Here is a 57,541-nt window from a genome sequence, read left to right on the forward strand (position 1 = left end):
TGAACGCTTCTCATCCTGTGGTTCGTGGGTGATGGCGGCTGGTGGTCGGGGGGCCGTAACGCGGCAGGGCTCCTGGTCGTTGCGGCTGGTGATCTCACTCGCCAACGTCTCGACACAGGAGCCCTGTTGGTCCCGTATCGTGCCATGCTCGACGTCCCCCACGAAGTCGTGGAGCACGTTTCCTGGCTCATCTACGCCCGAAGGCGTGAGCTGAACTCCCGCTGGCGGAAGCTGGGCTGCTTCCGCCAGGCCCTGCTGGTCCTGGTGCACCTGCGCAAGAACGAGACCCTGGCCCAGGCCGCAGCGGGGTTCGGCATCTCCACCGCCACCGCCGGCCGGTACGTGAGCGAAACGGTCGACCTCCTCGCCGAGCGCGCCCCGAGCCTGCACGAGGCCCTGCGCGAGCTGCCGCCGGAGGGGTTCGTCATCCTCGACGGCACTTTGATCACTACCAACCGCATCGCGGCGGACGAGCCGTACTACTCGCAGAAGCACCGCCGCCACGGGATGAACGTGCAGGTCATCGCCCGCCCGGACGGCACCCCGCTCTGGTTCTCCCGCGCGACACCGGGCCGCACGCACGACCTGACCGCAGCCCGCGCCCACGGTGTGATCCAAGCCTGCCTGTCCCGTCAGCTCCTCGTCCTGGCCGACCGCGCCTACCAGGGCGCCGGCGCGACCGTCCGCACCCCCTACTACGGTCATCGCGACCTGCCCGAGCACTACCAGCAGTACAACCGCGACCACGCCCGGCTGCGCGCCCCGGGCGAACGCGCCTTCGCCCGCCTCAAGCAATGGCGGATCCTCCGCAAGGCCCGGTGCAGCACCAACCGCATCGGTCGCACGGTCGCCGCCGTTCACGCCATCGAGATCGCCTGGCGCTCAGGATGAGAAGCGTTCACTGAGCCCGAACCACCAAATTTCCCACTATCTGAGCCGATCAGTACCGCACAAGATCTCTCACCAGACTGCCGTAGTCCCTGAGACGATTCTGTCCAGTCATCTCCTCCCACAACTCCAACTGGGAAGGCTCGTTCCTTCTGTGCCTTTTACCGCCGTACTCGCGAACCGCCTTCTGAGTCTCTTCGAAGGAGAGGTGGTAGATTGCATCAATCTCACCGGTTCCCCGAGTAAGCGATGAAAGGCGACTCGGCAAAGGCTCCGCTGTAATAGCCACCAGATGCGGGGCTCGACCTCGCCTAGAACGCACCAAGAGATTAAACTCGTGACGGACGTTCTGCGCGCGGTCCGAACGCAGAGTCCACTTACAAGACACCACCGCATGAAGCGGATTACCTGGAATATCGACAGAAACTGTCACATCGGGAGCTATCTGATAGTCAGTCCCCAGAGTGACACGCAGACTGGCATTACCCGAAAGTAGTTCACGCAATCCAGCCAAGTGCTTGTATTGCTCAAACTTCCGCACATCTTCGCCACGCTTCACTACCCAAGGAACCTCCGCCCTCGCCTCCGGGAGCTTTACAGCAAGTTCCTTTGTAATCGAATTTTCGAGTGCAGCACCTCGGCTCTCTTCTTTCGCTTGACTCGACCTGGCAGAAACCCTCCGCTCCACGCCCAGTTCACGGAAGACAGACTTAGCTATCTGAACACTCGTCTTGTTATCTACGTCAGAAATGTTTGGCGCCCACCCTTCCCCGCATACTTCTAGAACGTTTTTATTGGAAGATTCCTTCCATGCAAGCAGGTCAGTGAACCACTCAGGTGCCGACACGTCTCCACGCCTTAGGGTCGTCGTCCAGATGCCGTAAATCAAGACATGATTGTAGAGTAAGCAACCCATCGAGCCGGACCCTTGATGCGTGCAGAACTGACACAAGCTCCGTCACCTTGCTCGCCCTCTGGGGCCACCTGGCCCCACGGCCGCACCTGCCGCAACCGCGCACTCCGGGGCAGGACACCGTGACGCCTCCTTCCACCTGCACAGACAGGGAGAATGGAGGAGTCGGCCATAACAGCCCGGCCCAAAACCCCATAAGAGAAGGAAGAAGATACTGAATGAGGCATGTGGGGAGAAAGTGACTCCAAAAGGAAACCCGAGTGTCGGCGAGGATCCCTCGAAGCTGCCAGAAGGATCGTGGGCATCGTCGACCGCACGACGGCGGAACATGCAGGCCATCCGGAGCCGGGACACGAAGCCCGAGCAAACGGTGCGGCGACTCGTGCACGCTCTGGGGCTTCGCTACCGAGTATCAGCTAGGCCGATCAAGAACCTTCGCCGGACGGCGGACATGGTGTTCCGTCCGGCGAAGGTCGCTGTGTTCATAGACGGCTGCTACTGGCACGGCTGCCCTGAACACTACGTGCCGCCCAGAACCAACCCCGGTTACTGGTCAGGCAAAGTAGCAGGGAACATAGCCCGGGACCGGGACACCGACCAGCGCCTCACCGAAGCAGGGTGGACCGTGCTGCGGTTCTGGGAACATGAGTCACCCGACGACTGCGCGCTCGAGATCGCCGCTACGGTCAGCCGACTCCGTGCCGAGCGGGACAGGCGGGGCGGGAAGCTCGAATAGCGTCGTCTCCCGGACCTCATCCCACTCTGCGGGGACAGCAGAGGGCTCCTTGGTCCCCGCTTCGAGTGCCGTGATGATCTGTGCGCCGATGGCCTGCGCGACAGGCGGAGGGAAGGCGTTTCCCACCTGACGGTAGGCAGCAGTCTTACGCCCGGAGAACTTCCACTCTTCGGGGAAGCCCTGGATGATCGCGGCCTGGCTCACCGTGAGCTTGGGACCGATCGGCACGCCTTCTTTGTCCACGCCGTACAGGTCCCGTTTGGGGTCCTTCATCTCCTCTGGTTCGTTCGCCACTCCCATGGCATCGACACCAAGCTTGCGCCATGCCTTCTTGGCGCGCGTGGGACCAAGATCCGCTCCACCGTGCTTCTTCGAACCACCCACCAGGGTCGGCGCTACGCCGGTGCAAGCCTTCTCGTACCAGCGTTCGTATGCGGCCCTGCCTGTCGGCGAGTCACCGAAGCGCTTGTCCATCGATTCAGCCAGGGCCTCGCCCACCGTCACCAGTTTGGTCTCGCCCGGGTCCGGCCACTCAAAGTGCCCGGCATACTCCTCCCGCAAGGCGACCAGGATCGCTCGGGGACGAAGCTGCGGAACCCCGTAGTCACACGCCTCAATGACCCTCCAACCGCAGATCACGTATCCCGCTTCGCACAGACGACGCTTGATCACGCTCTCTCGGTAGTTCCGGAACTTGTGCTCCGGTTCGAGCAGTCCTCGCACGTTTTCGATCATGACGGCCTTGGGCTTGAGGTACTCCACCATCGCGAGCGCGTAGGGAAACAAGTCGCGTTCGTCTTCCTCGCCCAACTGCTTGCCGGCCGCAGAGAACGGAGGGCATGGAACCCCTCCAGCAAAGAGGTCAAGCTCTCCTTCACCCAAGCCTAGTTCCTCAGCAAGCTCCTCGGGGCTCAGCTTGGTGAGATCCTTTGGAAGGATCCGGCAGTCTCCCCAGTCCGGATTCCCCTCCACGTTGTCTCTGAGAGTGTTGCAAGCGTTCTCGTCGATCTCGACGAGAGCTAGGTGACGGAAGCCGGCATTGTGTAGCCCCAGGGCCTGTCCCCCGGCTCCGGCGCAGATCTCCACTGAGGTGAACATGGACTCAGTGCGGCTCATGCGCCCTCCTTCCAGGCGTGCCTGACGGATACCTTGTGCCATCCGTCGTCACAGAGGGTTACACGGCCCACTGACAACGCTACGGCTTCCACAAGTGTCCAGCATGACCCCGTGCCCCATGAGTCACCCTGCACAGCTCTGCGACCACTCATACGATATTTCCCCTACGGTTGCCGCCATGGAGGAGGGTCGCTGTAATCGGCCCTCCTCCATGGCCACTGCAACGCATCATGTCGCATTCCTGCTCACTCTCCACAGCGTCGGCTTGTCCGCGCAGCGAGGTCATGCGGCGCCCGACTCCGCCTCGTAGTGCATCTGTGCCCGGTCGAGGAAGTCATCCGGGTCCTGCCCCTGCTTCGCCACCCAGCAGAGAAGGTCGGCGATGAGCCCTGTAGCCGACCCTTCGAGAACGGCGAGGTTGCGCGTGCTGGTTGGTGCCAGCCGTCCAGAGATGCGGCCGTAGACCTCCAGAGTGCTCGCGGCTCGCCGAAGGCGCTGGTACTCCTCCTTCACGCTCAGGGAGAACTCACACCAGACCGCCTTGCCGGAGGCCGTGAGCATCGTTCCCCAGTCGGCGGCCAGCTCGGCGAGCAGACGCAGTCCGCGGCCGTTCTCTTCGTAGTCACCGGGCTGCCTGATCTCGGGGACCGTATGGGAACCGTCGTGAGCTTCGAGCCGCAGCCGGCCATCACCCACCGCCAGGACGAGGGTTGCGGCGGTGTCCTGCCCCACATGCCTGACGACATTGGCCGCGAGTTCTCCCGCGACCACTTCCACATCGTCCACCAGTTCGGTCAGCCCCCAGAGATTCAGCTGCTCCCTGACGGTCATTCGCAGCCCGCTCAGTTCGTCCGCAGCCGCTCTGAAAGGCAGCACTGAGCGCAGTCGGGGTTCCGTGATGCCGTAGCCGTCCATGGGTCGCACTCCCTTCGCGCCACACCGACGCTGCGCCTGCCGCTCCGTGCGGCTTCGCCGGGTGACCGCCTGACTGCGATTGTGGCATGAGATATCCCCCCGTGTAACTTCTCACAAGAATCGATCGGGTGAATCGCCGGAAGGTCAACTTGGCTCACTCCTAGCCTGGTTGGCCACATGCGGGCAGGAGCCCGCAGAGCAGGAGGGTTACCGTCATGCCGCCAAGGGTCACCACACGACGTCGTCAGCTCGGCGCGATGATGCGGAAGCTCCGTGCCCGTTCGGGGATGACTCTTGAGGAGGCAGGCCGTCTCGTCGGGGTGTCGAAAGCGACCGTCAGCCGCTACGAGACACAGGAAGGGCCCGTGCGCTGGCTTGTCGTGGATGCTCTCTGCCGCCACTACAGGGCGAGTGACGCTGAGCGTGAGGCCACCGTCAGACTCGCCAAGGACGCCCACCAGCAAGGGTGGTGGGCGCCCATCGCGGACAAGCTTCCGGAAACCATGAACCTGTTGCTCACCCTTGAGGACGAGGCGGTGCGCGAGGACCACTTCGCCTGCCTGTACGTTCCCGGCCTCCTCCAGACCCGCCGCTACACCGAAGCGGTGCAGTACGCATCCGAGATGCGCTTCGCTCCCGAGGAGATCGAGCGGCTCGTGGATCTCCGCATGAAGCGGCAGGAGGTCCTCACCCGGGAGAAGCCACCTCACATCTGGGCCGTGCTTGACGAGTCCGTCATCCGCCGTGTCGTGGGGTCGCCGGACGTGATGCGCGAGCAGCTCGGACACCTTCTGGAGGCCGGCGGCTCGCCCAGCATCACGCTCCAGGTTCTGCCCTTCTCCAAGGGGGCGCACTCCGCCGCTCTGGGCAGCTTCGTCATCATCGGCGGTGCCGAGCCATCGCTGGACGTGGTGTACGTGGACATCCACGTGGGGTCGATCTTTCTGGAGAAAGAGGACGAGCTGGACCGGTACAGGCTCGCGTTCGACTACCTTCGCGCTCAGGCCCTGGACATGACAGCGTCAGCCGACCTGATCGACAGCGTCCGTAAGGAGATGTGATGCGTCCAGCGATACCAGGTGTCCCGGACAACGCCTGGTTCAAGTCCTCGTACAGCGGCGCGGGAGCGACCGAGTGCGTAGAGGTGGCACTCACCCCGGAAGGCACAGCCGTGCGGGACAGCAAGGAGCGTGACGGGGCTGTGCTGCTGCTCTCCCTCCCCGCCTGGGACACGTTCGTAAGGCGGGTGAAAGACCACTCCGCTAGGAGCACTTGTGATCAGAGTCAACTTGGCTTCAGCTAGGGGGATGCGCTCACGACTGGCGCCCGCGTACACTCTCAGGGCCAGTAGAACCCACGGGCCATTGTTCCCCCCACCCAGGCCCAACCTGTGTGTCAAGGAACCGCTTGCGTATGCCGCCCTCCGTCTCCCTCCCCGCCAGCTGGCAGTACGACGTCCCGACCAGCGGAAGCACTCACCTGCCTCCGGACGCCGGATATGCCAGAGCCCTGACCAACCAGGGATACGGCTTCGAAGCCGCCGTTGCCGACCTCATCGACAACTCGATTGACGCTGGGGCCGATTCCGTCGTGGTGCACTTCCTCCGCGACTCCGACCGCATCCTGTCGCTGCTCGTCCTCGACAACGGCCACGGCATGAACGACGCGGAACTCGACCAGGCCATGACCGTCGGCCGCCGCCGCGACTACGAAGGACAGGCGCTCGGCATGTACGGGACTGGCCTCAAGGCAGCCTCTCTGTCGCAGGCCCGGTCACTCACCGTCATCAGCCGTACCAAGCGCAGCCGGGCCGCCGGCCGCAAGCTGACAGCGGAGAGCATCGAAGACGGCTTCCGGTGCGACACGGTCGAGCCAGGATTCGCACAACAGCAGATCGACACCTACGACGGCCTCATCGAATGGCACGGGACGATCGTGCGCTGGGACCATGTACGGGCCTTCGAGACCGTCGCCCCCGGACAGAGCGAGCAGTTCCTGTCGAAGGCCATCACGCAACTCGGCATACATCTCGGTCTCTACCTGCACCGCTTCCTCAGCAATGGGCTCAAGCTGGACATCGCTGTCTGGGACGTGTCCACGGGAGAGGAGGTGGACCACAACAGCGTGGACCCTCTGGACCCGTTCGGTTACAAGGTTCCCGGTAAGGCGGGGTACCCGAAGAAGTTCACCGCTCCGGTGGAGGGCGTGGGTGAGGTCACGCTGGAGGCTCATATCTGGCCTGCCAAGTCGAACCTCGCCGGCTTCCGGCAGATCGGCTCCATCCAGGACCGCCAGGGGTTCTACTTCTACCGCAATGACCGGCTCGTGCAGGCTGGCGGCTGGAGCAATCTGCGCAGTCCCGAAGGGCACCTGGTGCTCGCCCGCATAGCCGTGGACCTGCCCAGCACCCCGAATGAGGTGTTCAGCCTCACCGTCAAGAAGGACGGGGTCGAGGTCACGCCCGCCTTCACTCTCGGCGTGGAGAAGGCGACCGACGATTCCGGCACCACGTTCCGCGCGTACCTTGCTGACGCGGAGACCGCGTACCGGGAAGGGGCCTCGCGCTCGGTCATCGAAAGGGCCGCCGTCAACGAGCCGGGCAAGGGCTTCGACCCCAAAGTCAAACGGGCCGTCCGCGAGGAGCTGCCGCTCAAGGATGACGACCCTGTCCGCATCGACTGGGTGTCGCTCCCTGATGACCGCTTCTTCGACCTTGACCGCGACAATTACGTCATCCTTCTGAACAGGGACTTCAGGGAGGACTTCAACGACGGACGGCGTGGCGGCGCCAATGACGCCCCGGTGACCAAGACCCTCCTGTATCTGCTTCTCCAGGACTGCTTCGGGCTCGGCCGCTGGGAGAGGAAGAGGGCCGACCGTATCGAGTACTGGAACAGCATCCTTCTCGCCGCGGTGCACGCTCAGCGCGAACGCCGTAACCGCCTCGCCTCCTGACCTCGCCACCCGCTTCAGAAGGAGACTGCCATGCCAGATGTGCTCCTGGAGATCCACACAGATGTCCTGAACGGCATGGGTGCCAACCCCCGCCAGTTTCAGAGGCTCGCTGAGAGCATCGCCGACGAGGACTTCCCCGGCGCCGATCTCAGCGAGGAGACTCTCCGCGTACGCCTCACCGATGAGGCACCCCGAGGCGGGCCGCTTGTCGCGCTCTGGGCCCGGGCCCTGACGGCCTGGGACTTCGCAAGCGAGCCACGATGGGCGCCAGGTACCGGGCCCCGTACAGACGAACGCCGTGCCGCGGTCTATGACCGTCTCCGTTTCGGTGACGATCTGCGCAAGGTTCTCGACACTGTGGTCCCTGTCGCCCACGCCGCAGGAGCCACCGTAATCGCGCGCGAACACGTCCCCTGGTACACCCCCGAGCGCGCCGCAGCCCGTTCTTTCTACTGGCGTGCATACGAGAACAAGCTCCGTGAGAAGGGGTGGTCCGAGGCAGCGGTCGCGAGCCTGGACGAGGCAAGCAAGGCGGTGGTCGAGCGGCTCGGCGACCCTGAGCAGAAGGCCGTGCGGCAGGCGAAGGGCTTGGTCGTCGGGTATGTGCAGTCCGGCAAGACCGCTAACTTCACCGGTGTCATAGCGAAGGCAGTCGATGCGGGCTACCGCCTGGTCATCGTCCTCGGCGGCACGCTCAACCTGCTGCGTGCCCAGACACAGCGCCGACTCGACATGGAACTGATCGGCCAGGAGAACATCCTGCGCGGAGCTGACCCCAGTGACATCGACTCGCTCGTCGGTATCGACTACGTGGGCGACGATGACGACTGGCCGAAGTTCGTACAGCACGGCGGACGCCCCTCAGCACAGCGTGCCTTTGACATCGAGCGCCTGACGACGCGCGACAAGGACTACAGGAGCCTTGCCCAGGGGATCCGGGCTCTGGAGTTCGAGAAGCGGGAGCCGGCACTGCCGCTGTACGACCCGGCCAACCTGCACCACGCGGCGGCCCGGGTGATGGTCGTCAAGAAGAACAAGAGCGTCCTGACGAAGCTGGTCAAGGATCTCAAGCAGGTTCACGGCATCCTCGGTGAGCTTCCTGCGCTGATCATCGACGACGAGTCCGACCAGGCTTCGGTCAACACCTCTGACCCCAAGAAGTGGTCCCAGGGCTCCACCGAGCGCACAGCTATCAACAGCCTGATCTCACAGCTTCTGGGACTGCTGCCGCGCGCCCAGTACATCGGCTACACGGCCACGCCGTTCGCGAACGTCTTCGTTGACCCAGGCGATGCCCAGGACATCTTCCCCAGCGACTTCCTCATCTCCCTGCCCCGTCCTGAGGGTTACATGGGCGTCCAGGACTTCCACGACCTCGACTCCTCGCTGCCCCCCTCTGAACGGACGGTCGCGAACTCCCAGGAGAAGGCACATGTGCGGGGCGTCTACGGTGGCGTCGATAACCGCCTTCAGGAGGCCATGGACAGCTTTGTCCTCACTGGTGCGCTGAAACTCTTCCGTGCCGACCACGGTGTGGCCGCCGGGCCGTTCCGTCACCACACCATGCTCGTTCACGAGTCCGTGCGTGTGGACGACCATGCCGATCTCGCTCTGCGCATCAACACGATGTGGCACCAGGCCGGCTACATGTCCACGGAAGGCCACGCCCGTCTCGCCAAACTGTGGAAGGACGACTTCGCCCCAGTCTCCGCTGCTCAGGCGGCCGACCTTCCTTGTCCGGAGTCGTACGACGAACTCCGGCCGTACGTCAGCGAGGCGAGGAAGCGCATCGGTTCGGGCGGCAATGCGGTCGTGATCGTCAACGGCAACTCGGACCGCTACTTCGAACAGCTCAACCTCGACTTCGACCGCACCCCGAACGTCTGGAAGATCCTCGTAGGCGGCACCAAGCTGTCCCGTGGCTTCACCATCGAGGGCCTGACCATCACCTACTACCGCCGCACGACCCGCCAGGCGGACACGCTCATGCAGATGGGCCGCTGGTTCGGGTTCCGTCCCGGCTACCGCGATCTCGTACGCCTCTACATAGGCCGTGAGGAAGCTCTGACCAAGACCTCGACTGCCGATCTCTATGAGGCCTTCGAAGCGATCTGCCGGGACGAGGAGCTGTTCCGCCAGCAGCTCACCCGGTACGCCGAACTCGTTGACGGCAAACCACAGGTCACCCCGGCACAGGTCCCGCCACTGGTCGCTCAGCACCTGTCATGGATCAAGCCATCGGCCCGCAACAAGATGTTCAACGCCGAGCTCGTCGAGGTCCGTTCGCCCGGCAGGCCGATCGAACCCGCGGCCTATCCGCAGGACTCGGCCGCTCTCCGGCGCAACACCGAGCGGTGGGGCCCTCTGCTCAGCAGCTTCCCCTATGAGCCGGTCACCTTCACGAACCCACCGAACGGGGACACCGGTCTGAGCCGTACCTTCTCCGCCCTCACCACACGTGTCAGCCACTCGGAGCTGCTCGCTGTACTCAGTGCGCTTGAGTGGGAGCGCGAGGGTATCTTCCAGCCGCACCTGCGGTATCTGGTTCAGCTTGATGGCCGTCTGGCCACGGTCGATGACTGGCTGCTGATCTCTCCGCAGCTCGCCCAGGGAAGCCGGGTCGAGGCGTCCGTGATGGACTCTGTTCCTCTCTCGCTTGTACGCCGCAGCAGGCAGACCGGAAAGCCGTCCTTCGGCCGTATCGCGAGCGTGGAACACCAGCTTGCGGCTCAGCGGCTCATTGACGCGGCTGCCGCCTCCCCGTCCGCTCCTGCCGGGGGCCCGTCGGTAGGCCCCAACACCGGTGTCGCACTGCTCTACCCGGTCGCTGAGGGCAAGAGCGATACTGACGTCAAGGCCGTTGTTTCACGTGGCAAGGCTGACCCCGCGAAGGTGGTGATGGCGTTCACCCTGATCCCGCCGAAGACGGCGATCGACTCCTCCCGCCGCCTCGTCCGCTTCCAGGCCAAGGATTCCCGGCACGATGACGCGATCGTTCCGGTGACCGGTCTTTGACCGGGCAGGCCCTGAGCCATCTCGACCGTCCCCGTCGGCAAGCTACTCAAGGAACTGCGATGCCCTCTTCTCACTCAAGTCGCTTTGAGGACCCCGTACGCACCCACTGGTTCAAGTCCAGCCACAGCGGCGGGCAGGGACTGGAGTGCGTCGAGATCGCGTTCCTCACCGACCACACCGCCGTGCGGGACAGCAAGGGGGCGGGCGGGCCCGTGCTGAGGTTTCCGGCGGGGGCGTGGGAAACGTTCCTGGTGGGTGTGAAGGCTCACGACGGGCGCGGGCGCGGACTCTGCTAGACAGGGCGTATGAGCCTCTACGACATCCCCCTTCGCACCCTGACCGGCGAGCCCACCACCCTCGGCGAGCACCGGGGCAAGGTGCTGCTGGTCGTCAACGTCGCGTCCAAGTGCGGGCTGACCCCGCAGTACGAGGGTCTGGAGCGGCTGCAGAAGAAGTACGCCGACCGCGGGTTCACCGTGGTCGGCGTGCCGTGCAACCAGTTCATGGGCCAGGAGCCCGGCACCGCCGAGGAGATCGGCACGTTCTGCTCGGCCACCTACGGCGTCACCTTCCCGATGCTGGAGAAGACCGACGTCAACGGGGGCGGCAGGCACCCGCTCTACGCCGAGCTGACGGAGCTGGCCGACGCCGATGGGCAGGCCGGGGACGTGCAGTGGAACTTCGAGAAGTTCCTCGTCGCGGCGGACGGCGCCCCCGTCGCCCGGTTCCGTCCCACCGTCGAGCCGGAGGCGGCGGAGGTCGTCGCCGCGATCGAGGAGCGGCTGCCCGCCTGATCCGGTGACTGGTCACGTCCGGCCGTGAACGGGCGGCCGTTCACGGCCGGTGGCCGGTCCGCGCGGGCCGGAACCGGCGGCCACCGGGCCGGCCGCCGGTTCCGGGGCGCGCGGGGTTCACCGGGTTCGCCCGGCTCCCCGGGTTCAGGCGCGGCATGCGCGCGCTCCCCCAGGTGCCCAGCGCCACATGCGCCAGTGCCGTCCCCACCAGGAAACCGCCGTACGAGGGGGTGTCCTCGTCCGTGGCGGGATCGGCCGCGCCCTCGGGGTCGTGGAGTACGCGCAGGACGTCGCCCTTCTCCACGTAACCGTCGCAGCCGTCGCCCTGCGTCAGGTCCGGTGAGATCTCCCGGCCGGCCGGGTCGCGCAGGACGCACCGGTCGGTCTTCCCCTCCTTCTTCTCCACGACCACGGCCTGAGTCCACCGCCCCCGCTCCCGCAGGCCGTCGGCGTGCCCGGCCTGTCCGGCGGTGACGCCCAGCACGACCCCGGTGAGGACGGGGAAGGCGAGCTGCCACGCCAGTCTGCGCCGGTCCCACGGGACGGGGCGCAGTTCGAGTACGGGTATCAGCAGGGCCGCCAGCGGGATCAGGAGGCAGGCGGTCAGGGTGGCCGGGCCCCGCAGCCACCAGCTCAGCGGCGCGGCCGGGGCGAGGTAGGCCAGGGCCACCGCGGCGGTGGCGCACGCCGTGTGGAACGTGAACCACCACAGCGTCCTGATGAACCGCGAGGAGGGGCCCGTCTCCGTGGCCCCGTCCGCCCTGTCGGTCCCGCCCGTGCCGTCCGTCCTCGTCCCCATCGCCGGTCCCGCCTCCCCGCCGCGTCTGTCGGGGGCGAGGCTAGCCGGATGCCCGGACGGTCAGCGCAGCGGACGGAAGGCTGCCGCACCACTCCCGGTGAACGGACGGGAAGACGTACGAGGGGTACGCGGGTGGGGAAAGGACCGGCGGCCCTGGTGTCGGGGGGTGTCACCAGGGCCGCCGGGGTGTGCGGGACCGGGGCTCGAAAGGCCCGGTCGGGGCGGGACGGACCGCTACCGGACGGACCGCTACCGGGCGGACCGCTGCCGGAAGGGCCGGACGGACCGGACGGACCGGAAGGGCCGGCCGTCGTCAGATGGACTGGCCCTTGCTCCGCAGCCAGGCCAGCGGGTCGATCGGGTCGCCACCGCCGGGACGGACCTCCATGTGGAGGTGCGCGCCGGTGGAGTTGCCGGTGGAGCCGACGCGGCCGATGACGTCGCCGGTGGTCACCTTGCCGGTGGTGACGGTCATGGAGGACAGGTGGGCGTACCAGATCTCGGTGCCGTCGTCGAGGCGGAGAATGATGCGGTAGCCGTAGGAGCCCGCCCAGCCGGCCTCGACGATCTCGCCGCTGTGCACCGCCTTGACCGGGGTGCCGGTGGGGGCGGCGAAGTCCAGGCCGGTGTGGTTGTTGGCCCACATCGAACCGGACTGGCCGTAGGTGGAGGTGATCTGGTACGAGGTGAGGGGGAGGGTGTAGCTGGCCGCGAGCTTGGCCAGGCGCTCGGCCTCGGCCTTGCGCGCCGCCTCCTCGGCGGCCTTGCGCTTGCGCTCGGCCTCCTCCTCGGCCGCCTGGTCGGCGGCTTCCTCGGCCGCCTTGTCCGCGGCCTGGTCGGCGGCCTCCTCCAGGGCCGCCTGGGCGGCGCCGGTCTGCTGCTGGTCGGCCTGCTGGAGGATGCGCGCCCGCAGTGCCTCGCCCGCGTCCGCCGTCACGACGGTCGTGGTGGCGTCGGAGGTGTCCAGGCCGGCCTGGGTGGCGGTGCCGCCGAAGGGGCTGGTGGTCTCCGCCTGAGGGGCGGAGTCGCCGCCGTCGCCGCCGTCGGAGACGAGGCCGCCGACGACGGGGATGCCCTCGGCCACGGCGCCGAGGTCCACGTCCGGCATGGAGATGGCGACCGGCGACTTGTCCTTGGCGGTGGCTATGCCGCCCGCGCCGACCGCGGCGATCATGCCGACGCCGAGGACCGCTCCGCTGCGGGCCATGCCGTTGCGCTGCTTGGCGACGCGGTGCCGGCCGCGGACCGGGCGGACGGAGTCCTCGGTCGGGTTCCACACCGGCTGGTCGCCGTCGCCCTCCGGGCCGAACGGGGCGAAAGCGGCGGTGTGCGGGTCGTGCGAGACCTCGGGGGCCGGGGTGCTGGACGCCACGGGGGCGCTCTCCTTTCCTTCCTTCTCGCCTACCGGGTTAGCTGACGGGTTCGGAGCAGGAAGGTCTCCTACGGATCCATACGGGCATGCCGTATGACTCCGATTCACCCCAATTGGTGGTTCCCCGGTTCCCTGGACGCGTCCTCGCTGTTGACGGGGCCGCGCTTGCGGGATTCGGCGACGGCGCACGGTGCCGCCCTCTTCGGCGACAGTGACGACCGCGCTGCGTTATCGAACGTTAATAGAGGTGCGCTCCGGTTTCCAAGTCCCCTCTTTGAACATGGGGCTTTCTTGACGGAGAACTATCGGGGCATCAGCGGGCCAATTCGGGCGATTCGACCGCCGAATCGGCGCATGAGACGCAGGCCACACCATCTGACGTTGCCTCAGTTGTTATGCGGAGGGGTGCGCGGCGGCTACGGACGGTCACCGGCGGCCGGGGGCTCCGGAAGCTCCGGAGACTCCGGGTCGCGCATGACCGCCAGCAGCGCCATGTCGTCGCCCTGGTGCCCGCCGGTGTGCGCGCCGACGTCCGCGAGGAGGTGGTCGAGCAGGGCCGCAGGCCCGGTGAAACGCCGGCCGCGCAGCCCCTCCGCCAGGTCGTAGAAGACGTCCGCCGCGTTCCGCGCCTCCGTCAGGCCGTCGGTGTGGAGCAGCAGCAGGGAGCCGGGCGGGAAGGGCACCGGTTCCGTCCGCCCGCTCCCGGGCCCGCCCGCCAGGTCCCCCAGTCCCAGCGGCAGCGCGTACGCCTCCGAGCCCGGCCCGGAACCCGGCTCGGTGTCCGGCCCGGAACCCGGCTCGGTGTCCGGCTCGGTGTCCGGCTCGGTGTCCGGCTCCAGCAGCCGTACGTCCCCCTGTTCGGTCAGCAGTACCGGCGGCGGATGGCCCCGGTTGACGATCCGCAGACTCCCCGGGGCATCGGCCGGGACCTCGGCGAACACGGCCGTGGCGAACTCCTCCGACCGGCCCGGCCTCGTCTCGCGCTGCCCGGCCTCCCGGAGCAGGGCGTGCTCGACGCGGTCCGCGACCGCCCCCAGGTCCTCCTCGGCCTCGGCCGCCTCCCGGAAGGCGCCGAGGATGACGGCGACCGTGCCGACGGCCTCCGTCCCCTTGCCGCGCACGTCGGCCACCAGCAGCCGCAGCCCGTACAGGGTGCGCTGCACGCCGTACAGGTCGCCGCCGATCCGGGCGTGCGTCTGCGCGGCCTCGTAGCGGACCGCGATTCTCAGGTCGCCGACCCGGCCGGGCGGCACGGGCAGCACGGCGAGCTGGACGGCCTCGGCGACCTGATGGGCCGAGGCCGCGCTGACCTCGCTGTGGTGCAGGACCCGGCTGAGGACGAGCGCCAGCACTCCGACGGTGGCGTTGGTGACCAGCCGCACCGTGCTCTCCGTCGGGTGCAGCCCGGCCCGCACCAGCAGGGCGACGACAGCGACCGTCGAGGCGGTCACCGTGACCGCCGTGCCGCCGAAGCTCCACAGGGCCGCGGCGATCAGGCACGCCGCGATGAACGGCGCGCTCAGGAACACGTCGGCGGGGGTCAGCAGATTGACCGCCAGCCCCAGCAGGACCAGCAGCAGGGGCAGCATCCACGGCGGGCGGCCGATGACGGGGATGGCGCGGACACGGGTCCTGCCGCCGTCCGTCTCCTGCCGCCCGTCTCCGTGCACCCTTCCAACTCTTCCCGACCCCCGGCGCCCCGGCGAGTCGATCAAGCGCCGGTCGGACCACACGGGCCCCGGACGAGGGAACGCGGGAACGCGGAGGACGGGAGGACGAGCGGGCGCGGGGGGACGAGCGGGCGCGGGGGCGCCTACGCCCCGCGTGCGGCGAGCGCGCGGCGCACCCCGTACGAGGCGGCGCCGGCCGCCAGCACCGCCGCCCCCGAGACCACCGAGGCGAGCGGCAGGGCGAAGGCCAGCACCACGCACCCGGCCAGGCCCACCGCCGGCACGATCCGCGGCGGGCGCCCCTCGCCGGGACCCAGAGTCCAGGCGGAGGCGTTGGCGACCGCGTAGTAGGCCAGGACACCGAAGGAGGAGAAGCCGATCGCGCCGCGCAGGTCCCCCGTGGCGGCCACCACCGCCACCACCGCGCCGACCGCCAGCTCGGCGCGGTGCGGCACGCCGAAGCGCGGGTGCACGGCGGCCAGCGCGGACGGCAGGTGCCGGTCGCGGGCCATCGCCAGGGTGGTGCGGGAGACGCCGAGGATCAGCGCCAGCAGCGAGCCCAGCGCCGCCACCGCCGCCCCCACCCGCACCACCGGGACCAGTTCCGGTACGCCCGCCGCGCGCACCGCGTCGGCCAGCGGCGCGGTCGCCCGGCCCAGCGCGTCGCCGCCCAGCACGCCGAGCAGCGCGACCGCGACGGCGGCGTAGACGACCAGGGTGATGCCCAGCGCCACCGGGATCGCCCGGGGGATGGTGCGGGCCGGGTCGCGGACCTCCTCGCCGAGGGTGGCGATGCGCGCGTAGCCGGCGAAGGCGAAGAACAGCAGGCCCGCCGCCTGGAGCACACCGCCGGGCGAGACCTCCCCGGACGAGACCTCCCCCGCCGGGGCCGACCAGAAGGCCAGCCGGGCGGCGTCCGTCTCGCCCGAGGTCAGGCAGACGACCACGACGGCGGCCAGCACCGCCAGGACGACCGCCACGATCGCGCGGGTCAGCCAGGCGGTCTTCCGCACGCCCGCGTAGTTCACCGCCACCAGAGCCACCACCGCCGCGACCGCGACCGCGTGCGCCTGCCCGGGCCACACGTACAGACCCACCGTCAGGGCCATCGCCGCGCACGAGGCGGTCTTGCCGACCACGAAGCCCCAGCCGGCCAGATGGCCCCAGAACTCCCCCAGCCGCTCGCGGCCGTAGACGTAGGTGCCCCCGGACTCCGGGTAGCGGGCGGCCAGCCGGGCCGAGGAGGTCGCGTTGCAGTACGCGACCACCGCCGCCAGCGCCAGGCCGAGCAGCAGACCGGCCCCGGCCGCGCGGGCCGCCGGGGCGAAGGCCGCGAAGACGCCCGCGCCGATCATCGACCCCAGGCCGATCACCACGGCGTCACCGGTGCCCAGCCGCCGCCGCAGCCCGGGAGCCTCCCGTGCGCCCTCCGCCGTCCCGCTCATCCCCGTCCCCTCCTGTGGGTGTGCCCGTGCCGTCCGCGCCGGCGACCACCGGCCGCACCGGACGCTACCGCCACAGGGCCCGCCCCCGCTCCCGGGGCCGCCCGGCGGGCGGCCCCGGGAGGCGGCGGGGCGGCGGCGGGGCGGGGCGGGGCGGGGCGGGCGCACGACGGCGGCGCGGAACCCGTCCGCGCCGTGGAGCCGGGCCCCGCCCCCGCTCAGGCCAGGATCTTCTCCTTGGCCCGCTGGTACTCGTTCTCGGTGAGGTCCCCCTTCGCCTTGAGCTCGGAGAGCCTGGCCAACTGGTCGACGCCGGCGGCGCCCGCGGTGGCGCCGCCGGTGCCGGCGCCCGTACCCGCGGTCTCGCGGATGTAGGTGTCGAAGGCCTCCCTCTCCGTCCTGGCCCGCCTCGTCTCGCGCTCGCTCATGCCCTTGCCCCGGGCGACCAGGTAGACGAGGACGCCGAGGTAGGGGAGGGCGATCACGAAGACGAGCCAGCCGGCCTTGCCCCAGCCGTTCAGCTCGTGGTCGCGGAAGACGTCGGTGATGACCTTGAACAGCAGGATCAGCCACACGACCCACAGGAAGAACCACAGGAAGGTGAGGAACGCCCCCAGCACCGGATAGTCGTAGGCCATGTACAGGTACCCGTCCATTGCTCCACCTCGCGGTCGGACGGTCGCTCCGCCCGGGCGCCCCGGTCCTCGGGCGCCGGGGCGGCACGGCTGTCGTGTTCGTCTGTTCGCCGCCGGGGCGCGCCCCTCCTCACGTCGCCGCCCGGCTGTTCCCACGGGGTCGGACGAGCGTTTTCACGCACTTTCGGCCCTTTTTCAGTATTGCGCTCCCCATCGGGCCCGCAACACGGCACCCGCCCGGCCGGTGGCCTCAGCGGCCGGCGCGGCGGCGGGACCGCTGCAGGGAGATGACGAGGACCGCGAGCACCAGGACCCCGATCCCGATGAACAGCAGGTAGAGCAGCCCCTCCACCACCGCGCCGAGCACCCCCAGCACAGCCGCGACGAGAAGCAGGAACAGGAAGAACCACATGAGTGAACGCCTCCTTCGCACTGTTCGGACGCGCCGGTCAGCCGCGCGCCAGCCGCCGCTCACCTCCGGCGCCCGCGCGGTAGGGGAGGCCGTAGTGGCGGAAGACCGGTTCCTCCTCCTCGGCGGGGAGCACGTCATCGGTGCCGATGGACGGAGCGTCCTTCACCAGCGGTTTGTCGTACCGGACCATGAGGTAGCCCGGCCCCACGACCGCCCCGTCCAGGGGCACGAACACCAGTCGCTGACGGGTGGGCAGCCCGATCCGCACGGTGGCCATGGCGGGCTCGTCGGTCGCCGTGTCGGTGTAGACCGCCTCGAGCGGGCCGACCTTGTGTCCTCCGGCATCGACGACATCGTGGCCGCGCCACTCGCGGATGTCTGCTGGACGGATCATTCGCTCAGCTCCCTGGACGGCCCGGACGGACGGTCCGGACGGCGAGCCGCACGCGTGCTCGCACGCGCGCGGGGAGGCCGGCCCTCCGAGGCGCACGGCGCCATGGGCACGCCGACTCCGCACCCATGCTACGCCCAAGCCGCTTTTCGGGCACAGGGCGCAAATCCCCATCCCGCCGTACGACGCCGCTCTTCCTCGCACCGAAGCGCCCACACGCACAACGCCCCCGACACGCCCGCAGATTCGGCCGACACGGCCGCGCCGGAAACGACAGAACCCCCGCCGACGCAGGTCAGCGGGGGTCCTGGCCCCGAGGGGCCCGGTAGGCCGTGTGGGACTCGAACCCACAACCAATGGATTAAAAGTCCACTGCTCTGCCAATTGAGCTAACGGCCCGCCCACGAAGCATAGCCCGCCCACCGGCCGCGCTTCGAAGGCATTGCGCACGGTGTCACGGCCGGTGGGCCGGCGCGGTCTACAGGTCGGGCATCTCCATGGGCATGCTCAGCATCATGAGCTGGGACTCGGTGAGCGTGCCCGAGTAGGCGCGGACCTCGTCCACGTCACCGTGCAGGTACTCGCCCCAGCCGCCGGCCGTCAGCGCGCGGCCCACCTGGAGGCCGCCGGTGGCCGCCCAGGTGCGGGAGGCCGGGAGGTCGGCCTCGGCCGAGGCGTGCAGGCTGCCGTCCACGTAGAGCCGGACGGTGCCGCCGCTCGCGTCGTACACCACCGCCAGGTGCTGGCCCGAGGGATCGCCCGCGTAGGGCTCGGCCGTGACGGTGGTGGTCCCGGCGTCCGCGCGGTCCGCGTGGGAGACGGACAGCTCCCAGCGGTGGACGTCGGCGCGGTAGCGGACGACGAGGGCGTTGGTGTGCTCGCCGGGCAGGGACAGCACGGCCATGTCGCGGGACGGCTCCGGCTCGGCGACGCGCACCCGGGCGGCCAGGGTGAAACCGTCGTCCGTGGCGACGGGCGGCGCCGCGGTGGCCGCGTGGTCGCCGTCGCCGTCGAGCCGCAGGTGTCCGGTGCCGACCAGGGGCTGCTCGGCATCGCAGAAGATGTCGGTGTCGGTACTGCACTCCGGCACGAAGACCTCGGCGTCGCCCTCCAGGGTCAGCCCCTGGCCGCCGTCGTACTCGGGACTGGTGCCCTCCGGCGCCTCGTCGAGCTGCCAGTAGCCGGTGCGCTCGGCCCCGCGCTTCGCCAGTTCCGTCAGCTCGCCGGCGGCGGCGATCCGGTCCCATGCCCGGACGTCGGCGAGTTCACCGTGCCAGTTGCCGCCCGCCTCACCGTCCCGGTGGGCGCGGCCGATCTGCAGCGCCCCCGTGGCCTCGGCCTCGGCGGCCGGCTCGGCGGCGGCCACGGCGCGGCCGTTCACATACAGCCGGGCCGTGCCCGCCACCGGGTCGTACACGCCGGCGAGGTGGGCCCACTGCCCGGCCGCCGGGTGGCCGCCCCGGACCGTCAGGGGGCCTGATCCGGTCGGCAGTTCGAGGATCCACGCCGGGCCCGTGCCGTCCGCGCCGCCGTCCGCGTCGAGGCCGAGGGTGAAGGGGCCGCCCGAGGTGCCGTCCTGACCGACCGCCGTCATGTCGCGGTCCACGCTCTGGGGGCGCACCCAGAGCCCTGTGGAGAACACCCGGGTGGTGTCCACGGCGTTGGCGCCGGGCGCGAGGTGGGCGTCCCCGGTGCCGTCGAGGGCGGCCGCCGAGGCGATGGACGTGCCGGAGGGGCCTGCCGCGCCGAACTCCACTCCGCCGCCGGCCGCGGCCGGGTGCCGTCCGGACTCGTCCGCGGCCTCGCCGGAGCCGGCCGGGTCCGCCAGCTTCCAGTGGGACACGGGGGCGCGGCCGTCGCCGACGCGGAAGCCGTGCCGGGCGGGGGCGCTCATGTTGCCCGCCCGGTCCACGGCCTGAGCCTCGATCCAGTGGAACCCGCTCCCGGGGGGCACCCACCGGACCGTCACCGGCTCGCCGGAGTCCGGTACCGGAACGGTCCGGGGCGAGCCGCCGTCGAAGGAGTACCGGTAGGCCACCGTGTCGTCGTCGGCCGCCTCGAGGACGAAGGACCCGTAGTCGCCCACACCGTCGTGCCAGACGTCGTCGTCGGGGTAGTCGGTGGAGGAGACCGCCGGGGCGGCGGGGGCCTCGTTGTCGTGGACGAACTCGCAGCGGTGCTGCCCGCCGGAGGAGCTCCAGGGCCCCCACTCCGTGCCGTCGTGCGCCCGTACCCGCCAGGAGATCACCGTGTGGGCGGGGATGTCCGAAGGAGCGGACAGGGTGAACGGGGAACCGCTCCTCTTGTACGTGGTGGGGCCCAGCGTGCGCCGCTGCCGCTCGCCGTCGGAGTCCTTCCAGACGATCTCGAACTCCCCCGCGACCGGCGCGGCGTCGGGGTCGTGGAGTACGGCCCGGAGCTGGGGCCGCGTCCTGGTGTACGGGCGGTCCTCTCCGGCGGCGCACTCTGCGTTGCCGGTGGACAGTTCGGAGACGAGCGGCCGGGACGGCGGACTGTTCTCCGCCGCGGCGGCCACCGTCGGCAGGCCGGTCACGGCCAGGGAAGCGGTCGCCACCACGGCCGCGAACCGGGCCGGCCGGAACCGGTGGCCGGCTCTTCGGTGCTCTCGCACGTTCTGATCATCCTTCGAAGTCGTCGGGGACATCGGCCCTCCGCGCATCCCGCACACGACGGAGGCGGGCGGAGGCGGGCGGGAACAGGCGGGCACAGGCGGAAGCGGGGCAGGGGGAGAAGGACTCCGTGCGGCCGCGGTGTGAGCCACAGGGGCGAGCCGCCGTGCAAGCCGCGCCGTGCAAGCCTCCGGGAGGCTATCAACGGGCGGTGACAGCGGCACCGCGATATTCACCGCCCGTACGGCCCGGGAACGCCGAAGGGCCCGGCCCGGAGCATCGCTCCGGGCCGGGCCCTCAACTGGTCTGTCCGGCTCAGCCGTTGCGCTTCCAGCGCGGCTTGTCCGAGCGGCGGTCGAACGAGCGGCCGCCGCCGCGGTGGTCGCCGCCCTGGTGTCCGCCACCCTGGTAGCCGCCGCCGCGGTGGTCGTCACGGCGGCCGTACGGGCGGCGGTCGTCACGGTCGCGGTCGCGGTTGAAGGGACGGCGGTCGTCGCGGTCCCGGTTGAACGGGCGGTCGCCGCCACCGCGGTGGCCGAACTCACGCCGGTCGTTGTCGCGGCGGAAGCCGCCCCGGTCGTCACGGCGGTCGCGGTTGAACGGACGGCGTTCCCCGCGCTCACCACGGTCGCCGCGGTCGTCGCGCCGGTCGCGGTTGAACGGCCGCCGGTCGCCGCGGTCGTCGCGGTCGCCACGCCGGTCGTCACGGTCACGGTCGCGGCCGTACGGGCGGCGGTCGTCACGGTCGCGGCGGAAGTTGCCCCGGTCGTCGCGGCGGTCGTACGACCGCTCCTCGCGTGCCCGGCGCGCGTCGGCCTCGGCCTTCGCCTCCGCCGCGTCGGCCTCGGCGGTGAACTCGGCCACCGCCGCCTCGGTCGCCTCGGCGACCGCGGCCACGGCCGCCTCCGGGTCGTCGCCCCGCTCGCGGGCGGCGCGCGCCGACAGCTTGTCGGCCTCCTCGCGCAGCTCGGCGGCGCGGCGCTGGGCGCGCTCCAACTGCCGGGTGATCTCGGCCACCTCGCGCTCGGCCTGCTTGGCGGCGTTCAGCGCCGACTCGGCCTGCACCTCGGTCAGCGACCGGGCGCCGGTGATCTCCACCACGTCGTCGTCGAAGGCGTCGCCGCGGCCGATGACGTGGCGCGAGGCGTCCACGCCCGCGTCCTCCATCAGCCGGAAGATCTGCCGCCGCTGGTGCGGCAGCGCCAGCGAGACGACCGTGCCGGAGCGGCCCGCGCGGGCGGTGCGGCCGGAGCGGTGCAGATAGTCCTTGTGGTCGCCGGCCGGGTCCACGTTGAGCACCAGGTCGATGTCGTCGACGTGGATGCCGCGCGCGGCGACGTCGGTGGCGACCAGCACGTTGACGCGGCCGTCCTTGAAGTCGGCCAGCGTCCGGGTGCGCAGGCCCTGCGTCATGCCGCCGTGCAGCGCGTCCGCCCGCACGCCCGCCTCGCGGAGCTGCTCGGCCACGCGGTCGGCGCCGAGCTGGGTGCGGACGAAGACGATGGTGCGGCCCTTGCGCGCGGCGATGGCGGCGGTGACCGGCGCCTTGTCACGCGGCTTCACGATCAGCACGTGGTGGCTCATCGTCGTGACCGCGCCCTGGGCGGCGTCCACCTCGTGGTGGACGGGGTCGACGAGGTAGCGGCGCACCAGGGTGTCGATCTCGTTCTCCAGCGTGGCGGAGAACAGCATCCGCTGGCCGCCGGCCGGCACCAGGTCGAGCAGCTCGGTGACCTCGGGCAGGAAGCCCAGGTCGGCCATCTGGTCGGCCTCGTCCAGGATCGCGGTCTCCACGTCGTCCAGCGAGCAGGAGCCGCGGTTGATCAGGTCGCGCAGCCGGCCCGGGGTGGCGACGAGGATGTCGACGCCGCGCTCCAGGGCGGAGATCTGGTTGCCCATCGAGGTGCCGCCGCAGACGACCTTCAGCTTCAGGCCGAGGACGTCGCCGTACGGCTGGAGCGCGTCGCTGACCTGCATGGCCAGCTCACGGGTGGGGGTGAGGATGACGCCGCGGGGGCGCTTGCGCTCGGTGCGGCCGCCGGCCAGGCGGGCCAGCAGCGGCAGGCCGAAGCTGAGCGTCTTTCCGGAGCCGGTGCGGCCGCGGCCGAGGACGTCCTTGCCCTCCAGCGCGTCCGGGATGGTCGCGGCCTGGATCGGGAACGGGACGGTGACGCCGTTGTGGGCGAGCTTGCGGACGATCTCGCCGGGCAGACCGAGGTCGGCGAACGTGGTCGTCGGCTCGTCCTCGGGCAGGACGACGTCAGGGGTGGTCACAGACATGCGAAAACAAACCTCTCGGAAGTCACATGGCACGCGCCCGCAACTCCGTGTTTTCGCATAAGACCGCCTCGATGCGGTCAGCCACGGCTCAGGTGAGGAACGCGCCACACGGCGCGCTACTGATTCACGGCGCCGGGCAAATGGGAGCAAACGATCTGCCACCATACGACCTCCCCTCCCCGAGCGCAAATCTCTCGTCCGCGCTGCCGATGGGGCGGGAGGAACGGCGGTGGCGACCGCCTGCGGGAAGTCTACCCGTCCGCGGAGCCGGAACGTTCGCCCGAGTGGTGCGGGCCGCCGGTTCCGTGGACGTCGTACGGGGAGTGAACGACGGACGGCCCCCCGTTCATTCCGTACCGCGCCGCCAGTCCGGAGAGCCCCTCGGCGCCGGCCTGCGCCCCCTCGCCGGGGCCGTCCTGCGCACCGCCGCCCCCGCTGTCGTCGTCGCCGTCACCGTCGCTGCCCCCTCCGCCCCCGCCGCTCCCCTGCGACGGGGTGGGCTCGGCGGGCGGGGTCGTGGGGTCCGCGGGCGGTGGCGCGGTGGTGCGCGAGGGGGTGGGCGGGGCGGTCGTACGTCCTCCGTCCGTGCCCGGACTCCCCGACGGGGAAGGCTTCTTCGGCCGCGGAGCGCCCGCCGGAGGGGTGGCGGAGGACCGCGGGGGCGAGGAGGACGGCGAACCGGACGGCCGCTTCGAGGACCCGTCCTCGCCGCCCCGGTCCTTCCGCCCGCCCTGCCCTCCGTGATCCGCGCCCCGCTCCCCGCCTCCGCCGCGCGGGGCGACCCCGCTGCCCGTCCGCGGATCGCCGGCGTCCCTGGAGACCCGGTGCCCGGCCGGCTGCCGGCCGTCGCCCTCCCCCTCGCCTCCGGAGGAGCCGACCGTCATGCAGCCGCTGAGGGTGGCCAGCAGCAGGGCGCCGGCGGCCGTACGGACGCTCGCGCGGGCATCCGTACGGAGGGGCCGGCGGACGGGCTCGCGGACGGGTTCGCGGTGGGCGGGACTGGACGGGCGCACGGGCGGCACCTCCGGGAGGCGGGAGACTGTGAGGCGGGCTCCCCCTGCCCAACTCCCGTCAGCCCGCCAGGTAACGCGTCAGCTCCAGACCCGCCCACACCGCCCCCAGGGCGACCGGCGGCGTGACGGCCGAGTTCGCCAGCGCCGCCCGCCCGTGGCCGCGCTCGGCCAGCCGCAGCGTCTCGTAGGAGAAGGTGGAGTACGTCGTCAGCGCGCCGCACAGCCCCGTGCCGAGCAGCGCGGCGGCCCCCGGCCCCGCCGCGCCCGCCTCGACGGCACCGGTCACCAGGCCCAGCAGCAGGCTGCCGGCGGCGTTGACGGCGAGGGTGCCCCAGGGGAAGAACGACTCGTGCCGCGACTGCACCGCGCGGTCCACCGTGTACCGCAGGCACGCGCCCGCGGCGCCGCCGAGCGCCACCAGAAGCCAGCTCACCGCGCCGCTCACCGCGCCACCGCCGCCCGGGTCGCGGCCGCCCGGGTCGCGGCGGTGGCCGCCCACACGGCCCCGAGGGCGGCGGCCGGGGTGGCGCCCAGGTACAGCAGCGCGGTGCCCGCGGCATCCCCCTCCAGCAGCCGTACGACGTCCAGCGCGTACACGGAGAAGGTGGTGAAGCCGCCCAGCACGCCCGTGCCCAGGAAGGGCCGCGCCAGCGGGTGGCGCGTCCACGCCCCGCCGGGCCCCTTCCCGCCGGCCCCCTTCCCGCCGCGCTCCTCCAGCAGCGCCATCAGCACGCCGATCAGCGCGCACCCGGCGGCGTTGACCGCGAGGACGGCCCAGGGGAAGCCGCCGGACGCGGCCGGCCACGGCAGCGTGAGGGCGTACCGGGCGCAGGCGCCCAGCGCACCGCCCGCCGCGACGGCGGCGAGGACGGCCGCCGCGTGCGCCCCGGCGGTCTCGGCGCGGTGGGCGGGTACGTGCAGATCGACATCGGGGTCGATCACCCCGTCCTCCGGGCCCCCGTCCTCCCCGGAACCCTCCGCGGCCCCCTCCCTGCGCTCCCCGCGCTCCCCGTGTCCCCCGTGTCCCCCGTTCACCTCCCGGAAGCCTCCGCTCACGCGTATCCCAGGTCGTGCAGCCGCTCGTCGTCGATGCCGAAGTGGTGGGCGATCTCGTGCACCACGGTGATCTCCACCTCCTCGACGACCGTCCGCCGGTCGCCGCCCTCGCGCTCGCACATCCGCAGGGTGGGCCCGCGGTAGACGGTGATGCGGTCCGGCAGGACGCCCGCGTACCACTCGCCGCGCTCGGTCAGCGGCGTGCCCTCGTAGAGCCCGAGCAGTTCGGGATCCTCGGCGGGCGGCTCGTCCTCCACGAACACCGCCACGTTGTCCATGAGCCGCGTCAGCTCCGGCGGGATCCGGTCGAGCGCCTCGGCCACCAGTTCCTCGAACTCCTCGCGCGTCATCTCCAGCACGCGCCCATTGTCCGTCACGGCACGCGGACGGCGCACGGACCGGCGGCGGACCGGCGGCGGACCGGCGGCGGACCGGCGTACCGGACGGCCGCCGCACAGACGCCGCTCGCCCGCCGCATAGTCGCCACCCGGACGGGCATATGGCACGGCATGAGCCGAGAACCCCTCCGGCCTCGCCGGGCCCCCGCCCGCCGGGCCGCAGCCGTTCCCCGTGCTCTGCGTCGCCGTTTCCGGGCGCACCGGCCCGCGCCGGTGTACTCCCTGAGCCACACCCCCCACCCGTACGCCCGGGCGTTCGCGCTGGCCGCCGTCACGCTGCTCGGCGCCTGGCTGGGACTGCTCGTCGTGGGCAGCGTGAAGGCGGACGTGGGACCGGTGGACACCCGGATGTCGCTGCGGCCCTCGCTGACCGGGGGCACCGAGATCAGCGTGCCGCCGCTCGGCGCGCTCGAACTGGACAGCCACCTCGCCCCGCTCGCCCTGGACGTCGACATCGACCAGCTCGACCCCGAGCGCGCCCAGGCCCTGATAGACCGCCCGGAGCGGATCAGCGGTCTGGAGGCGCAGATCACCCGCGATGTGCGGTCCGGTTCACAGGACCTGGCGGTGAAGGCCTCCGTCGCGGTGGTCGCCGGTGCCACGGCGCTCGGCTTGGCCGTCTACCGGCGCCCGCGGCGCGCGCTCGCGGCGGGCGGCCTCGCGCTCGCGCTCCTGGCGGCCTCCGGCGCGAGCGCCTACGCGACGTGGAACCCGAAGTCGCTGCTGGAGCCGAAGTTCTCCGGACTGCTGGCCAGCGCGCCGAGCGTGGTGGGCAACGCGCGCAGCATCGTCACCGACTTCGACGTCTACCAGCAGGAGCTGGCGCGCCTGGTCACCAACGTCACCAAGCTCTACGACGCCACCTCCACGCTCCCCGCCTACCAGCCGGATCCCAGCACCATCCGCGTGCTGCACGTCTCCGACATCCACCTCAACCCGGCCGCGTGGCACATCGTCAGGTCTCTGGTCGAGCAGTACGACGTCGCCGTGATCATCGACTCGGGCGACACCATGGACCACGGCACCGCGACCGAGAACGGCTTCCTGGACCCGGTCGAGGACCTCGGCGCGCCGTACGTGTGGGTGCGCGGCAACCACGACTCGCTCACCACCCAGAAGTACATCGAGGAGCTGGACAACACCCACGTCCTGGACGACGGGAAGCCGGTGACCGTGGGCGGCCTGCGCATCGCCGGCATCGGCGACCCGCAGTTCACCCCGGACCGCTCGGTGGTCGCCAAGGGCGACGCGGCCGAGCGTGTCGCGGGCCGGAAACTGGCCGCCTCGCTGCGCAGGAGCGAGGCGGCGGACAAGCCGGTGCACATCGCCGCCGCGCACAACCCGATCGCGGCCCAGCAGACGGACGGCGACGTGCCCCTGGTACTGGCCGGCCACGTCCACCGCCGGGAGTCGCGGGTGATGGAGGAGGGCACCCGGCTGATGATCGAGGGCTCCACGGGCGGCGGCGGGCTGCGGGCCGTGGAGGGCGACGAGCCGCAGAAGGTGATGGCCTCGGTGCTCTACCTGGACCGGGACACCAAGCGGCTCCAGGCGTGGGACGAGATCACCCTGGGCGGCCTGGGTCTGACGACGGCCGAGGTCAGCCGTCATCTGCCGGAGGACGTGGAGCCGGGCAGCTCCCCGTCCCCGTCCCCCTCCGGCTCTCCGTCCGAATCGCCGTCCGGCTCCCCGTCCGAATCGCCGTCCGGCTCCCCGCCCCGATCCCCGTCCCCGTCGCCGTCCGGGCGGCCCGCCGACTAGCCCGCCCGGGCGCCGCCGGAAATCCGTTTTGGCGATCCGTCCCGCCATCCCATATGCTTCTCACGTCCCCGACGCGCTGAGAAGCGCCCAGGTGGGCCATCAGCCCTCATCGTCTAGTGGCCCAGGACGCCGCCCTTTCAAGGCGGTAGCACGGGTTCGAATCCCGTTGGGGGCACGCACAACCTGTGCGAGACTGGTGCTCGTACATAGCTTGGTCCTGTGGAGCAGTTTGGAGTGCTCGCCACCCTGTCAAGGTGGAGGCCGCGGGTTCAAATCCCGTCAGGACCGCTGCGGCTGGGTAGCTCAGTTGGTACGAGCGTCCGCCTGAAAAGCGGAAGGTCGCCGGTTCGACCCCGGCCCCAGCCACCGCAGGTGAGAGCCCCGCTCCGGGTCCCCGGAGCGGGGCTCTCACCGTTCCCGGGCCGATCCGTACGCCGACGGGGCCGGGTACCGGACCTGTCCGGGCCGCCGGAAAACCGGAGGCGGTGCGGGGCCGACCGGTGGCAGGGTGAGGGGCATGACGTCCGGAGATCTCGCGGGACTGTTCGCCGAGCCGCAGCGGCTGCGCGCCTTCGCCGCGCTGGTGCTGGGCGCCGGAAGCGTGCCGGAGGTGGCCGCGTCCGCCGGGTTGTCCGTGCGCGAGGCCGCGGTCGCCGTGCGGCGGCTGCGGGACGGCGGACTCGTCACCGGGGGAGACCTGGGAAACGGGGACGGCGGGCTGCGCGTCGAGGCCGGGCGGTTCCGGGAGCTCGCCCGCGCCCGGAGCGCGGAGAGCCGGGAGAGCGCAGAGGCGGGGGCCGCCGCGGATCCGCTCCACCGGTCCGTACGGGACGGGCGCATCGTCCATCTGCCGGCCAGGAAGGGCCGGCGGCTGCCGGTGCTGGAGCATGTGGTGGAGCGCTCCTTCGAGACCGGCCGCGTCTACGGCGAGCGCGAGGTGGACGACCGGCTGCGCACGTGGTGCGAGGGCGGGGCCACCGACCATGTGACGGTGCGGCGCTATCTGATCGACGAGTGCCTGCTCAGGCGCGAGGACGGCCGGTACTGGCGCTCCTGAGCGGGCCCGCCGGGTCAGGAGCCACCGGGTCGGGACCCGCCGTTCCGGCCGCCCGGGTGGCGGTGGCGCAGGACCCAGAAGACGGCGCAGGAGGCGACCGCCCAGGCGGCCAGCACCAGATAGGGCTGTACGTGCAGGTAGCCCGGGAAGTAGACGGCCGTGTGCTGGGCGTTGACGGAGGCGCCGGGCGGAAGCCAGCGGCCGACGGTGCCCAGTGGTGAGGGCAGCAGGGGCCAGGACACCGCTCCCCCGGAGGAGGGGTTGCCGATGAGGACCATCAGGCCCCAGGTGGGGAGCATGGCCCAGCGGCCGATCAGGGCCTGGAACATGGTGAAGACCATGCCCGAGGTGAACATGGTCAGGGCGAGGATCATCCAGGAGTGGACGAAGGGGAAGTCGACCGCGTCCAGCAGCCAGTCCACGGCCGCGGCGATGGCGAAGCCGCCCAGCAGCGAGTAGGCGGCCGTGAAGGCGATCCGCTCGGCGGGGTTCAGGTCCCTGGCGTGGACGCTCATCTGGATGGCCCCGATGAAGCCGGTGACCACCGCCGCGAGGGTGACGTAGAACAGGGCCAGGCCGCGCGGGTCGCCCGGGTCCAGCGGTTTGGCGTCCCGCACCGCCACCCGCAGTCCGGTCTCCTCGCCCACCGAGCGGGCGGCCTCGGTCAGCAGCTCGGCGACGGAGGCGCCCGAGGCGCTGGAGACCTCCAGCACCGGCCGCTCCCGGCCCGGGTCGCCGGGGATGCGCAGCACGGCGAAGACCCTCTGCGACTCCAGGGCCTCGTCGGCCGCCGCGGCGGTGGGGTACTCGCGCAGTTCCAGGGAGGAGCGCAGGTCCTCGCCGATCGCGGCGGCGAACGCCTCGGCGCGCTCCCGGTGGACGGAGGCGTCCCCGGTGGCGCCGACGACCGCGACGGGGATGCGGCGCGGGGTGGGATCGGCCATGGCGTAGGTGTACGAGCCGGCGAAGAGCCCGGCCGCGGCGGCGATGAGCAGCGACAGCACGGCGGCGGGCAGGAAGGGCGAGTCCTTGAAGCGCCGCCGCCGTCCGGCGGCACCCCCGCTCCGGCGGCCCTGTCCGGTTTTCTCCCCGGCGCGGGCATCATGAGAACCGTGCGCGGTGCGCGAGTCGTCGGGACCGCCGGTGCCTTCGGTGCCTTCGGGACCGTCAGGGCCGTCGGAGAGGGGGTGGCGCCGGTCGCTCATGCGCTCACCCTAGACAGTCATTCCGCCCATAACGCCGCACGCCGGTCGCAAGGAGCGGTGAATTGATTCGCCCGGCACTCGGTGCGGGTGCGATCCTGGAGCCCGTATGTCCACTGTGTCTGATCCCAGCCTCCCCGCCGTCCTGGAGCGACTGCCCGAGCTGATGCTGCGCGACCAGCAGCGGCTCGGCCGCCGCCTGGAGGGCACCCGCCGCATCCGCAAGCCGGAGGCGCGGCGTGCCGTGCTCGCGGAGATCGCCGCCGAGGTCGAGCAGGCCGAGCTGCGCGTGGCCGCCCGGCGGGACGCCGTCCCCGCGATCGACTACCCCGAGCAGCTCCCCGTCAGCCAGAAGAAGGACGAGATCCTTCAGGCGATACGGGACAACCAGGTCGTGATCGTCGCGGGCGAGACCGGCTCCGGCAAGACCACCCAGATCCCCAAGATCTGCCTGGAGCTCGGGCGCGGGGTGAAGGGGCTGATCGGGCACACCCAGCCGCGCCGGATCGCGGCCCGCACGGTGGCCGAGCGCGTCGCCGAGGAGCTGCGCACGCCACTGGGCGAGGCGGTGGGCTGGAAGGTCCGCTTCACCGACCAGGTGGGCGAGGACACCCTGGTCAAGCTGATGACGGACGGCATCCTGCTGGCCGAGATCCAGACCGACCGCGAGCTGCGCCGGTACGACACGATCATCATCGACGAGGCGCACGAGCGCAGCCTCAACATCGACTTCCTGCTGGGCTATCTCGCCCGGCTGCTGCCCCGCCGCCCGGATCTCAAGGTCGTCATCACCTCCGCGACGATCGACCCCGAGCGCTTCTCCCGCCACTTCGGCGACGCCCCGATCGTGGAGGTGTCCGGCCGTACGTACCCGGTGGAGGTCCGCTACCGGCCGCTGCTGGAGGAAGAGGGCGACAACCCCGACCGGGACCAGGTCACCGCGATCTGCGACGCGGTCGACGAGCTCCAGGCCGAGGGACCGGGCGACATCCTGGTCTTCCTCTCCGGCGAACGGGAGATCCGCGACACCGCCGACGCGCTGAACAAGCGGAACCTGCGCCACGCGGCGAAGCCGCATACCGGGCACGAGACGGAGGTGCTGCCGCTGTACGCGCGGCTGTCGCACGCCGAGCAGCACCGGGTGTTCCAGCGGCATACCGGCCGGCGGATCGTGCTGGCCACCAACGTCGCCGAGACCTCGCTGACCGTCCCCGGCATCAAGTACGTCATCGACACCGGCACCGCCCGCATCTCCCGCTACAGCCACCGCACCAAGGTCCAGCGGCTGCCGATCGAGCCGGTCTCGCAGGCCAGCGCCAACCAGCGCAAGGGCCGCTGCGGCCGCACCTCGGACGGCATCTGCGTCCGGCTGTACTCCGAGGAGGACTTCCTCTCCCGGCCGGAGTTCACCGACCCGGAGATCCTGCGCACCAACCTGGCCTCCGTCATCCTCCAGATGACCGCCGCGGGGCTGGGCGAGATCGAGCGCTTCCCCTTCATCGACCCGCCGGACCACCGCAGCATCAAGGCCGGTGTGCAGCTGCTGGAGGAACTGGGCGCGCTGGATCCGAAGCAGAAGGACCCGCGCAAGCGCCTGACGGAGACGGGCCGGAAGCTGGCGCAGTTCCCCGTCGACCCGCGGCTGGCGCGGATGGTGCTGGAGGCCGACCGCAACGGCTGCGTCCGCGAGGTCATGGTGATCGCCGCGGCGCTGTCCATCCAGGACCCGCGCGAGCGCCCCGCCGACAAGCAGCAGCAGGCCGACCAGCAGCACGCCCGGTTCCGCGACGAGAACAGCGACTTCCTCGCCCTGCTCAACCTGTGGCGTTATGTGCGCGAGCGGCAGAAGGAGCTGTCCTCCTCGGCCTTCCGCCGGATGTGCAGGTCCGAGTTCCTCAACTACCTGCGCATACGGGAGTGGCAGGACATCTACGTCCAGCTCCGCCAGGTCGCCAAGTCCATGGGCGTCCACATGAACGACCAGGAGGCGGACGCCGACCGCGTCCACCAGTCGCTGCTGGCGGGCCTGCTGTCGCACATCGGGCTCAAGGAGGTCAAGGAGAGCGGGAAGAGCTCCCCGGGCGAGGGCGGGCGGGAGAGCGCCAAGGGCAACGAGTACCTGGGCGCGCGCAGCGCGAAGTTCGCCGTCTTCCCCGGCTCCGCGCTGTTCAGGAAGCCGCCGCGCTGGATCATGTCGGCCGAGCTGGTGGAGACCTCGCGGCTGTGGGCGCGGGTGAACGCGAAGATCGACCCGGACTGGATCGAGCCGCTCGCCGGCCATCTGGTCAAGCGCACCTACAGCGAGCCGCACTGGGAGCAGAAGCAGGCGGCGGTGATGGCCTACGAGAAGGTGACGCTGTACGGCGTGCCCGTCGTGGCCCGGCGCAAGGTGAACTACGGGCGCATCGACCCGGAGACCTGCCGCGAGCTGTTCATCCGCAACGCCCTGGTGGAGGGCGACTGGCGCACCCACCACCAGTTCTTCCACGACAACCGCAGGCTGCTGGGCGAGGTGGAGGAGCTGGAGCACCGGGCCCGCCGCCGCGACATCCTCGTCGACGACGAGACGCTGTTCGACTTCTACGACCAGCGTGTGCCCGAACACGTCGTCTCCGGCGCGCACTTCGACTCCTGGTGGAAGCGCAGGCGCCAGGAGGAGCCGGACCTGCTCAGCTTCGAGAAGTCCATGCTCATCAACGAGCGGGCCGGGCAGGTCACCAAGGACGACTACCCCGACTCCTGGCACCAGGGCAGGCTGCGGTTCCGGGTGACGTACCAGTTCGAGCCGGGCGCGGACGCCGACGGCGTCACCGTCCACATCCCCCTCCAGGTGCTCAACCAGGTCTCCTCCGAGGGCTTCGACTGGCAGATCCCGGGGCTGCGCGCGGATCTGGTCACCGAGCTGATCCGTTCGCTGCCCAAGCCGGTCCGCCGCAACTACGTGCCCGCTCCCGACTTCGCCCGGCGCTTCCTGGAAACCGTCGCCGGGGAGGACGGCGGCGTCTCCCAGGAGACGCTGAACGAGCCGCTGACGGCCGTGCTGGCACGGGGGCTGACGCGGATGACGGGGGTGCGGGTGACCCCGGAGGACTTCGACCCGTCCAGGGTCCCCGACCATCTGAAGATCACCTTCCGGGTGGTGGACGAGCGGCGCCGCAAGGTCTCCGGCGATGCCGAGAGCAAGGACCTGGAGGAGCTGAGGGACGCCCTGCGCCCGCGCACCCGGGCCGCGCTGTCCAAGGCGTTCGACTCAGCCCGGGACAAGGGCGGCGACGGCGCGGGCGGCGGTCTGGAGCAGCGCACCGGGCTGACCTCCTGGAGCATCGGGGCCCTGCCGCGCACCTTCGAGACACGGCGGGCCGGCCAGCCGGTCAGGGCGTACCCGGCGCTGGTGGACGACGGTGCCTCGGTGTCGGTGAAGCTCTTCGACACCGAGGACGAGCAGCGCGAGGCGATGTGGCGCGGCACGCGCCGGCTCGTCCTGCTCAACCTCCCGTCCAATCCGGCCAAGTTCGCCCAGTCCAAGCTCACCAACCAGGACCGGCTCTCCCTCGCCGCCTCCCCGCACGGCAGCGTCCAGGCGCTGTTCGACGACTGCGTGACGGCCGCCGCCGACCGGCTGATCGCGGCGCACGGCGGCCCGGCCTGGGACGAGGAGGGCTTCCGCAAGCTCTTCGACGCCGTGCGCGCCGACATCACCGACGCGACGGTGGCGACGGTGCGGCAGGTGCGCGAGGTGCTCGCCGCCCGGCAGTCGTGCGAGCGGCGGATGAAGTCGCCGCCGCTGTCGGTCAGTCCGACGCTGGCGCCGAACCTCGCGGATGTGCGGCAGCAGCTCACGGAGCTGGTCGGCCCGGGTTTCGTGACCGCCCACGGCGCCCGGCGTCTGCCGGACCTGCTGCGCTATCTGACGGCCGTGGACCGCCGCCTGCAGCAACTGCCCACCGGTGTCGACCGGGACCGCGCCCGGATGGCGAAGGTGAAGGAGATGCGGGACGAGTACGAGTGGCTGCTGGAGCAGTTCCCGAAGGGGCGGCCGGTGCCGCGGGAGGCCCGGGAGATCCGCTGGATGATCGAGGAGCTGCGGGTCAGCTACTTCGCGCACGCCCTGGGCACGGCTTACCCGGTCTCGGACAAGCGCATCGTGAAGGCGGTGGACGCGGCGGCGCCGTAGCGGGACCGGTGGCGGGACCGGTGGCAGGAGCGGCTGCGGGCCGGGAGCGGGCAGGTAGCGGGCCGGGAACTGTGGGTGAGTTCGCTTTGTGTCCCTGAGCTGCTGTAGAGTCCTTCTCGCAGCTCGGGCAGCGCCCGGCGCTGCGGCTTCCAGGTCCTGTGGAGCAGTTTGGAGTGCTCGCCACCCTGTCAAGGTGGAGGCCGCGGGTTCAAATCCCGTCAGGACCGCATCGAGTGGCCCGGATCCCCCGTGGATCCGGGCCACTGGCCGTTTTGCGCGCCCTCGGGCACTCCGGGCGTACGGGCCGTCTTGACGGCTCCTCAGGCCGCGGGTACCCCTGCTACAGGGAGGTGGGCGCGATGCCGACGACTCCGGAGTATCCGCGGCACGAGACACGGGCCCTGCTGCGGGCCCATCTGTCCGCCGCGACGCGTTACGGCCACGCCACCCGGCACTGCCCGGTCTGCCACCGGCTGCAGCGGCTGGCGATGGAGCCCGCGGGCGAGCGCCCCGGGGGACCGCCCGCGATCGCCTCCTCCGTTCCGCGCCCGAAACCGCCCGTGCGGCCCGTGCGGCCCGCGCGGCCCGGAGAGGGCCCCGAACCGCCCGTGGAGGGCCGGCCGGGCCCAGGCGGCCCCTGAGGCGGTTCTGACGGCCTCTCCGCCCGTACGCGCCGCGGCACCGCCTCCGCGGCCGGGCGACGGCCCGGCGGGGCACGAGTGGCCGGCCGGCGGCACACCGGCACCCGGCCGGAGGTCCGATTGCGGGGCGTCGTACGCTTATTTCCCATTACCGTACGGTAGTTAGGGCGTGCAAGACCCGTGCGATGTGACGGGAGTCACCGAATCGGTTGATCAGAGGGGGGAATTTAACCCCTTCCTACATCGGGTAAATTTAATATGTGCCATTGCACTGCACCCGAGCGCTCCTCCCGGCACCTCCGCGCGCCCCCCACAAGGGGCCTCCCCACGCCCCTCGGAGGGCCCTTCGGGCACCCCGCGGCACACCCCGGCCTTGGCCGGCGCGGCGAACCGGGCGCGGGGCAGGCCCCGTTGACGCACGGCAAGGCCCCCCGGCCGGAACGGGATTCCGGCCGGGGGGCCTTGCCGGCACGACGCGACGCGCGAGCGCGAAGGAGTACACAAAATCGCGCTGGACCCGGCGGAGCCCAGCGCGATCGACGTTCAGGCCGTGTGGGGGACACCGGCCCGAAAGGTGGTGCCGAGTCGGGCGGCGAAGCGGGATGGGGGCCCCGTCACGCCCGATTCACGGGGTTGTTCAGCCCTCGCTGCGCTGCTGCGGAATGCCCGCGAGCAGGGCGCGCACCTCCGCCTCGCGGTAGCGGCGGTGCCCTCCGAGCGTGCGGATGGACGTGAGCTTGCCTGCCTTGGCCCAGCGCGTGACCGTCTTCGGGTCCACACGGAACATGGTGGCAACCTCAGCCGGGGTCAGCAGCGGCTCGGCATCAGGGGTGCGAGCGGTCATGAGCGGCCTCCTCGGGAGAACCGAACCATCACGGTTCTTTCCTCTAAATTCTGCACCTTGACCCGCGTTGCCCGAAATGGCGGACGCGGGCCGAGTCGGTTATAGGACGAACGGCTTGTCCTCGGCACTACAACTACACCATCTGTCCAGCCACGTCGGCCAAACCGACGGAATTGCCCTCTCAGGTGTCCAACCTCGACGGAAGCCGATGGACCGTGTCATAACGGACGGTCACACCATCGTGACGATCGGTTACAACGTGAGCGGACCTCCCCAGCCCCCTGGAAAGGATCGCAATACCGATGGATCCGACCTTAGTTGGACGGATGAAGCCCCCTCCGGACTCCTTGTCCTATTTTGGCACGAGAGGTGTCCTTCAGGGCAAGGCCCCGGTAAGTGCGGTCGGTCACCTTGGTGAGCCCTTGACCCGAAGGCCGGGAACGGATCGGAAGGACCCGGTTCACGGTGCCCGGGACGCCCGCGGTGCCCGGCGGCCCGGCCCCGCCCGCGCGGAACACCCCGGCCGAAGCACCCGGCCGAAGCACCCCGATCGGAACCCCCGGCCGGAACGTCTCAGCTGGCCATCCCGCGATGCCGCACCGCCCGCCAGCGCTCGGTCAAACGCTCGTAGACGGCGCTCGCCCGCTCGCCGTCGCCCTCCCGCAGCGCCGCCAGTCCCTCCGCGGTGTCGGCCGCGGAGTGGTCCGAGGCGAGCTGCTCCTCCGGGATGGTATACACCAGTCCGCCGTAGTCCAGCTCCACCATCGAACGCGGATGGAACTCCTCCAGCCAGCGCCCCACGTCCACCAGCCCGTCGATCAGCGGGCTGTCCTCCAGCTCCTCGCGCAGCACCTTCAGCGCACGCGCCACCCGCCGCCGCGCCTGCACCATCGGGGTGCGGTAGCGCAGGAGGACACCCTCCCCCGCGCCGCCGGTGCCGGCGTCCGCCCCCTTGCCGTACTCGCGCTCCTCGTCCGCGAAGAGCACGAACCAGCGCACCGGGACGTGCCAGGTAGCCGAGCGGATCCACGGCCGGGCGTCCGGGTTCCGCTCCCGCCAGCGGTCGTAGTCCGCCGCGGCCTCGCGCCGCACCACCGGCGGCACCGCCGCGTCCAGCACCGGCGCCGGCAGCTCGTCGCCGAGCCCGGCCAGCGCCTGCCAGCCCCGCAGCCTGGTCCGCCAGGGGCAGACGCACAGCACCCCGTCCACCTCGGCCACGAAGGCGTCCGCGCTCTCGCGCACCGGCACCACCACGGGCGGCACCGGCAGCAGATCCGCCAGCGACCGGCGCAGCTCGTCCTGCGCCCCGGGCGGGCTCCCGCGGCGGGCGTAGCGGGCCCAGTGGGAGCGCTCCGGCTCGGGAAAGGCGGCCAGCGGCTCGTAGACCCGCAGGTAGGAGGCGTACGGGACGGCCACCGGAGTAGTGAGGGCCAAGGGTTTCTTCCTCCCGGAGCAGCGGGCCGAGGGGCGGACAACGGCAGTTCAATACCCTGATCGTGGCACCGCAACTGCACACCCGTACTCCCGGGGGCCGTCAGGCCGTACCCTCATGCCAACCGGCCCGCTCCGCATCCCACCGCCACAAGCGGGAGAATGCTGGAAGGGCACCCTTCCGCGACATACAGGAGTCACCACCGTGACTGACGTACGTCCCGCCGTCAGCGTCGACGGACACCGAGACGGCTCAGAGAGCACCGTGAGCGCGCAGCGCACCACAGGTTCGGTCCTGCACACCCTGTTCCACTCCGAGCAGGGCGGCCACGAGCAGGTCGTCCTCTGCCAGGACCGGGCCACCGGCCTGAAGGCGGTCATCGCCATCCACTCCACGGCCCTGGGCCCGGCTCTGGGCGGCACCCGCTTCCATGCCTACGCCTCCGAGGAGAACCCGGAGGAGGCCGCCGTGAAGGACGCCCTCAACCTCGCCCGCGGCATGTCGTACAAGAACGCGCTCGCCGGGCTGGACCACGGCGGCGGCAAGGCCGTGATCATCGGCGACCCCGAGCAGCACAAGACCGAGGCCCTGCTGGAGGCCTACGGCCGCTTCGTCGACTCCCTCGGCGGCCGCTACGTCACCGCCTGCGACGTCGGCACCTACGTCCAGGACATGGACGTGGTCTCGCGCGCCTCCCGCTGGGTGACCGGCCGCTCCCCCGAGAACGGCGGCGCCGGCGACTCCTCGGTGCTCACCGCCTTCGGCGTCTACCAGGGCATGCGTGCCAGCGCGAAGCACCTGTGGGGCGACACCTCGCTGCGCGGCCGCAGGGTCGGCGTCGCGGGCGTCGGCAAGGTCGGCCGCCACCTGGTGGGCCACCTGCTCGAGGAGGGCGCCGAGGTCCTGGTCACGGACGTGCGCACCGAGGCGGTCGAGCAGATCACGGCCGCGCACCCGGAGGTGGTGGCGGTCGCCGACACCGACACGCTGATCCGCACCGAGGGCCTGGACGTGTACGCGCCCTGCGCGCTCGGCGGCGCCCTCAGCGACGAGACCGTCGGCGTGCTGACCGCGAAGGTGGTCTGCGGCGCGGCCAACAACCAGCTCGCCCACCCGGGCGTCGAGAAGGACCTCGCCGACCGGGGCGTCCTCTACGCGCCCGACTACGTGGTGAACTCCGGCGGCGTGATCCAGGTCGCGGACGAGCTCCACGGCTTCGACTTCGCACGCGCGAAGGCGAAGGCCGAGAAGATCCACGACACCACGCTGGCGATCTTCGAGCGCGCCGCGGCCGACGGCGTGCCGCCGGCGGTGGCGGCCGACCGCATCGCCGAGCAGCGGATGGCCGAGGCCCGCAGGTCCGGCGCCGCGAGCTGACCCGGCGGCTTCATCACCGGAACCGCCGGCCCGGCGGTTCCGGCTCGCTGGGTCAGGTGTGCGGGGCCGGCCCCGCACACCTGACCCAGCGTCCACCAGGACGTCACCCCCGGTGACGAACGGCGGGGGAGACATCCCTCACCACCCCTGGGCGGGTGACCGGACGGACAGAAGGTAAAATCGTCACTGACCAGCGGAGAAATGGTCACCAGGCAGGGCGGGCACCGGCCGTGTCGTGCGGGCGGCGTACCGTACGGCCACGGAAGCAGGTACCGTTGAAGCTCCACGGACGGTCTCTCGATCGAATCGAGGGTCCGCTCCGCATCGTGAACGCGTGTCAAGACTCTGGGGCCGTTGAGCCCCGTCGTTGAGGGGGTCGAGCCATGGGGCGCGGCCGGGCCAAGGCCAAGCAGACGAAGGTCGCCCGCCAGCTGAAGTACAACAGCGGTGGGACTGATCTTGCACGCCTGGCCGAGGAGCTGGGCGCATCGACATCGAGTCAGCCGCCGAACGGCGAGCGGTTCGAGGACGATGAGCTGGACGACCCGTACGCACGGTACGCGGATCTGTACAACGACGATGACGAGGACGCGGAGGGCGACGACCATTCGGTCGACTCCCGCGGGTCCTCCTCACCGTCGAACCACCGACGCCGCGCCTGAGGACGTCGTCGTCCACTGAACAAAGCGATCTCATACCGATAGCGGTCATCACCCGGTCCGGCCACCGCCGGACCGGGTTTTGATCCTGTCCGCTCCCGCCGCTCAGGCCGCGTAGTCCCCGGTGAGTGTCACGGCCTCGCCGCGGTCTCCGCGCTCGGTGACCTCGCCGGCGACCCAGGCGTCCACACCGCGCTCGCCCAGCAGGGACAGCGTCGCGCCGACCGACTCCGGCGGGACCACGGCGACCATGCCGACGCCCATGTTGAGGGTCTTCTCCAGCTCCGCGCGCTCGACCCCGCCCAGCTCGCCCACCGCCCGGAAGACCGGCGCCGGGCTCCAGGTGGAACGGTCCACGGTGGCGTGCAGCCCGTCGGGCACGACACGCGCGAGGTTGCCGGCCAGCCCGCCGCCGGTGATGTGCGAGAAGGCGTGCACCTCGGTGGCCCTCGTCAGCGCCAGGCAGTCCAGCGAGTAGATCTTGGTGGGCTCCAGCAGCTCCTCGCCCAGCGTGCGGCCGAAGTCCTCGACACGGCGGTCCAGCGACCAGCCGGCGCGGTCGAAGAACACGTGCCGCACCAGCGAGTACCCGTTGGAGTGAAGACCGGAGGCGCCCATCGCGACGACCGCGTCGCCCGGGCGGACGCGGTCCGCGCCCAGGATCTCGTCGGCCTCCACGACGCCCGTGCCCGCGCCCGCCACGTCGTACTCGTCCGGGCCCATCAGACCGGGGTGCTCGGCCGTCTCGCCGCCGACCAGGGCGCAGCCCGCCAGGACGCAGCCCTCGGCGATGCCCTTGACGATGGAGGCGACCCGCTCGGGGACGACCCTGCCCACGCTGATGTAGTCGGTCATGAACAGCGGCTCGGCGCCGCAGACCACCAGGTCGTCCACGACCATCGCCACCAGGTCGTGGCCGATGGTGTCGTGCACGCCCATCTTCTGCGCGACGGCGACCTTGGTGCCCACGCCGTCGGTGGCCGAGGCCAGCAGCGGGCGCCGGTAGCCCTTCAGCGCGGACGCGTCGAACAGGCCCGCGAAACCGCCGAGCGCACCGATGCTCTCGGGCCGGCGGGCCTTGCCCACCCACTCCTTCATCAGCGTGACGGCGCGGTCGCCCGCCTCGATGTCCACTCCGGCGGCGGCGTAGCTGGCGCCCTGGCCGGCCGGGGTCGGGTTGGTGGAGGTCATGGTCTTCCTCTGGGACGGACGGTGGCCCGGTGGCTCACCGGGACGGTCGGCGGCTGCCGGCTCACCGGGACGGCCGCCGGCGAGCCGGCGGGGTCAGGGCCTGCGCAGCGCGTCGGCCGCGCCGGGGCCCGCGAGCATGCTCCGCACCCCGTCGGGATCGGCGCCGACGGCCTCGGCGGTCTCGGACTCCAGCAGGTGCTTGCCCAGCAGCCCGGGGTCCGGCAGCTCCATCGGGTACTCGCCGTCGAAGCAGGCCCGGCACAGGTCGGGCTTGGCGATGGTGGTCGCCCCGACCATGCCCTCCAGCGAGATGTACGCCAGGGAGTCCGCCCCCAGCGAGGTGCCGATCTCCTCGACCGACAGGCCGTTGGCGATCAGCTCGGCGCGGGTGGCGAAGTCGATGCCGAAGAAGCACGGCCACTTGATGGGCGGCGAGCTGATCCGCACGTGCACCTCGGCCGCGCCCGCCTCGCGCAGCATCCGCACCAGGGCGCGCTGGGTGTTGCCGCGGACGATCGAGTCGTCGACGACCACCAGGCGCTTGCCGCGGATGACCTCCTTGAGGGGGTTGAGCTTGAGGCGGATGCCGAGCTGGCGGATGGTCTGCGAGGGCTGGATGAACGTCCGGCCCACGTAGGAGTTCTTGACCAGGCCGCTGCCGTACGGGATGCCGCTGGCCTCGGCGTAGCCGACCGCGGCCGGGGTGCCGGACTCCGGGGTCGCTATGACCAGGTCGGCCTCGGCCGGGGCCTCGGCGGCCAGCCGGCGGCCCATCTCCACCCGGGAGAGGTAGACGTTGCGGCCCGCGATGTCGGTGTCGGGGCGCGCGAGGTAGACGTACTCGAAGACACAGCCCTTCGGCTTCGCATCCGCGAAGCGCTGGGCGCGCAGCCCGTCCTCGTCGATGGCGACCATCTCGCCGGGCTCGATCTCCCGGATGAAGGACGCGCCGACGATGTCCAGGGCCGCGGTCTCGGAGGCCACCACCCAGCCGCGCTCCAGCCGGCCGAGCACCAGCGGGCGTATGCCCTGCGGGTCGCGGGCGGCGTAGAGGGTGTGCTCGTCCATGAAGACCAGGCTGAACGCGCCCTTGACCTTCGGCAGGACAGCGGGGGCGGCCTGCTCCACGGTGAGCGGCTTGCCGTCCTCGTCCACCTGGCCCGCCAGCAGGGCGGTGATCAGGTCGGTGTCGTTGGTGGCGGCGACCTGGGTGGCCCGGCCGCCCGTGCTGGGCAGCGCGGCGACCATCTCGGCCAGCTCGGCGGTGTTGACCAGGTTGCCGTTGTGGCCCAGCGCGATCGAGCCCTGGGCGGTGGCCCGGAAGGTGGGCTGGGCGTTCTCCCACACCGAGGCGCCGGTGGTCGAGTAGCGCGCGTGACCGACCGCGATGTGGCCCCTGAGGGAGCCGAGGGAGGTTTCGTCGAAGACCTGGGAGACCAGGCCCATGTCCTTGAAGACGAGGATCTGGGAGCCGTTGCTCACCGCGATGCCCGCGGACTCCTGTCCCCGGTGCTGCAGCGCGTACAGCCCGAAATAGGTGAGCTTGGAGACCTCTTCCCCCGGGGCCCAGACTCCGAAGACGCCGCAGGCGTCCTGGGGGCCCTTCTCTCCGGGGAGCAGGTCGTGGTTGAGTCGTCCGTCACCACGTGGCACGCCACCGAGTCTAGGACAGGTTCCGCGGTGCTCAATACCCGGGACCGCCTCTCCCCCGCAGCCCCCGGCGGTCTCTCACCGCAGGTCATCACCCCAGTACGGGGAGGTGATCGCGCAGATCCGCGCGCTCGCCGCTCGCTGTGAGATGCGCCGCATCCAGCTCCGCCGACCAGTCGGTGCGCCCGGTCGCCAGGCGGATCCAGGTCAGCGGATCGGTCTCCACCACGTTCGGCGGGGTGCCGCGGGTGTGCCGCGGGCCCGCCACGCACTGGACGACCGCGAAGGGCGGGATCCGCACCTCCACCGAGGAGCCGGGCGCCTTGGCGGCCAGCGCGTCCGCCAGCAGCCGCACGGTCGTCGCCAGGGCCTGGCGGACCGGCGGGACACGTACGCCGGTGGCCCGGGTGAGGTCGTCGCCGTGCACCACCAGCTCCAGCAGGCGGGTCACGGTGAAGTCCAGCGCCCGCATCGCGCCGAAGGGGTGCGGCAGCAGCACGTCCGCGCGCACGGCCTGCTCCAGCACCGGCTCCAGCTCCTCGACGGCGTCGTCCACCGCGCGGGCCGCGTCCTCGTACGCCTTCGCGTGCCTGCGGGTCGCCTCGTCCAGCTCGTGGGCGGCGCCGGCCACGGACACCGCCCAGGCGTTCAGGTCCGTCTGCGGCGCGGCGGCCCGGGGCGGGGGCTCCGCCAGCAGCCGGGGCACCGCCTCGATCTGCCCGGCGATGTGGACCACCAGATGTCGCACGTCCCAGCCGGGCAGCCCGGAGGGCCGGGCCAGCTGGTCGGGGGTGAGGGCGTGCACGGCGTTGCGCACGGCCTCCACCTGCCCGATGAGCCCGGCCCGCACCATGGCCGGGTCGTACGTCCTGGGCTTGCGCTTCACCGGAGGCATGGCGTCAGAGTAGAACGCCGCGTGGCGGAAGCAGGCGGCTACCCGCCGGTCGGGCCGCCGATCCCTTCCGGCCCGGGGTCAGCTCTCCTCCTGGTAGTCGCTCTTCGGGGGCATGGCGATGTCCGCGCAGCCGCGCCGCTCGGCGACGTCCTCGACATAGGCGCGGAAGACCGGCTCCAGATGGCGGGCCACGGCTTCGGAGTACGGGTAGCCGGCGGTGAGGACATGGACGGCGGGCTCGCCGTCGCACACGGATGTGGCCCACCAGGCGTTCGCGCCGTCGTCGAACCCGCCCCGGCCAGGTATGGCCGCCCGCTCGTCGTCGACCGGATCGGTGGAGACGTGTTCGGCCGCGTCGCCGAAGAAACTCTCGGCGCTGAGCCACCAGCTGCGCGGCCCGCCGAGGGCCTTGTAGAACCGCTGATAGGCGGGGCCCTCCAGATGCCTCTCGTACACCGCGCTCCCGGCCTCGCGGCTGACGGTCAGCAGGCAGCGCTCCTGCCAGACCAGCTCGTTCGCGCTGCTCTCCAGCACCCGGTCGGGCAGCCAGCCGGAGGCGTTGGCCCGCCCGGTGTGCAGACCGGCCTCGCCGTACCAGGCGCAGGTGCCCTCGGCCTTCTCCGGGGCGACGGGCTCGGTGTTCAGCGCCGGTATGCCGTCCGGCGGCTCGGGGAGGCGGTCGGAGCACCCCAGTTCGGCGGCGAGGTTGTTGGCAGTGGTGACCGCGATGCGGGCCAGCCGGTCGCGGTCGTCCTGGGCGAGCTGGCCGTTCTCGGAGAACTCCGCCCGGGTGGCCGCGCTCAGCCCGGCGGAGGCCCGTATGGCTGTGATCTCCTCGCCCCGGTGCTCGGTGCCGGGGCAGGGCAGCCGGACGGAGACACCGGTGTCGGTGACGTACCCGGCTATGCCGCCGCCGACCGGCTGGTACACCTGCGGAACGTCGATGTACGGGTTGGTGTGGTCGAGCGCGTCCTCGAAGGCGTCATCGACCGGTTCGTACGTCCACCCGGTGGGCTCGGTGGCCACCTGTGCGGAGAAGAACGAACCGCTCTCCCCCACTCCTCGCCCTCTTCCGGAGGCCTCCTCGCTGCGCAGGACGCAGCTCTGCGGCAGCCGGGCGTCGTCCAGCCGGATTCCGTCCGTGAGGTTCCGGGCGGGAGTGATCTCTCCCCCGCTCCCCCGTAGAGCCAGCACCTCGCCCACCGGGACCAGGCCGCCGCAGGCCTCGTCCACGGCGTGCCGGCGCTCCCACCACTGCCACAGCGTCCAGCCGCTCAGCCCGATCGCGAAGACGGCCACGGCGCACACCAGCCGGTTGTACGCCCTCCGCCACCGCCCGCGGTCCATCCGTCCCCTCGCCCCCGTCCCGTACAGCCCCGGCATCCGTCCGGCGGCGAACCTACCAGCGCCCTGTGACAGCCGTGCCCCGCCGCCCGGGGCGGGCGGCGGGGCACGGCGGCCGTCGTACGGGCGTCAGGCGAGCAGCCCCGGGATGGTGGCCTCGTGGGCCTCGCGCAGCTCGGCCAGGGAGACGGAGAACTGCCCCTGGACCTCGACGGCGTCGCCGTCCACCACGCCGATGCGGGTGGCGGGCAGGCCGCGGGCGCCGCACATGTCGGTGAAGCGCAGCTCCTCGCTGCGCGGCACCGCCACGATCGCGCGGCCGGCCGACTCGGAGAACAGGAACACGAACGGGTCCAGCCCGTCGGGGACGACCAGCCGGGCGCCCTTCCCGCCCTTGAGGCAGGACTCGGTCACCGCCTGGATGAGCCCGCCGTCGCTCAGGTCGTGCGCCGCGTCGACCATGCCGTCGCGGGAGGCGGAGATCAGGATCTCGGCGAGCAGCCGCTCACGCTCCAGGTCCACCTTCGGCGGCAGCCCGCCCAGGTGGTCGTGGATCACCTGGGACCAGGCCGAGCCGCCCAGCTCCTCGCGGGTGTCGCCCAGGAGGTAGACCAGCTGGCCCTCCTGTGCGAACGCCATCGGGGTGCGGCGGGTGACGTCGTCGATCACGCCGAGCACACCGACCACCGGGGTCGGGTGGATGGCGGTGTCGCCCGTCTGGTTGTAGAGGGAGACGTTGCCGCCGGTCACCGGGGTGCCCAGCGTCTGACAGGCGTCGGCCAGTCCGCGGCAGGCCTCGGCGAACTGCCACATCGCGCCCGGGTCCTCCGGCGAGCCGAAGTTCAGGCAGTCGGTGACGGCCAGCGGCTTCGCGCCGGCTGCGGCGACGTTGCGGTAGGACTCGGCCAGCGCGAGCTGCGCGCCGGTGTACGGGTCGAGCTTGGCGTAGCGGCCGTTGCCGTCGGTGGCGACGGCCACGCCCAGGCCGGTCTCCTCGTCGATGCGGATCATGCCGCTGTCCTCGGGCTGGGCCAGGACGGTGTTGCCGAGCACGTAGCGGTCGTACTGGTCGGTGATCCACGCCTTGGACGCCTGGTTCGGCGAGCCGACCAGCTTCAGGACCTGCTCGCGCAGCTCGTCCCCGCCGGAGGGGCGGGGCAGCCTGTTCGCGTCGTCGGCCTGGAGGGCGTCCTGCCACTCGGGTCGGGCGTAGGGGCGGTTGTAGACCGGGCCCTCGTGGGCGACCGTGCGCGGGGGCACGTCCACGATCTGCTCGCCGTGCCAGTAGATCTCCAGCCGGTCGCCGTCGGTGACCTCGCCGATGACGGTGGCGATGACGTCCCACTTCTCGCAGATGGCCAGGAAGCGGTCGACCTTGTCCGGCTCGACGACGGCGCACATGCGCTCCTGCGACTCGCTCATGAGGATCTCCTCGGGCGAGAGCGTGGAGTCGCGCAGCGGAACGGTGTCCAGTTCCACGCGCATACCGCCGGAGCCGGCCGAGGCCAGCTCGGAGGTGGCGCAGGACAGGCCGGCGCCACCGAGGTCCTGGATGCCGACGACCAGGTCCTCCTTGAAGACCTCCAGGGTGCACTCGATGAGGAGCTTCTCCTGGAAGGGGTCGCCCACCTGGACGGCCGGGCGCTTGGCCGGGCCCGTCTCGTCGAAGGTCTCCGAGGCGAGCACGGAGACGCCGCCGATGCCGTCGCCGCCGGTGCGGGCGCCGTAGAGGACGACCTTGTTGCCGGTGCCCGACGCCTTGGCCAGATGGATGTCCTCGTGCCGCATCACGCCCACGCACAGGGCGTTGACCAGCGGGTTTCCCTGGTAGCAGGGGTCGAAGACGACCTCGCCGCCGATGTTGGGCAGGCCCAGGCAGTTGCCGTAGCCGCCGATGCCGGCGACGACGCCGGGCAGGACGCGGCGAGTGTCGGGGTGGTCGGCCGCGCCGAAGCGCAGCGGGTCCATCACGGCGACCGGGCGTGCGCCCATGGCCAGGATGTCGCGGACGATGCCGCCGATGCCGGTGGCCGCGCCCTGGTAGGGCTCGATGTAGGAGGGGTGGTTGTGGGACTCCACCTTGAAGGTGACGGCGTAGCCCTGGCCGACGTCCACGACCCCGGCGTTCTCGCCGATGCCCACCAGCATGGCGTCGGACTCCGGGGCCTTCTCGCCGAACTGCTTCAGGTGGACCTTGCTGGACTTGTAGGAGCAGTGCTCGGACCACATCACGGAGTACATGGCCAGCTCGGCGCCGGTCGGGCGGCGACCGAGGATCTCCCGGATGCGGTCGTACTCGTCGCGCTTGAGGCCGAGCTCGGCCCAGGGCTGCTCGACGTCCGGGGTGTCGCTCGCGTGCTTGACGGTGTCGAGACTCATGCCGCGCCCTTTCGATGAGCTTCTCCGCCCGCACGACGCAGAGGTGCGGGCATCGGGGCCGTCTGCGGCCGAGTGGTCGTGCGTGCGTCGCTCATGCGGTGACCAGCTTCTTCAGAACAGAGGTGAAGAATCCCAGCCCGTCGGTGGTGGGCCCGGTCAGGGCCTCGACGGCGTGCTCGGGGTGGGGCATGAGGCCGACGACGTTGCCGGCCTCGTTGCAGATGCCGGCGATGTCGCGGCGGGAGCCGTTGGGGTTGACGTCCAGGTAGCGGAAGACGACCCGGCCGGTCGCCTCCAGCTCGTCCAGGGTGCGCTCGTCGGCGACGTAGCCGCCCTCGCCGTTCTTGAGCGGGACGGTGATCTCCTGGCCCCCGGCGTAGTCGGAGGTCCAGGCGGTGTCCGCGTTCTCCACGCGCAGCTTCTGGTCGCGGCAGACGAAGTGGAGGTGGTCGTTGCGGGTGAGCGCGCCGGGCAGCAGGTGCGACTCGCACAGCACCTGGAAACCGTTGCAGATACCGAGCACCGGCAGGCCGGCGCGGGCCTGGTCGACGACCGTCTCCATCACCGGCGAGAAGCGGGCGATGGCGCCGCAGCGCAGGTAGTCGCCGTAGGAGAAGCCGCCGGGGAGGACGACGGCGTCCACCTGGTCCAGGCTCTTGTCGCGGTGCCACAGGGTGACCGGCTCGGCGCCGGCGAGGCGGATGGCGCGCCGGGCGTCCACGTCGTCGAGGGAGCCGGGGAAGGTGACGACTCCGATGCGGGTCGTCATGCGGGGGTCACCTCTTCGCGCTCCTCGACGCGCACGGTGAAGTCCTCGATCACGGTGTTGGCGAGGAACGTCTCGGCGAGCTGGTGAATGCGGGCGAGGGCGTCGTCGTCGACCGGACCCTCCACCTCGAGCTCGAAGCGCTTGCCCTGGCGGACGTCCGAGATGCCCTCGTAGCCCAGCCGGGGCAGCGCACGCTGAACCGCCTGGCCCTGGGGGTCGAGGATCTCCGGCTTGAGCATGACGTCGACTACGACGCGAGCCACAGGTACTCCCGGTGGGTGTTGGTGCTGGAGGCTGCCGCTTCAGCGTACCCGCCGGAAAATTCTACTCGCGTAGATATGAGCCGCTCCGGTCACGGTCGGGTATCGGCGCACCGGAAAACACCGGGAAGTACTGCCCCAGTCGGCGCCGGAAAAGTAAAGTCGCGTTCGCGGCATGACACGCGGGCGATAATTCAACCGCTTCACCAGACAATGCCTGCCGCTGTACAAAGGAAAGGGCATTGACGCCGATCGCCGGGAACGTCGATATCACCGCACGTCAGGAAGTGGTTTCGAAGTGTTTCCGTATGCGATCCTCCCGAAAGGACCGATATCCGTGGCACAGCGTGTGGTGGTCACACTCTCCGACGACATCGACGGCGGGGAAGCATCGGAGACGGTCGCCTTCGGCCTCGACGGCAAGTCGTACGAGATCGATCTCAACCGCGAGAACGCGAAGAAACTGCGCATGGGCCTGGCCCCCTTTGTGCGGGCCGGCCGCAAGCGGGCCAGGTCCGGGAAGACGTTCCAGCGCACCTCCGTCGCGCCGGACCCGTCCGCGGTGCGGGCCTGGGCCCGGTCGCACGGCTTCGAGGTGCCGCCGCGCGGCCGCATCCCCAAGAAGGTCTACGAGGCGTTCGACGAGGCCCACGGATCCACCTCCGGCGCCGCCCCCGGGGAGTCGCGCTGAGCCCGCCTCCGGGCCGACTTGCCAGGCACCCCGGGTGATCGGCTAGAGTCTGGAGCACACCGCCGGGGGCGGCCGGAAACGGCCGGAACCAAGGTGGTCACGCGGGTGTAGCTCAGTAGTAGAGCGCCCTCTTTCCAAGAGGGAGGCGCAGTGTGCGATTCCTGTCACCCGCTCCGCTCACTCCACCGGGTCTCCGGGATCGGGTAGAGTGAAGGCGCGCCGCTCGGTGAGAGCCGGGAGGTCGCATGCGGACGTAGCTCAGTTGGTAGAGCGCAACCTTGCCAAGGTTGAGGTCGCGAGTTCGAGCCTCGTCGTCCGCTCAGAGAAAAGACCCCGGTCCTTCAGGACCGGGGTCTTCTTCGTGTGTGTCATGTCACATCCCCTCATCTCCCCCCGCCCACCGGCCGGTTGACATTTGTCACGCGCGCTCGTGACAGCCCGCACTGCTCCCGCTCCCGGCCCCGCGCGACCCTGGTGGCATGGAGATCGGAGAGCAGGTCATCGAGGTGAGCGGGCTGCGGCGGCGCTACGGCCCGGCGAAGGGGGACGGCGGCTTCGATGCCGTACGGGGAGTCTCGTTCTCCGTGGCGCGCGGCGAGCTGTTCGCGCTGCTGGGGACGAACGGCGCGGGCAAGACATCCACCGTCGAGCTGCTGGAGGGAATGGCCGAGCCCAGCGGCGGCCGGGTGCGCGTGCTCGGGCACGACCCGTACCGCGAGCGTGCCCGGGTGCGGTCGCGGATCGGGGTGATGCTCCAGGAGGGCGGCTTCTCCTCCGACCTGACCGTCGCCGAGACCGCGCGGATGTGGGCCGGCTGCACCAGCGGGGCCCGTCCGACCTCGGAGGCGCTGGAGATGGTGGGCCTGGCCCCGCGCGCGGACGTCCGCGTCAAGCAGCTCTCCGGCGGCGAGCGGCGGCGGCTGGACCTGGCCATGGCCCTGCTCGGCCGGCCCGAGGTGCTCTTCCTGGACGAGCCGACGACCGGGCTGGACGCCGAGGGGCGGCGGGAGACCTGGCGGCTGGTGCGGGAGCTGCGGGAGGGCGGTACGACCGTGGTGCTGACCACGCACTACCTGGAGGAGGCCGAGGAGCTGGCCGACCGGCTGGCGATCATGCGGGCGGGGCGGATCGTCGTCTCCGGCACGCCCGCCGAGGTCACCGCCTCGCGCCCGTCCCGGATCCGCTTCACGCTGCCCGAGGGGATGCCCGCCGCCCGGCTTCCGCTGTCGCTGAAGGCCGCCGAGCACGGGCGGGGTGTGGAGATCCGCACCGGCCGGCTGCAGGAGTCCCTGACCGAACTCCTGCTGTGGGCACGGCAGGAGGGCGTGACGCTGGCGGGTCTGGACGCCCGCTCGGCCTCCCTGGAGGAGGCGTTCCTGGAGATCGCCCACGGTGGTGGCCCGGACGCGGCGGAGGACGACGGCACAGCGGAGGAAGACGGCACGGCACGACTGGCGGAGGCGGGAGCACGATGAGCGCGACGGACACCGGGAGCAGGACGGGCGGCGGTGGCGGGGCGGCCGACGGGGCGGCCGGCGGGGCGGCGGCCTCCCTGGGCCGGCTGCGGTCGCTGGCCCGTGCGGAGCTGACGCTGCTCGTCCGCAACCGCACCGCCATGTTCACCGCCCTGCTGATGCCGCTGGCCATGGTGCTGTTCATGCGCTCCACGGTCGAGCAGGCGCCGCTGGAGGGCACCGGGCTGAGTGTCACCGATCTGGTGATGACCAGCGGCATCCCGATGGTGCTGATCCTCGTCGTCTATCTGAACCTCATCCCCGCCTACGTCTCCCGCCGCGAGGAGCTGGTCCTCAAGCGGCTGCGGACCGGAGAGCTGCGGGACTGGGAGATCCTGGCCGGCGCGGCGCTGCCGGTGGTCACCGTGGCGCTGGCGCAGTGCGCCGTGCTGGTCGCGGCGGGCGCGGCCCTGCTGGAGATGACGCCGCCGGACCGGCCGGACCTGCTGGTCCTGGGCGTGCTGCTGGGCGCGGTCCTGATGGTGCTGACGGCCGCCGCGACGGCCGTGATCACCCGGACCACGGAGAGCGCGCAGATCACCGCGCTGCCGCTGCTGATGGTCTCGCTGGCCGGCTCGGGGATGTTCGTCCCCCTGGAGGTCATGCCGGAGCGGGTGGCCGACGTCCTGCGGCTGCTGCCGATGAGCCCGGTGGTGGACCTGGTGCGGTACGGCTGGCTCGGCGGCGGCGAGCCGGGCGAGGTGCTGCGGACACTGGGGACCGCCGTGGCCTGGGCCCTGGTGTCGGTGTTCGCTGTACGGCGGTGGTTCCGCTGGGAACCGCGTCACTGAGGTGCGAGGAGCGGGTGTGACGGTGGCGGTCGGGGAAGGCACGCTGGGCTGGGTGGAGCGGATACGGCGGTCCAGCGGGCCGGTCCGCTTCCACCAGTACACCCGCTTCACGCTCTACAGCTTCGCCGTCTGCGAGGCGGCGCTGCTGGCCTTCTGGTGCGTGGCGCAGCGCGGCGGCGTCCCCCTCTGGGTCGCCGCCGCTCTGATCGCGCTGTTCGCGGCGCACTCCGTGTGCCATCTGCTGCTGTGCCGGGCCGGGTTGCGGTACTACCTGGGGTCGGCCGAACGGCCGGAACGCCTGACAGCGGTGTACGTCGGGCTCACGGCCGTCGGTGTCACCGCGCTCCACGCCTCGGTCGGGGCCGGAGTGCTGGACCCGGGGGCGGTGGCCGCCAGCTCCTGGCTGCTGATGTTCCTGGCCGGGCCGGTGCTCCTCACCCTGTCGGTCCGGCGGAGCGTCCTGGTGACGGCGCTGGTCATCGCGGGGTCGGCGCTGTCCGTCGCGGCGCTGGACCTGCCGGCGGGGCAGACGGGGTACCACGCGGGCTCCGCCGTCCTCGGCGCCGTCCTGTTCGGCTTCAGCTACCGCTGTTCGGGCTGGATGCTGCGGGTGGTCAACGAGCTGGAGGCCGCCCGGGAGACCCAGGCGCGGCTGGCGGTGGCCGAGGAGCGGCTGCGGTTCGGCCGGGACCTGCACGACGTGCTGGGCCGCAACCTGTCGGTGATCGCCCTCAAGAGCGAGCTGGCCGTGCAGCTCGCGCAGCGCGGCTCGCCCTCCGCCGTGGACCAGATGACCGAGGTGCAGCGGATCGCGCGGGAGTCGCAGCGGGAGATGCGGGAGGTCGTACGCGGCTACCGGGAGGCCGATCTGCACACCGAACTGGTCGGCGCGCGCGGGGTGCTGAGGGCGGCCGGGATCGACTGCCGGATCGATGACAGCGGCAGCGCGGAGCTGGCCGAACCGCTGCAGTCGGCCCTGGGCTGGGTGGTCCGCGAGGGCACCACCAACGTGCTGCGGCACGCCGACGCCCGGCGGTGCACGGTGCGGCTGCGCGTCGTGTCCGGGGGCGGGCGGAGCGGGCGGGGCACCGGACCGGTCGCCGAGCTGGTGATGGAGAACGACGGCGCAGCGCGGCCTGGAGCCGCCGCGGGAGGCGGCTCCGGGCTGGCCGGGCTCCGCGAACGCCTGGCCGCGCTCGGCGGCACACTGACCGGTGAGCGCGGCGCGGACGGCGTCTTCCGGCTGACGGCCCGGGTGCCGGCGCGGACGTCTGCCCGGCGGGACGGCGAGGGACACGGGGAAGGGAAGCTGTGAGCGACCACGAGCGGGGCGGTACGGACAGTGGCGTCACCGACGGCGGCGCGGGAGGCGGACGCCGCGTACGGGTGCTGCTGGCCGACGACGAGCACCTGATCCGGGGCGCGCTGGCCGCGCTGCTGGCGCTGGAGGACGACCTGCTGGTGGTGGCCGAGGCCGCCTCCGGGCCCGAGGCGCTGGCGATGGCCCGCGCCCACCGGCCCGACGTGGCGGTGCTGGACCTCCAGATGCCGGGCAAGGACGGTGTGGCGGTCGCCACGGAGCTGCGTGCCGGTCTCCCCGCCTGCGCCACCATGATCGTGACCGGGCACGGCCGCCCGGGGCATCTGAAGCGGGCCCTGGCCGCTGGGGTGCGGGGCTTCGTGCCCAAGACCGTCTCGGCGCAGCGGCTGGCCGAGATCATCCGCACGGTGCACGCCGGCAACCGCTATGTGGACCCGGAGCTGGCCGCCGACGCGATCAGCGCCGGGGACTCGCCGCTGACCGCCCGCGAGGCCGAGCTGCTGGAGCTGGCGGCGGACGGGGCGCCGGTCGCGGAGATCGCCGCGCGGGCCGCGCTGGCGCCGGGGACGGTCCGCAACTACCTGTCGTCGGCCGCCGCGAAGCTGTCGGCGGAGAACCGTCACGCGGCCGTGCGCATCGCACGCGAGCGGGGTTGGCTATAGTAGGAGCGCACCGAACGGAGCACGCGGACGTAGCTCAGTTGGTAGAGCACCACCTTGCCAAGGTGGATGTCGCGAGTTCGAGTCTCGTCGTCCGCTCGATGAAAAGGCCCCGGTCCTTCAGGACCGGGGCCTTCTCCGTGTGCGGGTCTCCCGCGGGCGGGGCGGGGACGGCACCCGCAGGACCGTCCCCTGCCGCCGGTGTCAGCTCCAGCGGGTGCCCGTCAGCAGCTCGTACGCCTCGATGTAGCGGGCGCGGGTGCGCTCGACGACCTCGGCGGGCAGCTCGGGCGGGGGGACCTCGCCGCCGCGGTCCCAGCCGGCGGCCGGGGAGGTCAGCCAGTCGCGGACGATCTGCTTGTCGAACGAGGGCTGGGAGCGGCCCGGCTCCCACTCGTCGACGGGCCAGAAGCGCGAGGAGTCCGGCGTCAGCACCTCGTCGGCGAGCACCAGCCGCTCCCCGCCGTCACCCTCCACGGCCCACCCGAACTCGAACTTGGTGTCGGCCAGGATGATGCCCCGCTCCCTGGCGATGTCGCGCCCCCGGGAGTAGACGGCCAGGGTGAGCTGGCGCAGTTCGGCGGCGGTGTCGGCGCCGACCCGGCGGGCGACCTCCTCGTAGGGGACGTTCTCGTCGTGCTCGCCGACCTCCGCCTTGGTGGCCGGGGTGAAGATGGGGGCGGGCAGCTCGGAGCCGTCCTCCAGGCCCTCGGGCAGGGCGAGGCCGCAGACCGTGCGGGCCTGGCGGTACTCGGCCAGGCCCGAGCCGGTGAGGTAGCCGCGGGCCACGCACTCGACCGGCACCATGCGCAGGGAGCGGCAGACCACCGTGCGGCCCGCCCAGTCGGCGGGGGCGCCGGACGGCAGCTCGGTGGAGAGCACATGGCCCGGCACCAGGTCGGCGAGCTGGTCGAACCACCACAGGGAGAGCTGGGTGAGGACGCGGCCCTTGTCGGGGATCTCGGTCGGCAGCACCCAGTCGTAGGCGGACACCCGGTCGCTGGCGACCATCACCAGATCGCCCGCCTCGTTCCGGTACAGGTCCCGCACCTTGCCGGTGTGCACGTGCACCAGACCCGGCACCTGTACGGGTTCGGGCTTCTCTACGAATCCGGTCACGGCTCCTCCTGTGGCTTGGTCCAGGAGTTCCGATTCTCCCGTACCCCCGCCCTCCCCACCGGCCGGGGTCGGACGGACGGGTGGGGGCGCGCCGCGCGAACAGCCGTAACCGCGCGAACAGCCGTAACCGGGCGGGCCGCGGTGGCTCAGGGGTGCTTGCAGATGTGGTCCAGGAGGTTGGCCGTGGCCCGCTGGATGCGGGAGTCGATGTGGCCGGGGCGGTCCAGGGCCGGGGACCAGGCGAAGGTGCCCGAGGCGAAGACCAGGGCGCCGCCGGGCGCCTCGTACAGGGAGGTCTCCTGGTGGCGGCGGGTGCCGGAGGCGTCCCGGTAGGGCGAGTGGGCCAGCAGGACGCGGCCGGTGTGCGGGGGCAGGGCGGTGCGCGGGAAGTAGCGGTCGGCCTCGCCCGCCACCAGGCCGGGCAGCTCCTCGCCCTCCGCCGCCCCGGTGGCCTCCCACAGCCAGTGGGAGGTGTTGCGCACGACCATCGGGTGCGGCCGGGGCACCTGGCCCGCGTACTGGACGCCCAGCACCTGCTGTTCGGGCTCGCCCTGGTCGCGCCAGCGCCGCGGGCGGCCCGGGCCGCGGCGCTTGCGGCAGGTCATCAGCCGGTCGGGGGCTCCGGAGGGCGAGGGGCCCAGCTCGACCTGCCAGTACATGGTGTTGGCCGAGAGGAAGACCAGCGAGGTGCCGCTGTCGCGGGCCTTCTCCACGGCGCGGCGCATGGGCGCCGACCAGTACTCGTCGTGGCCGGCGAAGACCAGGCCGCGGTAGCGGGAGGGGTCGACGCGGCCCGCGTGCAGATCGCGGGTGTCGGCGTAGGCCAGGTCGTAGCCGTAGCGCTCGGCCCAGCGGATGAAGTCGTAGGCGTGGCCCACGTGCAGGGGCAGGCCCGCGCCCGCGTACGGCCGGTCGAAGGAGACGGTGACGGCCGCGTCCTCCTCCCCCAGCAGCCGCCCCTCCCCGTCCCAGGCGTGGTAGAGGCTGGCGCCGGTGCGGCCGTCCTCGGGGAAGAGGTTGTACGCCTGCCAGGTGACGTCGGGGATGACCAGCAGCAGGTCGCCGGGGCGTTCGTCGCGGACGGTGAAGGGGATGTGGGAGCGGTGGCCGTCGGCTGTGGTCAGCACGGCCACATGGGCGCCGGTGCTCCAGTAGTCCGGGATCTGGAGCCGCCAGGAGAGCCACCAGTGGTGGCAGGAGACGGTGCGGTCGGCGGCCAGCGGCGGGGGCTGGACGATGCCGGACAGCCGGGGGCTGGTGGTGATCTTGGTCGCTCCCTCGCCGCCGTAGTGGCCGATGCGGTAGACGTCCACGCCGAAGGGCTGGGGCGGATTGACCGTGATCCGGAAGTCGATGGACTCGCCGGGCGAGACCGCGCTCTCGGAGGTGAAGCCCTTGATCTGGCAGTGCACGTCGTCGGCCGCGCGCGGGCCGCCGCCCGCCGTGGACGGGGCGTGTCCGCCGTCCAGGCTGCTGTGGTCGAGGTACCAGGGGACGACGTGGCCGGTGTCGTCGAAGTAGTGCTCGCCGCACCGCAGCCAGGGCAGCGGTCCCTGCCCGAACGGATCGGTGACCGCGTGCGCGAGAGCTCCCGACTCCCAGCGCCGGATCTGCTCCGTGCCCACCTGTGTCTCCCCTCCCTGTGTCCGCTCCCGCGATGCCGTGCACCAGCACATCACATAAAGCGAACACCCTGTCACCCCTTGTCGCCGAATGGCCGGGGACCTGGCCGAACACGTCTCGAACACGAGGTGCGGGCAGCGGCCGGGAGGAGGGGCCGGGGGAGGGGCCGGGGGAGGGGCCGCAGGAAGGAGCCGCAGGCGGACGGGAGCCGCGGAGCGCCCGGACCGCCTGCGGCTCAGACCAGGCGGATGGGCTTGTCGGGCCGTACTCCCACGGCCGCCAGCCAGTCGAGCAGCGGCCGTGGGTCGCCGTCCTCGGCGAGGGCGAGGACGGGCCGGGCCAGATCGGCCCGTCGCTCGCCGTCGACGAACAGGGCGGGGCCGTCCAGCCAGTCGAGCCCGGGGGCCGCCCCGGCGGTGTCCACGGCCGCGCAGCACACGGCGGCCGTGATGTGCTCGGCCAGCAGCTCGCGTCCGGAGCGCGGCGGCTGGAGGGGGAAGCCGCCGCCGGGCGGGAGGAGCGCGCCGTCCCCGCCGGGGACGGGCAGGGGGATCGCGCCCGCCTCGCGGGCGGCGCCGGCCCGGGCCGCCTCCTCACGGGCGAGGTCGGCGCCGATCCGGGCGGCGAGCGCGTCGGCGCCGCCGCCGGACGGGGCGTCCGGGCCGTCCGGAGCCGCCCCGCCGGCCAGCCGGTCGACCAGCTCGGCCAGGGTCGGGTTCCCGTCGGCCCGCAGCGCCGTGAAGAGACGGGCGGCCTCGGAGCGCCAGATGCGGTCCACGACCTCCTCCGGGTACCCCTGCCAGTCCACCGGGGCCCAGTCGGGACCGGGCTCGGCCGGACCGCCGTGGAAGAGTCGCGCGGCCAGCAGGGAGACCTGGCGGTCCACCTCGCCGGGCTCCTCCAGCAGGTCGCAGGCGGGGCGCTCGCCCAGCCGGGTCGCGAAGCCCTCGGCCAGCCGGTCGCGCCGGGACAGCTCGGTGAGGGCGGAGACCACGCCGGCGTCCAGCCGGGCGGGCCAGCGCCCCGTGCGCCAGGCGGGCAGCGCGACCCGGGTCAGCAGCCGGTCCCAGCCGGCGTACGCCAGGCCCACCTGCTCCTGGGCGACGACCCGCAGGCCGTAGTCGACCGTCTGGGCCCGCGCCGCGGCCGCGGCGGCGACCATGCGCTCCATCTCCGCGGCGTGGGAGGCCCCGGCGCGCAGCAGCAGCCGGGAGATCCAGCCGGTGAAGTCGTACGCGAGCCGCCTGGGCGCCGGTCCGCGGGCCGCCACGGCGACCGCGGCGGCGGCGTCCAGTCCGCGGACGAAGCGCCGCGCGGCGGCGATGTCCGGGTGGGCGGACGGGCCCGTGCCGGCCACGATCGGGGCGAGCAGAGCCCGCAGTTCGGCGACCCGCATCCACCACAGGAAGGGGGAGCCGACGACGAGCACGGGGGCGTCCGAGCCGCGTGCCGTGCCGGGGCGCGGCAGACGGCGGCCGCGGGTGGTGTGCGCCCGGTCCTCCAGCCAGCTGTCGCAGTCCGGCGTCAGGGCTATCGCCGAGGGCGCCGGGACGTCCAGCCGGTCGGCGAGGTCGCGTATCAGCCGGTACAGGTCGGGGGCGGCCGACTCGTCGATCTGCACGGTGGGGCTGACCGCCGGGCGCGCCCGGGCGATCACGGCGGCCACGCCCGCGGCCGCGGCTAGCACCGGCACGGCGACGGCCGCGGCCGTCCAGCGCAGTGCGTCCCAGCCGTCGCCGCGGAGGTGGCCGGTGGCCCCTCCGGCCAGCAGGACGACCGCCGCGGCGGCGGGCAGCAGCGCGGCGCCCAGCGCGGCGCCGCGCACCCTCAGGACCGCCAGTGCGTGGTCGCGCGCCGAACGCGCGCCCGTCTCAGGTACCGCCACGAGTCGCTCACCCCCTTGCCGTTCCCCCGCGCCTGCCGTCACTCCCCCACTGTGGCACCGGCAGGCGACACCGCAATGTGCGGTGGGCCACTTGCCGGAGCCGTCCGCGGGAACCCTAGTCGGCGCCCGCGGGGCCGTCAGCCGGATGAGGAAGCGGTCACTCGATGGAATGGCTTTGGGTAAAGCTGGGTGCGGAAATCCATTCGCGGGGTGTCCGGACGGGTGTCCGGACGGGGCGCCGGCTCAGGCCTCCCCGGCGGCCGCGGCGGTCCCGGCGGTTTCGGCGGCCCCGGCAGCGGCGGCAGCGGCGGCAGCGGCGGCAGCGATGTCGCCGCGGTGGTGCGAACCGGCCAGCCGGATGCGGGACACCGCCCGGTAGGCGTGCTCGCGCGCCTCGGCGAGACCGGCCCCGGTGGCCGTGACGGACAGGACCCGGCCGCCCGCGCTGACCACGCGCCCCTCCTCGTCCAGCCGGGTGCCGGCATGGAGGACGTACGCGGTGGGGGCGTCCTTCCCGGCGACCTCCTCCAGGCCCTCGATCACGTCCCCCGTGCGGGGGGAGGCGGGGTAACCCTCGGAGGCGACGACGACGGTGACGGCCGCGTCGTCGCTCCAGCGCAGCGGGGGGAACTCGGCCAGGGCGCCGGTGGCCGCCGCGTACAGCAGTCCGGACAGCGGAGTCTTCAGCCGGGCCAGGACGACCTGGGTCTCCGGGTCTCCGAAGCGCGCGTTGAACTCCACCACGCGCACCCCTCGCGAGGTGATGGCCAGGCCCGCGTAGAGCAGTCCGGAGAAGGGGGTGCCGCGGCGGCGCATCTCGTCCACGGTGGGCTGCAGGACGGTGGCCAGCACCTCGTCGGTCAGTTTGGGGTC

49 protein-coding genes, 8 tRNA genes and 1 riboswitch (1 of these 58 cut by a window edge) are annotated in these 57,541 nt (G+C 71.7%); of the genes, 26 read left to right on the forward strand and 31 right to left on the reverse strand.

Annotated features, from left to right (window positions below):
• Positions 1-144: 144 nt before the first annotated feature.
• On the forward strand, positions 145-891 hold the full coding sequence (locus CUT83_RS09485; protein WP_101254054.1) for a transposase family protein: 747 nt from the start codon (positions 145-147) through the stop codon (positions 889-891).
• 49 nt (positions 892-940) lie between these two features.
• On the opposite strand, the gene CUT83_RS09490 is transcribed toward CUT83_RS09485, so the two are convergent.
• On the reverse strand, positions 941-1,777 hold the full coding sequence (locus CUT83_RS09490; protein ID WP_158238985.1) for an NgoMIV family type II restriction endonuclease: 837 nt from the start codon (positions 1,775-1,777) through the stop codon (positions 941-943).
• A 307-nt stretch (positions 1,778-2,084) separates the two neighbouring features.
• Here CUT83_RS09490 and CUT83_RS09495 point away from each other — a divergent pair, with 307 nt between their 5' ends.
• The gene (locus tag CUT83_RS09495; RefSeq protein ID WP_277347704.1) at positions 2,085-2,537 is read left to right on the forward strand and encodes a very short patch repair endonuclease; all 453 of its coding nucleotides are present in this window, start codon (positions 2,085-2,087) and stop codon (positions 2,535-2,537) included.
• Here CUT83_RS09495 and CUT83_RS09500 read toward each other — a convergent pair.
• Positions 2,451-3,653, reverse strand: a complete 1,203-nt coding sequence (locus CUT83_RS09500) for a DNA cytosine methyltransferase (protein WP_101255428.1) — start codon at positions 3,651-3,653, stop codon at positions 2,451-2,453. The two genes, CUT83_RS09495 and CUT83_RS09500, sit on opposite strands and share 87 nt — an antisense overlap.
• 282 nt (positions 3,654-3,935) lie before the next feature.
• Positions 3,936-4,568 (reverse strand): ATP-binding protein, encoded by a 633-nt coding sequence (locus CUT83_RS09505; protein WP_101255429.1) that lies wholly within the window; start codon positions 4,566-4,568, stop codon positions 3,936-3,938.
• Between the two features lie 215 nt (positions 4,569-4,783).
• On the opposite strand from CUT83_RS09505, the gene CUT83_RS09510 reads away from it, so the two are divergent.
• The 6 genes from CUT83_RS09510 (at position 4,784) to CUT83_RS09535 (ending at position 11,332) form a co-directional block, all read left to right on the forward strand.
• On the forward strand, positions 4,784-5,629 hold the full coding sequence (locus CUT83_RS09510) for a helix-turn-helix domain-containing protein (RefSeq protein WP_101255430.1): 846 nt from the start codon (positions 4,784-4,786) through the stop codon (positions 5,627-5,629).
• Positions 5,629-5,871, forward strand: coding sequence for a DUF397 domain-containing protein (locus tag CUT83_RS09515; protein WP_101255431.1), 243 nt, complete (start codon positions 5,629-5,631; stop codon positions 5,869-5,871). The genes CUT83_RS09510 and CUT83_RS09515 overlap by 1 nt, the downstream gene beginning before the upstream one ends.
• Positions 5,872-5,981: 110 nt before the next feature.
• The gene (locus CUT83_RS09520; RefSeq protein ID WP_101255432.1) at positions 5,982-7,523 is read left to right on the forward strand and encodes an ATP-binding protein; all 1,542 of its coding nucleotides are present in this window, start codon (positions 5,982-5,984) and stop codon (positions 7,521-7,523) included.
• A 30-nt stretch (positions 7,524-7,553) separates the two neighbouring features.
• A complete protein-coding gene (locus CUT83_RS09525) occupies positions 7,554-10,538 on the forward strand; it encodes a Z1 domain-containing protein (protein ID WP_101255433.1) in 2,985 nt (994 codons plus the stop codon).
• Between the two features lie 59 nt (positions 10,539-10,597).
• Complete coding sequence (locus CUT83_RS09530; RefSeq protein ID WP_101255434.1) at positions 10,598-10,834, forward strand: DUF397 domain-containing protein; 237 nt, start codon at positions 10,598-10,600, stop codon at positions 10,832-10,834.
• A 9-nt stretch (positions 10,835-10,843) separates the two neighbouring features.
• Positions 10,844-11,332: a glutathione peroxidase gene (locus CUT83_RS09535; protein WP_101255435.1), complete on the forward strand. Its 489-nt coding sequence runs from the start codon at positions 10,844-10,846 to the stop codon at positions 11,330-11,332.
• A gap of 40 nt (positions 11,333-11,372) precedes the next feature.
• Here CUT83_RS09535 and CUT83_RS09540 read toward each other — a convergent pair whose 3' ends face one another.
• From CUT83_RS09540 to CUT83_RS09600, 14 genes are all read right to left on the reverse strand, one after another.
• Entirely contained in the window at positions 11,373-12,131 is a 759-nt protein-coding gene (locus tag CUT83_RS09540) for a hypothetical protein (RefSeq protein ID WP_101255436.1), read from the reverse strand.
• A gap of 313 nt (positions 12,132-12,444) precedes the next feature.
• The gene (locus CUT83_RS09545; protein WP_101255437.1) at positions 12,445-13,503 is read right to left on the reverse strand and encodes a M23 family metallopeptidase; all 1,059 of its coding nucleotides are present in this window, start codon (positions 13,501-13,503) and stop codon (positions 12,445-12,447) included.
• Positions 13,504-13,514: 11 nt separating this feature from the next.
• Positions 13,515-13,693: riboswitch (cyclic di-AMP (ydaO/yuaA leader) on the reverse strand.
• Positions 13,694-13,919: 226 nt separating this feature from the next.
• The gene (locus CUT83_RS09550; protein ID WP_240957614.1) at positions 13,920-15,173 is read right to left on the reverse strand and encodes a PP2C family protein-serine/threonine phosphatase; all 1,254 of its coding nucleotides are present in this window, start codon (positions 15,171-15,173) and stop codon (positions 13,920-13,922) included.
• 143 nt (positions 15,174-15,316) lie between these two features.
• Positions 15,317-16,618, reverse strand: coding sequence for an APC family permease (locus CUT83_RS09555; protein WP_101255438.1), 1,302 nt, complete (start codon positions 16,616-16,618; stop codon positions 15,317-15,319).
• 215 nt (positions 16,619-16,833) lie between these two features.
• A complete protein-coding gene (locus tag CUT83_RS09560) occupies positions 16,834-17,271 on the reverse strand; it encodes an SHOCT domain-containing protein (protein WP_101255439.1) in 438 nt (145 codons plus the stop codon).
• 229 nt (positions 17,272-17,500) lie between these two features.
• Complete coding sequence (locus tag CUT83_RS30280) at positions 17,501-17,662, reverse strand: hypothetical protein (RefSeq protein WP_165869361.1); 162 nt, start codon at positions 17,660-17,662, stop codon at positions 17,501-17,503.
• Positions 17,663-17,699: 37 nt separating this feature from the next.
• Positions 17,700-18,056: a PRC-barrel domain-containing protein gene (locus CUT83_RS09565; RefSeq protein WP_101255440.1), complete on the reverse strand. Its 357-nt coding sequence runs from the start codon at positions 18,054-18,056 to the stop codon at positions 17,700-17,702.
• Positions 18,057-18,379: 323 nt separating this feature from the next.
• Positions 18,380-18,452, reverse strand: a tRNA-Lys gene (locus CUT83_RS09570).
• A 79-nt stretch (positions 18,453-18,531) separates the two neighbouring features.
• The gene (locus CUT83_RS09575; RefSeq protein WP_240957608.1) at positions 18,532-20,685 is read right to left on the reverse strand and encodes a LamG-like jellyroll fold domain-containing protein; all 2,154 of its coding nucleotides are present in this window, start codon (positions 20,683-20,685) and stop codon (positions 18,532-18,534) included.
• A 313-nt stretch (positions 20,686-20,998) separates the two neighbouring features.
• A complete protein-coding gene (locus CUT83_RS09580) occupies positions 20,999-22,963 on the reverse strand; it encodes a DEAD/DEAH box helicase (protein ID WP_101255442.1) in 1,965 nt (654 codons plus the stop codon).
• Positions 22,964-23,214: 251 nt separating this feature from the next.
• Positions 23,215-23,976: a hypothetical protein gene (locus CUT83_RS09585; RefSeq protein ID WP_101255443.1), complete on the reverse strand. Its 762-nt coding sequence runs from the start codon at positions 23,974-23,976 to the stop codon at positions 23,215-23,217.
• Between the two features lie 58 nt (positions 23,977-24,034).
• On the reverse strand, positions 24,035-24,409 hold the full coding sequence (gene crcB, locus CUT83_RS09590) for a fluoride efflux transporter CrcB (protein ID WP_101255492.1): 375 nt from the start codon (positions 24,407-24,409) through the stop codon (positions 24,035-24,037).
• A gap of 8 nt (positions 24,410-24,417) precedes the next feature.
• On the reverse strand, positions 24,418-24,918 hold the full coding sequence (locus CUT83_RS09595) for a FluC/FEX family fluoride channel (protein ID WP_101255493.1): 501 nt from the start codon (positions 24,916-24,918) through the stop codon (positions 24,418-24,420).
• 110 nt (positions 24,919-25,028) lie between these two features.
• Positions 25,029-25,391, reverse strand: coding sequence for a metallopeptidase family protein (locus CUT83_RS09600; protein ID WP_194074704.1), 363 nt, complete (start codon positions 25,389-25,391; stop codon positions 25,029-25,031).
• Between the two features lie 150 nt (positions 25,392-25,541).
• Here CUT83_RS09600 and CUT83_RS09605 point away from each other — a divergent pair, with 150 nt between their 5' ends.
• The 5 genes from CUT83_RS09605 (at position 25,542) to CUT83_RS09625 (ending at position 28,248) form a co-directional block, all read left to right on the forward strand.
• The gene (locus CUT83_RS09605) at positions 25,542-27,191 is read left to right on the forward strand and encodes a metallophosphoesterase family protein (protein ID WP_101255444.1); all 1,650 of its coding nucleotides are present in this window, start codon (positions 25,542-25,544) and stop codon (positions 27,189-27,191) included.
• A 102-nt stretch (positions 27,192-27,293) separates the two neighbouring features.
• Positions 27,294-27,366, forward strand: a tRNA-Glu gene (locus tag CUT83_RS09610).
• 38 nt (positions 27,367-27,404) lie between these two features.
• A tRNA-Asp gene (locus CUT83_RS09615) sits at positions 27,405-27,479 on the forward strand.
• 4 nt (positions 27,480-27,483) lie between these two features.
• A tRNA-Phe gene (locus CUT83_RS09620) sits at positions 27,484-27,557 on the forward strand.
• 151 nt (positions 27,558-27,708) lie between these two features.
• On the forward strand, positions 27,709-28,248 hold the full coding sequence (locus CUT83_RS09625) for a DUF2087 domain-containing protein (RefSeq protein ID WP_101255445.1): 540 nt from the start codon (positions 27,709-27,711) through the stop codon (positions 28,246-28,248).
• A 14-nt stretch (positions 28,249-28,262) separates the two neighbouring features.
• Here CUT83_RS09625 and CUT83_RS09630 read toward each other — a convergent pair whose 3' ends face one another.
• Positions 28,263-29,453 carry an ABC transporter permease gene (locus CUT83_RS09630; protein ID WP_240957621.1) on the reverse strand — a complete coding sequence of 397 codons (1,191 nt, stop codon included), beginning with the start codon at positions 29,451-29,453 and terminating at the stop codon, positions 28,263-28,265.
• A gap of 106 nt (positions 29,454-29,559) precedes the next feature.
• On the opposite strand from CUT83_RS09630, the gene hrpA reads away from it, so the two are divergent.
• The 3 genes from hrpA to CUT83_RS09645 all read left to right on the forward strand — a co-directional run bounded on the left by hrpA (position 29,560) and on the right by CUT83_RS09645 (position 34,265).
• Positions 29,560-33,624, forward strand: a complete 4,065-nt coding sequence (gene hrpA, locus CUT83_RS09635; RefSeq protein ID WP_101255446.1) for an ATP-dependent RNA helicase HrpA — start codon at positions 29,560-29,562, stop codon at positions 33,622-33,624.
• 152 nt (positions 33,625-33,776) lie between these two features.
• Positions 33,777-33,851: transfer RNA gene (locus CUT83_RS09640), tRNA-Asp, on the forward strand.
• A gap of 132 nt (positions 33,852-33,983) precedes the next feature.
• The gene (locus CUT83_RS09645; protein WP_101255447.1) at positions 33,984-34,265 is read left to right on the forward strand and encodes a DUF6274 family protein; all 282 of its coding nucleotides are present in this window, start codon (positions 33,984-33,986) and stop codon (positions 34,263-34,265) included.
• Between the two features lie 637 nt (positions 34,266-34,902).
• Here CUT83_RS09645 and bldC read toward each other — a convergent pair.
• Both bldC and CUT83_RS09655 read right to left on the reverse strand, forming a co-directional pair.
• Positions 34,903-35,109: a developmental transcriptional regulator BldC gene (gene bldC / locus CUT83_RS09650; RefSeq protein WP_020869672.1), complete on the reverse strand. Its 207-nt coding sequence runs from the start codon at positions 35,107-35,109 to the stop codon at positions 34,903-34,905.
• 573 nt (positions 35,110-35,682) lie between these two features.
• Entirely contained in the window at positions 35,683-36,543 is an 861-nt protein-coding gene (locus CUT83_RS09655; protein WP_101255448.1) for a DUF8083 family protein, read from the reverse strand.
• Between the two features lie 202 nt (positions 36,544-36,745).
• Between CUT83_RS09655 and CUT83_RS09660 the strand changes: the two genes are divergently transcribed.
• Together CUT83_RS09660 and CUT83_RS09665 are read left to right on the forward strand one after the other, a co-directional pair.
• Positions 36,746-37,918 carry a Leu/Phe/Val dehydrogenase gene (locus CUT83_RS09660; protein ID WP_439144997.1) on the forward strand — a complete coding sequence of 391 codons (1,173 nt, stop codon included), beginning with the start codon at positions 36,746-36,748 and terminating at the stop codon, positions 37,916-37,918.
• 383 nt (positions 37,919-38,301) lie between these two features.
• A complete protein-coding gene (locus CUT83_RS09665; protein WP_093663096.1) occupies positions 38,302-38,580 on the forward strand; it encodes a DUF3073 domain-containing protein in 279 nt (92 codons plus the stop codon).
• A 102-nt stretch (positions 38,581-38,682) separates the two neighbouring features.
• On the opposite strand, the gene purM is transcribed toward CUT83_RS09665, so the two are convergent.
• From purM to purS, 7 genes are all read right to left on the reverse strand, one after another.
• A complete protein-coding gene (gene purM / locus CUT83_RS09670) occupies positions 38,683-39,768 on the reverse strand; it encodes a phosphoribosylformylglycinamidine cyclo-ligase (protein ID WP_101255450.1) in 1,086 nt (361 codons plus the stop codon).
• 93 nt (positions 39,769-39,861) lie between these two features.
• Positions 39,862-41,421 carry an amidophosphoribosyltransferase gene (gene purF, locus CUT83_RS09675; protein ID WP_101255451.1) on the reverse strand — a complete coding sequence of 520 codons (1,560 nt, stop codon included), beginning with the start codon at positions 41,419-41,421 and terminating at the stop codon, positions 39,862-39,864.
• Between the two features lie 88 nt (positions 41,422-41,509).
• On the reverse strand, positions 41,510-42,313 hold the full coding sequence (locus CUT83_RS09680; RefSeq protein WP_101255452.1) for a maleylpyruvate isomerase family mycothiol-dependent enzyme: 804 nt from the start codon (positions 42,311-42,313) through the stop codon (positions 41,510-41,512).
• A gap of 78 nt (positions 42,314-42,391) precedes the next feature.
• Entirely contained in the window at positions 42,392-43,660 is a 1,269-nt protein-coding gene (locus CUT83_RS09685) for a hypothetical protein (RefSeq protein WP_101255453.1), read from the reverse strand.
• A gap of 126 nt (positions 43,661-43,786) precedes the next feature.
• Positions 43,787-46,036 (reverse strand): phosphoribosylformylglycinamidine synthase subunit PurL, encoded by a 2,250-nt coding sequence (gene purL, locus CUT83_RS09690; RefSeq protein WP_101255454.1) that lies wholly within the window; start codon positions 46,034-46,036, stop codon positions 43,787-43,789.
• Between the two features lie 91 nt (positions 46,037-46,127).
• Positions 46,128-46,805: a phosphoribosylformylglycinamidine synthase subunit PurQ gene (gene purQ, locus CUT83_RS09695; RefSeq protein ID WP_101255455.1), complete on the reverse strand. Its 678-nt coding sequence runs from the start codon at positions 46,803-46,805 to the stop codon at positions 46,128-46,130.
• Positions 46,802-47,068 carry a phosphoribosylformylglycinamidine synthase subunit PurS gene (gene purS / locus CUT83_RS09700; protein WP_093663089.1) on the reverse strand — a complete coding sequence of 89 codons (267 nt, stop codon included), beginning with the start codon at positions 47,066-47,068 and terminating at the stop codon, positions 46,802-46,804. Before purS ends, purQ begins: the two co-directional genes overlap by 4 nt.
• 334 nt (positions 47,069-47,402) lie before the next feature.
• Between purS and CUT83_RS09705 the strand changes: the two genes are divergently transcribed.
• From CUT83_RS09705 to CUT83_RS09740, 8 genes are all read left to right on the forward strand, one after another.
• Positions 47,403-47,756 carry a histone-like nucleoid-structuring protein Lsr2 gene (locus CUT83_RS09705; RefSeq protein ID WP_101255456.1) on the forward strand — a complete coding sequence of 118 codons (354 nt, stop codon included), beginning with the start codon at positions 47,403-47,405 and terminating at the stop codon, positions 47,754-47,756.
• A gap of 101 nt (positions 47,757-47,857) precedes the next feature.
• Positions 47,858-47,929: transfer RNA gene (locus CUT83_RS09710), tRNA-Gly, on the forward strand.
• Between the two features lie 74 nt (positions 47,930-48,003).
• A tRNA-Gly gene (locus CUT83_RS09715) sits at positions 48,004-48,076 on the forward strand.
• 159 nt (positions 48,077-48,235) lie between these two features.
• On the forward strand, positions 48,236-49,231 hold the full coding sequence (locus CUT83_RS09720) for an ABC transporter ATP-binding protein (RefSeq protein ID WP_101255457.1): 996 nt from the start codon (positions 48,236-48,238) through the stop codon (positions 49,229-49,231).
• Positions 49,228-50,061, forward strand: coding sequence for an ABC transporter permease (locus tag CUT83_RS09725; RefSeq protein WP_101255458.1), 834 nt, complete (start codon positions 49,228-49,230; stop codon positions 50,059-50,061). The genes CUT83_RS09720 and CUT83_RS09725 overlap by 4 nt, the downstream gene beginning before the upstream one ends.
• A 16-nt stretch (positions 50,062-50,077) precedes the next feature.
• Positions 50,078-51,376 (forward strand): sensor histidine kinase, encoded by a 1,299-nt coding sequence (locus CUT83_RS09730; protein ID WP_101255459.1) that lies wholly within the window; start codon positions 50,078-50,080, stop codon positions 51,374-51,376.
• 71 nt (positions 51,377-51,447) lie between these two features.
• Entirely contained in the window at positions 51,448-52,044 is a 597-nt protein-coding gene (locus CUT83_RS09735) for a response regulator transcription factor (protein WP_093852497.1), read from the forward strand.
• Positions 52,045-52,067: 23 nt separating this feature from the next.
• A tRNA-Gly gene (locus tag CUT83_RS09740) sits at positions 52,068-52,140 on the forward strand.
• A gap of 105 nt (positions 52,141-52,245) precedes the next feature.
• On the opposite strand, the gene CUT83_RS09745 is transcribed toward CUT83_RS09740, so the two are convergent.
• The 4 genes from CUT83_RS09745 to purD form a co-directional block, all read right to left on the reverse strand.
• Positions 52,246-53,160: a phosphoribosylaminoimidazolesuccinocarboxamide synthase gene (locus tag CUT83_RS09745; protein ID WP_101255460.1), complete on the reverse strand. Its 915-nt coding sequence runs from the start codon at positions 53,158-53,160 to the stop codon at positions 52,246-52,248.
• A gap of 146 nt (positions 53,161-53,306) precedes the next feature.
• Positions 53,307-54,785, reverse strand: coding sequence for a N,N-dimethylformamidase beta subunit family domain-containing protein (locus CUT83_RS09750; RefSeq protein ID WP_101255461.1), 1,479 nt, complete (start codon positions 54,783-54,785; stop codon positions 53,307-53,309).
• Positions 54,786-55,018: 233 nt separating this feature from the next.
• Positions 55,019-56,668, reverse strand: coding sequence for a hypothetical protein (locus CUT83_RS09755; protein ID WP_101255462.1), 1,650 nt, complete (start codon positions 56,666-56,668; stop codon positions 55,019-55,021).
• 243 nt (positions 56,669-56,911) lie between these two features.
• A protein-coding gene (gene purD / locus CUT83_RS09760) for a phosphoribosylamine--glycine ligase (RefSeq protein WP_101255495.1) crosses the window boundary here: on the reverse strand, positions 56,912-57,541 show its final stretch. The gene runs 681 nt beyond the window's last position; 630 of the gene's 1,311 nt are visible here — the last part of the coding sequence; its start codon lies beyond the right edge, outside the window — the gene reads right to left on this strand; the stop codon is at positions 56,912-56,914.

Origin of the sequence: Streptomyces barkulensis, from assembly GCF_002843305.1 — a bacterium.
GTDB lineage: Bacteria > Actinomycetota > Actinomycetes > Streptomycetales > Streptomycetaceae > Streptomyces > Streptomyces barkulensis.

Coding starts and splice junctions, on each gene's coding strand:
- CUT83_RS09510 (WP_101255430.1), top strand. CDS start 4,784: ATGCCGCCAAGGGTCACCACACGACGTCGTCAGCTCGGCGCGATGATG.
- CUT83_RS09665 (WP_093663096.1), top strand. CDS start 38,302: ATGGGGCGCGGCCGGGCCAAGGCCAAGCAGACGAAGGTCGCCCGCCAG.
- CUT83_RS30280 (WP_165869361.1), bottom strand. CDS start 17,662: ATGTGGTTCTTCCTGTTCCTGCTTCTCGTCGCGGCTGTGCTGGGGGTG.
- CUT83_RS09685 (WP_101255453.1), bottom strand. CDS start 43,660: ATGGACCGCGGGCGGTGGCGGAGGGCGTACAACCGGCTGGTGTGCGCC.
- CUT83_RS09515 (WP_101255431.1), top strand. CDS start 5,629: ATGCGTCCAGCGATACCAGGTGTCCCGGACAACGCCTGGTTCAAGTCC.
- CUT83_RS09530 (WP_101255434.1), top strand. CDS start 10,598: ATGCCCTCTTCTCACTCAAGTCGCTTTGAGGACCCCGTACGCACCCAC.
- purQ (WP_101255455.1), bottom strand. CDS start 46,805: ATGACGACCCGCATCGGAGTCGTCACCTTCCCCGGCTCCCTCGACGAC.
- CUT83_RS09560 (WP_101255439.1), bottom strand. CDS start 17,271: ATGGACGGGTACCTGTACATGGCCTACGACTATCCGGTGCTGGGGGCG.
- CUT83_RS09580 (WP_101255442.1), bottom strand. CDS start 22,963: ATGTCTGTGACCACCCCTGACGTCGTCCTGCCCGAGGACGAGCCGACG.
- purL (WP_101255454.1), bottom strand. CDS start 46,036: ATGAGTCTCGACACCGTCAAGCACGCGAGCGACACCCCGGACGTCGAG.
- CUT83_RS09500 (WP_101255428.1), bottom strand. CDS start 3,653: ATGAGCCGCACTGAGTCCATGTTCACCTCAGTGGAGATCTGCGCCGGA.
- CUT83_RS09625 (WP_101255445.1), top strand. CDS start 27,709: ATGACGTCCGGAGATCTCGCGGGACTGTTCGCCGAGCCGCAGCGGCTG.
- CUT83_RS09725 (WP_101255458.1), top strand. CDS start 49,228: ATGAGCGCGACGGACACCGGGAGCAGGACGGGCGGCGGTGGCGGGGCG.
- CUT83_RS09505 (WP_101255429.1), bottom strand. CDS start 4,568: ATGGACGGCTACGGCATCACGGAACCCCGACTGCGCTCAGTGCTGCCT.
- CUT83_RS09565 (WP_101255440.1), bottom strand. CDS start 18,056: ATGATCCGTCCAGCAGACATCCGCGAGTGGCGCGGCCACGATGTCGTC.
- CUT83_RS09525 (WP_101255433.1), top strand. CDS start 7,554: ATGCCAGATGTGCTCCTGGAGATCCACACAGATGTCCTGAACGGCATG.
- CUT83_RS09540 (WP_101255436.1), bottom strand. CDS start 12,131: ATGGGGACGAGGACGGACGGCACGGGCGGGACCGACAGGGCGGACGGG.
- purM (WP_101255450.1), bottom strand. CDS start 39,768: ATGACCTCCACCAACCCGACCCCGGCCGGCCAGGGCGCCAGCTACGCC.
- CUT83_RS09680 (WP_101255452.1), bottom strand. CDS start 42,313: ATGCCTCCGGTGAAGCGCAAGCCCAGGACGTACGACCCGGCCATGGTG.
- CUT83_RS09605 (WP_101255444.1), top strand. CDS start 25,542: ATGAGCCGAGAACCCCTCCGGCCTCGCCGGGCCCCCGCCCGCCGGGCC.
- CUT83_RS09720 (WP_101255457.1), top strand. CDS start 48,236: ATGGAGATCGGAGAGCAGGTCATCGAGGTGAGCGGGCTGCGGCGGCGC.
- CUT83_RS09535 (WP_101255435.1), top strand. CDS start 10,844: ATGAGCCTCTACGACATCCCCCTTCGCACCCTGACCGGCGAGCCCACC.
- bldC (WP_020869672.1), bottom strand. CDS start 35,109: ATGACCGCTCGCACCCCTGATGCCGAGCCGCTGCTGACCCCGGCTGAG.
- CUT83_RS09645 (WP_101255447.1), top strand. CDS start 33,984: ATGCCGACGACTCCGGAGTATCCGCGGCACGAGACACGGGCCCTGCTG.
- hrpA (WP_101255446.1), top strand. CDS start 29,560: ATGTCCACTGTGTCTGATCCCAGCCTCCCCGCCGTCCTGGAGCGACTG.
- CUT83_RS09555 (WP_101255438.1), bottom strand. CDS start 16,618: ATGAGCGGGACGGCGGAGGGCGCACGGGAGGCTCCCGGGCTGCGGCGG.
- CUT83_RS09485 (WP_101254054.1), top strand. CDS start 145: ATGCTCGACGTCCCCCACGAAGTCGTGGAGCACGTTTCCTGGCTCATC.
- CUT83_RS09630 (WP_240957621.1), bottom strand. CDS start 29,453: ATGAGCGACCGGCGCCACCCCCTCTCCGACGGCCCTGACGGTCCCGAA.
- CUT83_RS09520 (WP_101255432.1), top strand. CDS start 5,982: ATGCCGCCCTCCGTCTCCCTCCCCGCCAGCTGGCAGTACGACGTCCCG.